This window comes from uncultured Dysosmobacter sp., from assembly GCF_947631165.1.
Taxonomy (GTDB): domain Bacteria; phylum Bacillota; class Clostridia; order Oscillospirales; family Oscillospiraceae; genus Oscillibacter.
In genome coordinates this window covers 1-41,237 of record NZ_CANRKH010000025.1, presented here as the reverse complement: position 1 = coordinate 41,237, position 41,237 = coordinate 1, and the positions used below count along the sequence as shown (strand labels likewise).

Annotated in this window: 42 protein-coding genes and 1 riboswitch; of the genes, 12 read left to right on the top strand and 30 right to left on the bottom strand. The window is 59.1% G+C overall.

What is annotated here, in order from left to right; translation table 11 throughout:
- Nucleotides 1-442: 442 nt before the first annotated feature.
- Together Q0Z69_RS11980 and Q0Z69_RS11975 are read right to left on the bottom strand one after the other, a co-directional pair.
- Nucleotides 443-1,018 (bottom strand): dipicolinate synthase subunit B, encoded by a 576-nt coding sequence (locus Q0Z69_RS11980; RefSeq protein ID WP_298033802.1) that lies wholly within the window; start codon nt 1,016-1,018, stop codon nt 443-445.
- Nucleotides 1,015-1,860, bottom strand: a complete 846-nt coding sequence (locus tag Q0Z69_RS11975; RefSeq protein ID WP_298033799.1) for a dipicolinate synthase subunit DpsA — start codon at nt 1,858-1,860, stop codon at nt 1,015-1,017. The genes Q0Z69_RS11980 and Q0Z69_RS11975 overlap by 4 nt, the downstream gene beginning before the upstream one ends.
- A 113-nt stretch (nt 1,861-1,973) precedes the next feature.
- Here Q0Z69_RS11975 and Q0Z69_RS11970 point away from each other — a divergent pair, with 113 nt between their 5' ends.
- From Q0Z69_RS11970 to Q0Z69_RS11960, 3 genes are all read left to right on the top strand, one after another.
- Nucleotides 1,974-2,657 carry a YjjG family noncanonical pyrimidine nucleotidase gene (locus tag Q0Z69_RS11970; protein ID WP_298033797.1) on the top strand — a complete coding sequence of 228 codons (684 nt, stop codon included), beginning with the start codon at nt 1,974-1,976 and terminating at the stop codon, nt 2,655-2,657.
- A 227-nt stretch (nt 2,658-2,884) separates the two neighbouring features.
- Nucleotides 2,885-3,265: a BlaI/MecI/CopY family transcriptional regulator gene (locus Q0Z69_RS11965; protein ID WP_298033793.1), complete on the top strand. Its 381-nt coding sequence runs from the start codon at nt 2,885-2,887 to the stop codon at nt 3,263-3,265.
- Nucleotides 3,258-5,057, top strand: a complete 1,800-nt coding sequence (locus tag Q0Z69_RS11960; protein WP_298033791.1) for a M56 family metallopeptidase — start codon at nt 3,258-3,260, stop codon at nt 5,055-5,057. The genes Q0Z69_RS11965 and Q0Z69_RS11960 overlap by 8 nt, the downstream gene beginning before the upstream one ends.
- 46 nt (nt 5,058-5,103) lie before the next feature.
- Here Q0Z69_RS11960 and Q0Z69_RS11955 read toward each other — a convergent pair whose 3' ends face one another.
- From Q0Z69_RS11955 to polA, 10 genes are all read right to left on the bottom strand, one after another.
- Nucleotides 5,104-5,916: a hypothetical protein gene (locus Q0Z69_RS11955; protein WP_298033788.1), complete on the bottom strand. Its 813-nt coding sequence runs from the start codon at nt 5,914-5,916 to the stop codon at nt 5,104-5,106.
- A 50-nt stretch (nt 5,917-5,966) separates the two neighbouring features.
- A complete protein-coding gene (locus Q0Z69_RS11950) occupies nt 5,967-7,553 on the bottom strand; it encodes a recombinase family protein (RefSeq protein ID WP_298033787.1) in 1,587 nt (528 codons plus the stop codon).
- 36 nt (nt 7,554-7,589) lie between these two features.
- A complete protein-coding gene (locus tag Q0Z69_RS11945) occupies nt 7,590-7,751 on the bottom strand; it encodes a hypothetical protein (protein WP_298033784.1) in 162 nt (53 codons plus the stop codon).
- Between the two features lie 749 nt (nt 7,752-8,500).
- The gene (gene tsaD, locus Q0Z69_RS11940) at nt 8,501-9,508 is read right to left on the bottom strand and encodes a tRNA (adenosine(37)-N6)-threonylcarbamoyltransferase complex transferase subunit TsaD (protein ID WP_298033781.1); all 1,008 of its coding nucleotides are present in this window, start codon (nt 9,506-9,508) and stop codon (nt 8,501-8,503) included.
- Between the two features lie 19 nt (nt 9,509-9,527).
- Nucleotides 9,528-10,121, bottom strand: coding sequence for a GNAT family N-acetyltransferase (locus Q0Z69_RS11935; RefSeq protein ID WP_298033778.1), 594 nt, complete (start codon nt 10,119-10,121; stop codon nt 9,528-9,530).
- On the bottom strand, nt 10,096-10,587 hold the full coding sequence (rimI, locus tag Q0Z69_RS11930) for a ribosomal protein S18-alanine N-acetyltransferase (protein ID WP_298033776.1): 492 nt from the start codon (nt 10,585-10,587) through the stop codon (nt 10,096-10,098). The genes Q0Z69_RS11935 and rimI overlap by 26 nt, the downstream gene beginning before the upstream one ends.
- A complete protein-coding gene (locus tag Q0Z69_RS11925; RefSeq protein ID WP_298033812.1) occupies nt 10,584-11,015 on the bottom strand; it encodes a hypothetical protein in 432 nt (143 codons plus the stop codon). Before Q0Z69_RS11925 ends, rimI begins: the two co-directional genes overlap by 4 nt.
- Nucleotides 11,015-11,872 carry a DMT family transporter gene (locus Q0Z69_RS11920; protein ID WP_298033773.1) on the bottom strand — a complete coding sequence of 286 codons (858 nt, stop codon included), beginning with the start codon at nt 11,870-11,872 and terminating at the stop codon, nt 11,015-11,017. Before Q0Z69_RS11920 ends, Q0Z69_RS11925 begins: the two co-directional genes overlap by 1 nt.
- Nucleotides 11,869-12,522, bottom strand: coding sequence for a hypothetical protein (locus Q0Z69_RS11915; RefSeq protein ID WP_298033770.1), 654 nt, complete (start codon nt 12,520-12,522; stop codon nt 11,869-11,871). Before Q0Z69_RS11915 ends, Q0Z69_RS11920 begins: the two co-directional genes overlap by 4 nt.
- A 40-nt stretch (nt 12,523-12,562) precedes the next feature.
- A complete protein-coding gene (polA, locus tag Q0Z69_RS11910) occupies nt 12,563-15,232 on the bottom strand; it encodes a DNA polymerase I (RefSeq protein WP_298033767.1) in 2,670 nt (889 codons plus the stop codon).
- A 198-nt stretch (nt 15,233-15,430) separates the two neighbouring features.
- On the opposite strand from polA, the gene Q0Z69_RS11905 reads away from it, so the two are divergent.
- The 4 genes from Q0Z69_RS11905 (at nt 15,431) to Q0Z69_RS11890 (ending at nt 17,827) form a co-directional block, all read left to right on the top strand.
- Entirely contained in the window at nt 15,431-16,042 is a 612-nt protein-coding gene (locus Q0Z69_RS11905) for a helix-turn-helix domain-containing protein (RefSeq protein WP_298033764.1), read from the top strand.
- A 163-nt stretch (nt 16,043-16,205) separates the two neighbouring features.
- Complete coding sequence (locus tag Q0Z69_RS11900) at nt 16,206-16,442, top strand: DUF3343 domain-containing protein (RefSeq protein WP_298033761.1); 237 nt, start codon at nt 16,206-16,208, stop codon at nt 16,440-16,442.
- A gap of 78 nt (nt 16,443-16,520) precedes the next feature.
- Nucleotides 16,521-17,627: a YedE family putative selenium transporter gene (gene yedE / locus Q0Z69_RS11895; RefSeq protein ID WP_298033758.1), complete on the top strand. Its 1,107-nt coding sequence runs from the start codon at nt 16,521-16,523 to the stop codon at nt 17,625-17,627.
- On the top strand, nt 17,624-17,827 hold the full coding sequence (locus tag Q0Z69_RS11890) for a sulfurtransferase TusA family protein (RefSeq protein ID WP_298033755.1): 204 nt from the start codon (nt 17,624-17,626) through the stop codon (nt 17,825-17,827). Before yedE ends, Q0Z69_RS11890 begins: the two co-directional genes overlap by 4 nt.
- Before the next feature lie 60 nt (nt 17,828-17,887).
- On the opposite strand, the gene Q0Z69_RS11885 is transcribed toward Q0Z69_RS11890, so the two are convergent.
- The 5 genes from Q0Z69_RS11885 to Q0Z69_RS11865 form a co-directional block, all read right to left on the bottom strand.
- Nucleotides 17,888-18,079 carry a helix-turn-helix transcriptional regulator gene (locus Q0Z69_RS11885; protein WP_298033753.1) on the bottom strand — a complete coding sequence of 64 codons (192 nt, stop codon included), beginning with the start codon at nt 18,077-18,079 and terminating at the stop codon, nt 17,888-17,890.
- Complete coding sequence (locus Q0Z69_RS11880; protein ID WP_298033751.1) at nt 18,076-18,585, bottom strand: hypothetical protein; 510 nt, start codon at nt 18,583-18,585, stop codon at nt 18,076-18,078. Before Q0Z69_RS11880 ends, Q0Z69_RS11885 begins: the two co-directional genes overlap by 4 nt.
- Nucleotides 18,582-19,106, bottom strand: a complete 525-nt coding sequence (locus Q0Z69_RS11875) for a hypothetical protein (protein WP_298033749.1) — start codon at nt 19,104-19,106, stop codon at nt 18,582-18,584. The genes Q0Z69_RS11880 and Q0Z69_RS11875 overlap by 4 nt, the downstream gene beginning before the upstream one ends.
- Before the next feature lie 225 nt (nt 19,107-19,331).
- Entirely contained in the window at nt 19,332-20,552 is a 1,221-nt protein-coding gene (ilvA, locus tag Q0Z69_RS11870) for a threonine ammonia-lyase (protein ID WP_298033746.1), read from the bottom strand.
- 184 nt (nt 20,553-20,736) lie between these two features.
- Nucleotides 20,737-21,441 (bottom strand): ClpP family protease, encoded by a 705-nt coding sequence (locus tag Q0Z69_RS11865; RefSeq protein ID WP_298033809.1) that lies wholly within the window; start codon nt 21,439-21,441, stop codon nt 20,737-20,739.
- Between the two features lie 147 nt (nt 21,442-21,588).
- Between Q0Z69_RS11865 and proB the strand changes: the two genes are divergently transcribed.
- The 5 genes from proB to hydA all read left to right on the top strand — a co-directional run bounded on the left by proB (nt 21,589) and on the right by hydA (nt 26,461).
- Nucleotides 21,589-22,392, top strand: a complete 804-nt coding sequence (gene proB / locus Q0Z69_RS11860) for a glutamate 5-kinase (RefSeq protein WP_298033743.1) — start codon at nt 21,589-21,591, stop codon at nt 22,390-22,392.
- 75 nt (nt 22,393-22,467) lie between these two features.
- Nucleotides 22,468-23,715 (top strand): glutamate-5-semialdehyde dehydrogenase, encoded by a 1,248-nt coding sequence (locus Q0Z69_RS11855; RefSeq protein WP_298033740.1) that lies wholly within the window; start codon nt 22,468-22,470, stop codon nt 23,713-23,715.
- Between the two features lie 55 nt (nt 23,716-23,770).
- Nucleotides 23,771-24,028 (top strand): hypothetical protein, encoded by a 258-nt coding sequence (locus Q0Z69_RS11850; protein ID WP_298033738.1) that lies wholly within the window; start codon nt 23,771-23,773, stop codon nt 24,026-24,028.
- 194 nt (nt 24,029-24,222) lie between these two features.
- Nucleotides 24,223-25,023, top strand: coding sequence for a pyrroline-5-carboxylate reductase (gene proC, locus Q0Z69_RS11845; RefSeq protein ID WP_298033736.1), 801 nt, complete (start codon nt 24,223-24,225; stop codon nt 25,021-25,023).
- A 61-nt stretch (nt 25,024-25,084) separates the two neighbouring features.
- Nucleotides 25,085-26,461: a dihydropyrimidinase gene (gene hydA, locus Q0Z69_RS11840; protein WP_298033733.1), complete on the top strand. Its 1,377-nt coding sequence runs from the start codon at nt 25,085-25,087 to the stop codon at nt 26,459-26,461.
- Between the two features lie 616 nt (nt 26,462-27,077).
- On the opposite strand, the gene Q0Z69_RS11835 is transcribed toward hydA, so the two are convergent.
- The 13 genes from Q0Z69_RS11835 to Q0Z69_RS11780 form a co-directional block, all read right to left on the bottom strand.
- Nucleotides 27,078-27,656, bottom strand: a complete 579-nt coding sequence (locus Q0Z69_RS11835; protein ID WP_298033730.1) for a 5-formyltetrahydrofolate cyclo-ligase — start codon at nt 27,654-27,656, stop codon at nt 27,078-27,080.
- 14 nt (nt 27,657-27,670) lie between these two features.
- A complete protein-coding gene (locus tag Q0Z69_RS11830; protein ID WP_298033727.1) occupies nt 27,671-28,933 on the bottom strand; it encodes a folylpolyglutamate synthase/dihydrofolate synthase family protein in 1,263 nt (420 codons plus the stop codon).
- A gap of 11 nt (nt 28,934-28,944) precedes the next feature.
- Nucleotides 28,945-29,469, bottom strand: a complete 525-nt coding sequence (locus Q0Z69_RS11825) for a folate family ECF transporter S component (RefSeq protein ID WP_298033724.1) — start codon at nt 29,467-29,469, stop codon at nt 28,945-28,947.
- A 51-nt stretch (nt 29,470-29,520) separates the two neighbouring features.
- Nucleotides 29,521-29,617: riboswitch (THF riboswitch) on the bottom strand.
- A 52-nt stretch (nt 29,618-29,669) separates the two neighbouring features.
- Nucleotides 29,670-30,521, bottom strand: a complete 852-nt coding sequence (locus Q0Z69_RS11820) for a bifunctional 5,10-methylenetetrahydrofolate dehydrogenase/5,10-methenyltetrahydrofolate cyclohydrolase (RefSeq protein WP_298033722.1) — start codon at nt 30,519-30,521, stop codon at nt 29,670-29,672.
- Nucleotides 30,522-30,523: 2 nt separating this feature from the next.
- Nucleotides 30,524-31,156, bottom strand: coding sequence for a cyclodeaminase/cyclohydrolase family protein (locus Q0Z69_RS11815; protein ID WP_298033719.1), 633 nt, complete (start codon nt 31,154-31,156; stop codon nt 30,524-30,526).
- Nucleotides 31,157-31,201: 45 nt separating this feature from the next.
- On the bottom strand, nt 31,202-32,875 hold the full coding sequence (locus Q0Z69_RS11810; RefSeq protein WP_298033806.1) for a formate--tetrahydrofolate ligase: 1,674 nt from the start codon (nt 32,873-32,875) through the stop codon (nt 31,202-31,204).
- Between the two features lie 287 nt (nt 32,876-33,162).
- Nucleotides 33,163-34,098: a LysR family transcriptional regulator gene (locus Q0Z69_RS11805; protein ID WP_298033804.1), complete on the bottom strand. Its 936-nt coding sequence runs from the start codon at nt 34,096-34,098 to the stop codon at nt 33,163-33,165.
- 282 nt (nt 34,099-34,380) lie between these two features.
- Nucleotides 34,381-34,863 (bottom strand): TRAP transporter small permease, encoded by a 483-nt coding sequence (locus Q0Z69_RS11800; protein ID WP_298033716.1) that lies wholly within the window; start codon nt 34,861-34,863, stop codon nt 34,381-34,383.
- Between the two features lie 30 nt (nt 34,864-34,893).
- On the bottom strand, nt 34,894-35,955 hold the full coding sequence (locus tag Q0Z69_RS11795) for a DctP family TRAP transporter solute-binding subunit (RefSeq protein WP_298033712.1): 1,062 nt from the start codon (nt 35,953-35,955) through the stop codon (nt 34,894-34,896).
- Between the two features lie 50 nt (nt 35,956-36,005).
- Nucleotides 36,006-37,280: a TRAP transporter large permease gene (locus Q0Z69_RS11790; protein WP_298033710.1), complete on the bottom strand. Its 1,275-nt coding sequence runs from the start codon at nt 37,278-37,280 to the stop codon at nt 36,006-36,008.
- A gap of 122 nt (nt 37,281-37,402) precedes the next feature.
- Complete coding sequence (gene panB / locus Q0Z69_RS11785) at nt 37,403-38,236, bottom strand: 3-methyl-2-oxobutanoate hydroxymethyltransferase (RefSeq protein WP_298033708.1); 834 nt, start codon at nt 38,234-38,236, stop codon at nt 37,403-37,405.
- Nucleotides 38,237-38,847: 611 nt separating this feature from the next.
- Nucleotides 38,848-39,006, bottom strand: a complete 159-nt coding sequence (locus Q0Z69_RS16905) for a transposase (protein ID WP_367272312.1) — start codon at nt 39,004-39,006, stop codon at nt 38,848-38,850.
- Nucleotides 39,007-39,437: 431 nt separating this feature from the next.
- On the bottom strand, nt 39,438-41,237 hold a 1,800-nt coding region (locus tag Q0Z69_RS11780), incomplete at its 5' end, for a hybrid sensor histidine kinase/response regulator (RefSeq protein WP_298033706.1).

The window sequence follows — 41,237 nt, the reverse complement described above, 5'->3', positions numbered from 1 at the left end:
CCTCTTCGGCCGGTCCCGTCTGGTGCTTCCTTTTCGTTACATTGTTTAATTTACAAGGTACACGCCGTTTTCGGCGGTAATTGGTACTGTACCACAAAATCTTCGGCTTGTCAACACTTTACTCGAGAAATTTCTTCCCGTTCCAGTGTTTCGCCGCCATGTCTTTGTATCGGACAGCTTTGCTAGAATACCAAAGGAACCGCCAAAAGTCAACCCTTATTTTCCAGCTTTGTGAATTTTTTCCGCTGCTTTTACATTTTTCCCAAATTATGGCCAATTTTCCCCGTCTTGCGCTAATATTATTAATACTAGATATCAATTGTACTTATTTCTTTTTGTGCTTTTTGCCATCCTCTTTCGTCGTTTTTACTGATGCCGCTCTTTCTATTCTGAATGTTTTCTCCGGTCAAAAAAGAGACGGGAGCTTCCTCCCGTCTCCAGCTCACCGCAGCAGCACCGGCTGGAGCTGCTGGCCACGCAGCGCAGCGTCCACGGTCTCCGGGATCATGGTAAAATCCGCCATCAGAGAGCATGGTTTCTGCATAGCGTTGTCCTGACCAAATGGCACGAAATAGTAGTTTTTTCGCACCAGCAGCTCTCCGATATTTTTCGCTCCGGCAGACAATCCGTCATTGCTGGCCATGGCGATCACCACCGGCCGGCCGTTCCGCAGATGGGATTTAGCCGCCATGGTAACGCTAGTGTCCGTAATGCCGGCCGCCAGCTTGGCAATGGTGTTTCCGGTGGCCGGTGCAATGACCAGCACATCCAACAGTCCCTTGGGGCCAATAGGCTCCACCTCCGGCAGGCCGCACAGCACCTCATGGCCTGTCAGTTCCTTCAGCTGCTCCAACAGCACCTTGGAAGTCCCAAAGCGGGTATCTGTGGATGCTGTATTTTCAGAGGCAATAGGGATCACTGTCCGGTAAATACCGGTTAATCTCTTTAGCGCTTTCAGTACCTGCTCATGGGTACAGAAGGACCCGCATACCGCAAATCCGACCCGTTCATCTCTCACGCTGGGTCACCTCGTTCTTCCAATAAAATATGATAGACCGCATCTCGAATGGCCTCCGCCGCGGTACACGGCACCATTCGCCCTGGCAGGGACCTGGCCCAGACGCAAGGCAGTCCCAGGCGCTCTGCCGCCGTCAGGTCGATGCCCTGTATGGAAGCTAGCTCCACGCAGAAGCAGTCCTTCGGCAGCTGCGCCAGCAGCGGGCCATTCAGGACTGGTGCGGGGACGGTGTTGAATACCGCGCCGAAATCGGAGAGGGTGCCGTCCAGATGGGCAATGTCCAGGGAGCGCAGGCCATATGCCCGAATCCAGGCCCGGTCCTCCGGCTTGCGGGCCGCGGCTGTCACCTTGGCGCCCAGTCCGTGGAGCCGATGGCTCAATAGCTTTCCGATGCGGCCAAAGCCCAGTACCAGGCAATCCATCCCCAGCAGCGTACGGTCCAGGCGCTCCATAGCCACCTGCACAGCCGCTTCCGCCGTGGCGGCGGCGTTGGCTACCATCAGCTCCTCCCGGAGGAAATAGTCCTCCAGAGTCAGGCCGAAGGAAGCCGCTTCCTGTTGCTGCCGGGGCTGCACCTGCCCCGCCAGGACCCGCTGACCGGGCCGCAGGTAGCGGAAAAGCTCCACGGCAGTCACCGCCTCCTGACAATTCAGCAAGCCGTCCCCCCTGCAAAGCGGCAGGGGCAGGATCACAGCCTCCGCCGACGATGCCAGCTCCAAAGAGCCGCCCGGTCTCCAAGGCTCCAGGCCATAAGTATAAACTGTATTTCCATCGGTTTCCAACAATCCGGCCAACTCCGCCTGCCGCCGGTCACCGCCAATAATGCCAAAGCACGTATTCATCCAGCACGCCCCCTCGTTTTATGGTATGGGGAAATCCCTCTGCTGGTGATTGTCTTTTTCCTGGGCCTGTGATAGGATAGTAGACACCTAAATATCCGAAAGGAAGCCCGCCTATGAGATACCCCTATCTGCTGTTCGACGCGGACGATACGCTGTTCGATTTCTCTCAGGCCTCCGCCAGGGCCTTCTCCATCATGTGCCGCGCCCATGACATCCCGGACACCCCGGAGATCCGGCAGCTGTACCGTGAGATCAATGAGGTGCTGTGGACCGCCTTTGATCAGGGCGAGGTCACGAAGGAATTCGTGACCTTGGAACGCTATGTCCGCTTTCTGCGGGCACTGGGGCTGGAGCGGGATCCCGCCCAGTGCAACCGGGATTATCTGACAGCCCTAGGGCAGGTGGTATTCCCGCTGCCCCACGCCGAGGAGGTCTGCCGCACTCTGGCGGAGCGGGGACACCGGCTGTACATCGTCACCAACGCCGTAGCCTCCGTGCAGCGGAGCCGCCTGCGGAACTGCCCCTTCGGCCACCTGTTCGCCGGTGCCTTCATCTCCGAAGAGGCAGGCGCCTCCAAGCCGAGCCGGGCCTATTACGACTACGTTCGGACCCAGCTCCACGCCATCACGGCGGAAAACACCCTGGTCATCGGCGATTCTCTGTCCACCGATATCCAAGGCGCCAACAACGCCGGACTCCCCTGCTGCTGGTTCAATCCCAAAGGAAAGCCCCGACCGACGGGCCTGCGCATCGACTATGAGATCCGGGATCTGCGAAGACTATTGGATATTGTATAAAAGGGATCCCACTGGAACACGAATTTCGTCACAGGGTCTATTTCTTGCTCCCGTTATAAGCTGCCCTCCGTTCCTAGAGGGCAGCTCTTTTACAATGTACGTTCTGCCGAAGACCCGTTGCTTTTTATTTTCTACAAGATCGTAGTAAATAATGCTTGACTTTACTACAACCATGTAGTAATATGATATTGTACTACATGCATGTAGTTTATGGGGGTGTATATTTCATGACACGATTTCAAAGCCTGTCTGACTCCGAGATGGAGATCATGAAGGTGATCTGGGAGATGGCCGGCCCCGTCACCACGTCCCAACTGCTGGAGCTGTTTGCCTATAAGGGCTGGAAAGTGCAGACCCTTTCCACCTTTTTGACCCGTCTGACGGAAAAGGGCGTACTGCGGGCAGAAAAGCGGGGCAAGAACAAGCTCTACTCCCCAGCCCTGACCCAGGCAGACTACCACAAGCAGGAAGCGAAATACGTTATCGATTCCATGTACCATGGCTCCCTGCTGGATTTCCTGGCGGCATTTTACGGCGGCCAGGGAATCAGCAAGACCGAACTGGAGGAATTGAAGCACTGGTTTGAACAGGAGGCCCAGCATGATTGACGGGCTGCTTCGCACCGCTCTGCCCGGCAGCGCCGTGGTGCTGGCCTGGCTGGCGGCGGACGCGCTGCTGGAAAAGCGGCTGCCTGCCCTGTGGCACTACCGGGTCCTGAAGCTGGCGCTGTTTTTGTTTCTGGTGCCGGTGTGGCCTCTGGCGGCCCTAACGGCAAAGCTGGCGGCAAGACCGGCTCCCGCCGTTCCCGTGGCTATACCGGAGCTGCTGCCGGTCCCTCAGCTCCCGGTGACGGTCCTGCCCGCGGTTCCGACCGTCCCGACGCCTGAGATTGCCCCAGTGGCCCTGTCCGTGGACCTGATGCAGGTCCTGACGGTAGTCTGGGCCGTGGGCGCGGCGGCGGTGCTGGGATACAAGCTGTGGGCGTACATCCGGTTCCGCCGGCGCTTTCTGGCGCAGAACCGTCCCGTCTCCGCTCCGGAGACTCAGGAGGTCTTTGCGGCCTGCAGAGACCATTTAGGCCTCAAGAGGGCTGTCGCGCTGCGGGAAAACCCCATAGCGTCCACGCCCCTGTCCACAGGCCTGCTGCGGCCCACGGTGGTCCTGCCCGTCCTGCCCCTCAGCCGGGAAGAGCTACGCTATCTCTTCCTTCACGAGCTGACCCATGTCCAAAAGCGGGACCTGTGGATCCGCTTTTTCTCCATGCTGGCCGCGGTCATCCACTGGTATGACCCGCTGGTCCACCTGCTGAACAGGCGGATCAAAGAATTCAGCGAGCAGAGCTGCGACGAGCGGGTCTCCGCTCCCTTGGGCCGAAGCGAACGGTTCGCCTATGGCAGCATTCTGCTGAAGCTGGCCGCCGGCACGGCGGCAGGCCCCTGTGAGTGGGCCGTGTCCCTGTCCGCCAAAGACACCATAGAAAGGAGATTGATCCGTGTGATGCGATCTGAAAAACTGAAAGGCAGAAAACGGCTGCTGGCCCTGGCGCTGGCGGCGGTCATCCTGTCCTGCGGCACCGCGGCGGCTTTTGCCGCCAGAGGTCCGCTGGTCCAGCGGGAGACCGGACCCCAAACCATCCAGAATGTCCGAAACGAAAACGATGCCCCACAGGGGCCGCTTCCAGAGCGTGAACTGCAAAAGGATACGGTGGAGCCGCCGTCGGATACCGGCGCAGCGGTCCGGACGCCGGCAAGACCCGCGGCCTCTGAAAAGACAAACGCGGCACGGCCCGGCGAAGCTGCTAAAGCCACGGCACTCTATCCCGACGCCGTCCGGGGCAACACAGACCTGATCCTGGCCCGAGGCGGCACGCTGCTGCCTGACGATGACCCGGCAGCGTATCGCGGTGTAAACAGCGTTGTCTATAAGGCGTTCATCGGCAAAGACGGTTATTCGTATCTTGAGTACATGGTTGGCAACAAGGAGGCCCTGCTGGCGAAGCACTCCAGCGCGTCTGTGGAACAATGGCTGTCCCAGCTGGTCAATGGAGACTATCCCAAAAATAAAAACGGCGAGAGCTATGGTCTCGACTCTCTGGCAAATTATGTCGGCTACCATCCGGACTTGTATGGTGTCACAGACCCTGACAGCGGTCTTTCCGGCTATGTCCGCCGGACCGATGAACCCGGCTATGACATCGAAGCTGCTATACAGACACCAGAAGATGCTGTGGCCTATATGGAATGGAAAAAAGCAAATCCCGGCCCCTACCAGCTTCCCATGTATGACGCCAACGGCAATGTGATCGGCCAGTGGACGTATGGCGGAAGCGGCGGTGGAATCGACACCAGCAGTATGACCATTGAAGAGGCCAAGGCCATTTTGGCCTCCGGGGCCGAATAGGCAGTCATCAAAAAAGGACCTGGCCTAGGGCCAGGTCCTTTTTTTGTTATCCCAAATAGCTCAGCAGCCGCCCGATCTCCATGGCCGCCAGCGCCCGGACGCCGTCAAAATCCACATAGGGATTGTAGACCGCCTCCAGTTTGTCGTGGTTGGCCTTGGCGTCTTTCAGGGCCGCGACGCCCTCCTCCCGCAGCAGAGCCGCCATTCGGGTCTGGAACCGCAGGCGGGACTTGCCCTCCGGCTCCGCCATGGCGTCCAGCCGGATGCGGCGGAAGGGCTTGTTGCCGTAGTCCATCCCAGGCCGGGAGGTGACGAATGCCAGCCCCAGTCCGGGGATCAGCAGATGCTCCAGCCGTTCCGGTTCCTCCGGGGCGGCACAGGCGATGGTGTCCCAGCCGTTGGCCGCCGCCGCATCATGGAGCCGCGCCAGATACCGCCCTGCCAGCTCCCAGCTATCGGCAAACTCATAGACCCGGGGACACAGCGCGTCCACGCTGTCGAACCGCCAAATATATCCCTTGTGGGTCAGGCTGCCCAAAAACCGCCGGGTCGTTCTGCCCCGCTGCCCTCCCGACCGCCGCAGCTCCCGCTGGATCACACCGCTGACCCGCCGCTCCGCCCGCCGGACGTCGAAGGTCCTTCCCACCTCCGCCACGGCGTCCAGCTCCACCTGCCGGGCCGCCTTCAGGCAGTGGTAGGCCCGTACATAGGCATTCTGATAGGCGTGGGTGTGGGCCTTCACCTCGTCAGCGGCTGCCTTGGCGGCGGTCAGGTCATAAAAGCGCCCCAGATCCACATACCGGTCCACCGCCGCCGGATACCGGGGCTCCAGCACATGGGAGATGTTGCTTAAGGACACCTACTTTCTTTTAAAAAAAGCAGGCAAAGAAAACGTAAAACTATTTTCTATCAGAATTTCCAATAGATCTTGATTTTTTGCTGACCGGCATCCGAGTCTCGCTCGCCGATCTCGATCTTTTCAATCAATGAGACTGCCAGTTCCCTGGGCAGCGTATCCAGTTTCAGAAGCTCCTTCGCTTTTTCCATCAGATCCTGCTGCCGCCGCGGCTGCTCTTGTTCCGCCAATTCTTCATCGATCTGCGCCAGACGCTGCTCCCATCGGTTTTTCTCCGCAAGAAAGTCCTGATTCAGCTCCACAAACTGCCCCTCACTCAAAACACCGGAAACCCTATCCAGATATAGATTTTTAAGTGCGGCGCTTCGCTTTTCCAACTGAGCGGCCAACAATTTTTGTTCCTGCCGCAGAGCATCCCTTCGGGTATCCTGGCGTGTTGGAAGCTTCAGTTCCTCCAGTACGTAGTAAGTCTGGATATAATGACGCAGACGTTCCAGCACCAATTCGATCAGCCGGTCCAGGCGGATGGAATGACGAGTGCAGAGCTTTTGCGCTCCGCTGTCAGCATACAGTTTGCAGCGCAGGTAATACACCTGTCTTGGCCCCTTCTTCCCGTTAGAGGTCTTGCTCATAGTACTCCCGCAGTCCATGCACCGCACAAGACCCGCCAGGGGATGCACGATGCCGGTGCCATCCTCCCGGGATCGGATATCCAGATTCCGCTGAACGGTTTCGAAGGTCTCCCTGTCGATGATAGCCTCATGGGTTCCCTCCACACGAAACCAGCGTTCCCGCGGCATGGTGATCATGGTCTTGGACTTGTAGCTGACCTTTTTCGTCCGCCCCTGTACCATGACGCCGGTGTAGATCTCGTTTCGGAGGATCCGCCATACTGTGTTCTTGTTCCAAAGGCCGAAATCCCGCTTACAGAAGTGGTTGCTGTCCCAGCCCCGCTCCGCCTTGTACCGGGTTGGATTGACCACTCCCCGGTCATTGAGCATGTGGGCAATGCCCTGCTTTCCGTGACCTTCCAGGGACCAGCGGAAGATCTGCCGCACCACCTCCGCCGCCTCCGGATCTATGATGAGATGGCCCTTCTTTTCAGGGTCTTTCTGGTAGCCGTAAATGGGAAATCCGCCGATATATTGGCCCTGCCGCCGCTTCATGTCAAAGACCATACGGATGTTCTCCGACAAGTCCTCCAGATACCACTCGTTGATGAGGCCGTTGATCTGGCGGGCTTTCTTGTTTCCCTTGATCTCCGTGTCGGCGCTGTCCGCGATGGCAATGAACCGGATGCCCCAGATGGGAAACAGGCCGTGGATGTATTTCTCCACCAGTTCCATATCACGGGTAAAACGGGACTGGCTCTTGCAGAGGATGATTTGAAACTTCTTCTCTTTGGCCGCTTCGATCATCCTGTTGAAGTCAGGCCGCAGGCTGTCAGCGCCGGAGTAGTCCTCGTCGCAGTAGATGTGGTAGATGTCCCACCCGCGCTCCACGGCATAGTTGATCAGCAGGGATTTCTGGTTCTGGATACTCTCGGATTCCCGTTGCTGCTTATCTTCATCCTCCTTGCTCAGTCGTGTATAGATTGCGCAAAGGATGTGCCACCCCTCCCCAAGGGCATAACCGCTCATCTCGACTCAGCGCAAGAGCAGCTGCCCGTCAAGAAATCATTCAAAATCCCTGCGCCGAAAAGACGCGGCGCAGGAACCATTGGACAGTTCTTTTGTGAGCCAATCGGTCACAGCTCGCCGGATCATGCTATCAATCTGCTCCTCATCATAAGAATGGCGCTGTTCGCTTAGAATCAATGCTAAATTTTTGTTTTTCATAAAATCGCCTCCGGTGAAACTTATGATGAGATCAGAGCACATATGAAAAAGTGCCCGGATCGGTCACGCGCTTCAAAAGGCCAAAATGTTCGTTGCAAACATTTCATCTAAAAATCACAGCATAAGGCCGCCCCTCACTCGACAATGCCCATCCGCCCACTGTATATTACGATCCGTATATTTGCAGGATTTCGGTCATTTTCAAAAGGGTGTTTTTGTCGGAGCAGCGGTATTTTTGGCGGAGGTGAAAAAATACCGCCGCAATATTTGCCGATTTTTTTCGCTGTGTTTTCGACAAAAATCGTATGGTTTTTCCGTTGCGCTCCGAACTTCGCCGGTCATCCCGCTTTTTCGATAGCAACATAACAGATTTTATAATCTCCTTCTACAAAGAGTTATTCACATTTTCCACAGCGTTTTCCACAGGTATCTTTTTCTTCTCCCCCACGGTTTACCGAGGAAAATACCATTTACTTACATCCCACCAACTTCGTTTTTTCAAAAAAAATTTTCCCGTTCAAAATTTACATAATACTTTTATGACTTGCAAGGACTGGGCAGCTCAGAAAAATCTTTAGCTGGCGGACATTTTTTGCTGAAAAAGTCGACCTTTCCGCTTCAAAAAGCAAGCTCCCATCCGATTCATGCAAAATCGCAGCGGTGATATGCAGGCACAGGATGAATTATACAGAGTCTGTATGCCGCCAGCTTGCGAAAAACCGGCGCGGCAGAAGCCGCGCCGGTCTCGTTCAATCGCCGATGTCACGGGTCGCGTAGGCATTCAGGTCCATGCCCGCCGTGTGGCCCGCCAGATATTCGTAGTATCCCTGAGCGCCGATCATGGCGCCGTTGTCGCCGCAGAGCTTCAGCGGCGGCAGATACAGCCTGCAGCCTGCCGTGGCACAGGCACGCTCCAGATCCCCCCGGATGATGGAGTTGGCCGCCACGCCGCCGGCGGCACAGACGGCTTTCCGTCCCGTCTGCCGGAGCGCCTCCAGAACGCGGGGCACCAGGGTGTCGCTGACGGCCTGGGCAAAGTCCCGGGCCAGGGCCGCCCGGTCCAGGGGCTCGCCCACCTGCTCGGCGTGGTGGGCCAGATTCACCACCGCCGTTTTCAGGCCGGAAAAGCTCATGTCCAGCGGAACACCGTCCACATGGGCGTGGGGAAGCTGATACACGCCGCCCTGAGACCCCTGGGCCAGCTCGTCCAAAGGCTTTCCGCCAGGATAGGGCAGGCCCAAGACCCGGGCCGCCTTATCGAAGCACTCCCCCGCCGCATCGTCCCGGGTCGCTCCCAGGATCACCATGTCGGTATAGTCCCGCACATCCACGATCAGCGTGTTGCCGCCGGAGATGGCCAGCGCCAGGAAGGGCGGCTCCAGCTCCGGAAAAGCCAGGTAATTGGCGGCGATGTGGCCCCGGACATGATGGACCGGGATCAGCGGCACGCCCAGGCCGAAGGCAACGGATTTGGCGAAGCTCAGCCCCACCAGCACCGCGCCGATGAGGCCGGGAGCGTAGGTCACCGCCACAGCATCGATATCCTCCCGGTCACAGCCAGCGTCCGCCAGCGCTTTCTCCGTCAGGGCGGCGATGACCTCCACATGCTTTCGGGAGGCGATCTCCGGCACCACGCCGCCGTACAGGGCGTGGATATCCACCTGAGAGGCGATGGCGTCCGCCAGGACCCGCCGCCCATCCTCCACCACCGCTACGGCGGTCTCGTCACAGGACGACTCAAAGGCCAGTATCTTCATGTCGTTTTCCTTCTTTCTCTCACTGCTCCCAGGGGACCTTGGGTCCAGGCCGGCTGCCCGGCACAAAGGGGATGCGCACATATTTTGCAAATTTCTCCGGCGGGAAGGTGTTCTGATAAACAAAGCGGTGCTCCGTCATCAGCGCCTTTTCGTCCACCGGCCCCTCCGCCAGATACAGAGTTTTATAATGGACGCCGAACATCTCCGTGTCATATCCGGCGGTGCGCATACCGTTCCGGGCGTAAAAGCCCAGCCGCCGCTCCGCCATAGCAGGGTCCGGCGCGTCCTCCGGCGCCTCGCTCTCGCCGAAGATCACCGTATCCCGCTCCCGCTCATGGAGCTTTTGCAGTATCACCGCTCCCAGCCCCGCGTTGCGGTGCCGGGACGGTACGCACAGATAGTCCAGCAGTGCCCAACCGGGATGCCCCAGCCACAGAAAACACTCTCCCACGATGTCGTCGCCGTCGAAGAGACACCAGGGCCGGTACCATCCGTCCCGCCACATCTGTTTCATATTAGCCAGCGGCTTCAGCTCCGCCGCCGGAAACGCCTCCCGCAGGTCCGCGTCATAGACCGTCCGCAGCTGCTCAGGAGACGGGATCCGCAGTTCCATACGTATCGAACTCCTTCGTCATGATGATAGCGTCCTCCTTGGGATGCTCATAATAGTTTTTCCGCCGCCCCGCGCTGCGGAAGCCCCGGCTGCCGTAGAGGGCGATGGCGTCGTAATTGGAGGCCCGGACCTCCAGCGTCAGGAATGCCAAATGGTTCCCCTGGGCAAAGTCCAGAAACACCTGCAAAAGCTTTCCCGCGATGCCCTTCCGCCGGCACTCCGGACGCACCGCCACGTTGGTGATATAGCCCTCGTCCAGCACCACCTGCAATCCGGCGTAGCCCACCACCCGGTCCGTGTCGTCCAGGGCCACCAGAAAGGCAGACAGGGCGTTGTCCAGTTCCTCCGCCAGCATATTCCGAGACCAGGGCGCGGAAAAACAGATGCGCTCCAGCTCCGCCACCTCATCCAGATGGTCCGCATTCATGGGAACGATGCGTACATGCATTTGTTGACTCGTCATCATGTATCCTCTCTTTTCAGCGATTGACTTCGGTGCCGCAAGTGGATGCCGATATGGCCGACCCCCAGCACCGCAACAGCCGGCAGCATCCAAACCACTCTGCCATAGATGCCCAGCAGACTGGCGGTAAAGTCCCTCATGGTCCGCTCACTGCAAAAATAGCGGACCCACCAGATCTCATACAGGCCCATCAGAAGCACCGCCCCCGCCAGCCACCAGGACCAGGCCGTCCAGGGCCGCCAGTTGAAGCCCTGGAACACCAGGGCCATACAGGTGACCATAGCCTGTCCGATCCGTTCCAGACACAGCAGCAGGCAGTTTTCACCGGACGGGTCATAATCCACGGGCCTGCGCCGGGTCCAAAACAGATTGGGAAGCAGCAGCGCCAGCAGGAACAGCGCCCCCACGTAGGAAAAGCCGAGCTGTCCCATCATCCGTTCTCCCCGCATCTGGTATACAGCGCCACGCCGCAGATGATGACCGCGCCGCCCAGAAGGACCCACACCCCCGGCCGCTCCCCAAACAGCGCCAGCCCCCAGAGGGAGGCAAACACCGGCTCCAGCAGCTTCACCGTGGAGATGAAGGCCGGAGGCAGATATTTCAGGCCCCAGCTGAACACGCTGTGGCCCAGCAGGGTGCAGAACACCGCCAGGCCAAGGCCCGTTCCCAGGTTCACCAGACCATAGCCAGCCAGCGGCGTACCGCTCAGCAGAGCAATGGCCAGCAGGGTCCCCGACGCCGAACCGTATACCAGAGCAGTATACACCGCGGTAGAGATGCTCTTGCGGCACACCGCGCCGATCATGGTGTACACCGCCACGCACAGCGCCCCGGCCAGGGCAATCAGATCCCCCCGCACCGCATCGGCCCCGGCGGCGCTGTCCACCATGGCGATCATGACGCTGCCGCCGAAGGCCAGCGCCACCGCCAGCCACGCCCTGCCGGAGAGCTTTTTGCGAAAGAGCAGCACCGTTCCCAGGGCCACGAACAGCGCCTCCGTGTCCACCAGCACCACTGCCGAGGCGATGGAGGTCCATTGCAGGGCTTCAAAATAGGCGGCAAAATGCAGCCCCAGGAACGCTCCGCTGACAAGACACAGCAAAATCTCCCGCCGGGACAGTGCCCGCAGCTCCGCCCGGTGCCGCAGCAGGACATACGGCGCCAGCAGCGCTGCGGAAAACGCCATCCGGTACAGCGCCACAATCAGGGATGGTGCCGTGGACCACCGGACGAACACAGCGGACAGGGATGCCCCCGCCACGCCCAGAATCACCAGCAGCCGTTTCACAGTCCCAGTTCCTCCGCCGCCCTTTCCGCGCACCAGTCCCGGGCATCCTCCAGGATGCCCTGTTTTCCGTCCATCCGCAGAAATCCGCCGTCTTCGCCCCGAGCCAGCGCCGCGGTGATCTCCCGGGCGGCCTCCTCATAGGCTCCCTCGCACAGCAGGCACAGCACGATATTCAGCGTCCGCCCGCTGTTGGCCGGTTCCGTCTCCACCGCCCGGCGAAAATCCGCCAGCGTGGGAAAGGGATGCTCCTCCACCAGCGCCTCCGCCTGGTCCAGCAAAGCGTCCACCGCCTCTTTCAGGATCTCCGGCCCCGGCAGCGGCGTTTTCCAGCGGTCCAGGGTATACACAGGCGCGGTGAATGCGCCGTTGACATGGAAGCTGAAGGGCATTTTCGCCGCCTCTTCCCTCATATGGAACACATCCCAATACATCTCGTCCAGCACCACAGGCTTACAGCAGAGCCAGGCCTTCAAAGCCTTCCCCCTGTCGGCCCACGACAGGTCCGGGAACAACTCGTACAGCATCCCATTCCGCACCTGGTATTGGATGCCCGAGATGGACTTCCACCCCCGCCGCTTCCCCACGCTCCGGCACGCCGTCTCGAAGGGCTTCTTCAATTCCCGCAGGTATCTCTGTTCCTCTCTCGTCATCTCAAATTCCTAATTTCTAACTCCTAATTTCTAATCGCCTTCAGCCCTTGGCCTCCAGCCAGTTCCTGCCCCAGTGGGCCTCCGCCGTCAGAGGAACGGACAGGGACACGACACGCTCCATCTCCTCCGCCAGCAGCCTGCCTACCCGCTCCGCCTCATCCTCCGGACACTCCACGATCAGCTCGTCGTGGACCTGGAGCACCAGCCGGGCCTGGAGCTGTTCCGCCTTCAGCCGCCGCCAGACAGCGATCATAGCCAGCTTCATCACGTCCGCCGCCGTGCCCTGGATGGGCATGTTCAGCGCGACCCGCTCACCGAAGGAGCGCATGTTGAAGTTGGAGGACTTCAGCTCCGGCAGCTCCCGCCGCCGGTGGAACAGCGTCTCCACATAGCCGGTCTCACGGGCAGTCTCCACCACGCTGTCCATGTATTTCCGCACACCGGGGAAGGTGGCGAAATACGCCTCCATATAGTCCTTGGCCTCTGCCACAGTGACGCCGATATCCTGGGACAGAGAAAAGGCGGAGATGCCGTACACGATGCCGAAATTCACTGCTTTGGCCCGGCGGCGCATCTCGTGGGACACCTCCTCCGGCGGCACGTGGAACACCTGGGCCGCCGTGGCGGTGTGGATGTCCCCGCCAGAGGTGAACGCCGCCCGCATGGCCTCATCCCCGGAGATATGGGCCAGCAGCCGCAGCTCGATCTGGGAGTAGTCCGCGTCCACCAGCACACAGCCGGGGGCCGGCACGAACATCCGCCGGATCTCGCTGCCGAGGTCGGTGCGGGTGGGAATGTTCTGCAGGTTCGGTTCCGTGGAACTGAGCCGCCCAGTGGCCGTCACCGTCATCTGGAACCGGGTCCGCACCCGGCCATCGGGATCCATAGCCTTCAAAAGGCCGTCGGCGTAAGTGGATTTCAGCTTGGCAAACTGGCGGTATTCCAGCACCGCCCCCACGATGGGGGCCTCATAGCGCAGCTTTTCCAGCACGTCGGCGTTGGTGGACCAGCCGGTCTTGGTCTTTTTGCCGTGGGGCAGTCCCAGCCTGCCGAACAGGATCTCCCCCAGCTGCTTGGGGGAGTTGATGTTGAAGCGCTCCCCCGCCATGTCGTAGATCTGCTTTTCCAGCTCCGCCGCCCGCCGGGACAGCAGGTCCCCGAAGGATGCCAGTGCCCGGGCGTCGACCCGGCAGCCCGCCAGCTCCATCTCCGCCAGCACCCGGCACAGGGGCAGCTCGGCAGTCTCAAACAGCTCCCACAGGTCCAGCTCCCTGAGCTTTTCAGACAGAAGTCCGTACAGCGCGTCCACTGCGGCGGCGTAGCTGTCGAAGGCCGCCTCCGCCTGGACGGCATTCCCCAGCATGGAAAAGGCGTCCGGCTCCAGATAGAGGGGCTTGGGCAGCTCCGTATTGTAATAGGAGACGAACAGCCGCCCCAGGTCATAGCTCCCTGCCGTGGCATCCAGCAGGTACGCCGCCAGTGCCGTGTCGAACACGAAGCCGCCGGCGGGCAGGCCGTTCTCCAGCAGCACCCGCATCAGGTCCTTCACATTGTGGGAGACCTTTTTGATATCTTCAGAAAACAACGCCCTTAAAAGGCTGTTCCAGTCTCCCTGGAATTTCTCAAAAAACAGCTCAGCCGTCAGTCCGGCGTCCTCCCCGGTGCGGCAGACCACGGATACGCCCATCAGATCCGGCAGCGCCAGCAGGGACACATGGTCCGCATGCCGCCAAAGGGCCAGCAGCTTGTCGGCCCCGGCCTGATCTGTCACCTGTTCCACGGTCATGGGAACCGCCGCTCTCTCCGCCGCTGGCTGCTCCGCCGCTGTCAGACCGAACTTCTCAATCAGCTTGGTGAACTCCAGCTTTAAAAACAGGGGGTATGCCGCCTCGCCCGGTTCCCGGCAAAGGTTGTCCTCCGGCTGGAAATCCAGGGGCGCGTCGGTGGAAATGGTGGCCAGCCAGTAGGAGTGGCGGGCGCTCTCCTCCCCTTCCGCCAGCTTTTTTACCAAGCCGGGCTTGGCGCCCACATTGGGGGCGGAGCAAATATCCGGCATATGGTCATACAGATGATCGATCGTATGGTACAGCTGGACCAGGCTCATGGCGGTCTTTTCCCCCACGCCCTTCACGCCGGGGATGTTGTCGGAGGAATCCCCCATCAGGGCCTTCAGGTCGATCATGTGGATGGGGTCGAAGCCGTACTGCTCCCGGAAGGTCTCCGGGGTCATATCTCTGGTGGTGGTCTGCCCCATGCGGGTCGATACCAGCTTCACCTTGGTGTGGTCGGTGATGAGCTGCAGGCTGTCCTTGTCACCTGTCACCACCACGCAGTCCCAGCCCGCCGCCTCGCACTTGCGGGAAATGGTGCCCAGCAGGTCGTCGGCCTCCCAGCCCGCCAGCTCGTATCGGGGGATGTTCAGGGCGTCCAGGACCTCCTTCAGCACCGGCATCTGGACCCGCAGCTCCTCTGGCATGGGCTTCCGGGTCGCTTTGTAGGCAGCGTCCGCCGTGTGGCGGAAGGTGGGGGCATGGACGTCGAAAGTGACGCACACCGCGTCCGGCCGCTCCTCGTCCTGCAGCCGCAGGAGTGTCGTCAAAAAGCCGAACACTGCGTGGGTATACAGTCCGTCCCGGGTCGTCAGGGGCCGGATGCCGTAATAGGCCCGGTTGATAATGGAATTGCCGTCGATAGCCATGAGCTTTTTCATGGATGTTCCTCCCACATATGGATCATTCTGCAATCTTTATCAGTATACCCCATTTTGAACCGCTGTGCAACGAAAACGTGGACAGTAAGGCCCAAATATGGCCTCCATCCCTCCGGCAACCGATTCTTGCATAGACTTTTGCCGCCGAAACTGTTATCATGTTATCAGAAAGCCATACAGTCAACAGGAGGCGGAGCTATGACAGTGGGCGAGCAGATCAGGACACAGCGCAAACAGGCCGGATTTTCCCAGGAGCAGGTGGCGGAGCGGCTGGGCATGACCCGGCAGGCCGTGACCAAATGGGAAGCCGGTCAGTCAGTCCCCAGCTCGGAGAATCTCATTGCCCTGGCGGCGCTGTTCCAGATCTCCCTGGATACATTGGTCGCCAACGATGTGCCGCGCTGCGCACCGGAGAAAAAGCCGTCCAATCCCATCCTGCGTTCCAATCTGACCATGCTGGCCATCGCCTGCCAGGCAGGGGCGCTCCATGCCTGCACACAGATCTCCTATACCCTGGATCCTGCCACCGGCACGAAGGTACCGGACCACGGCCTATTTCTGTTCAAAGCCGCGGTCCTGCTGCTGTGCTCCATCTGGATGGCGTCGAATCTTCGGTTTGAGCCAGACCCGGTGCGCCGGCGGAAAAACAGCCAGATCGAACTGCTGTACTGCCTGGCCCAGCTGACCGCCGCTCTCCTGACCTACCGTTTCGGCCTGGGCCTGGTGGGACTGCTGGCGGCCATCGCGCTCCTTCTGATATATATCCTGTTCGTCAATCCCAGGTATATGGGACGGAAATTCACGAAATAAGCAGGGACCTGGAACGCGCCGGGGCGGGAGCACAGCTCCCGCCCCGCTTTTTTCTCCACTCCCTGGGCAGACGCCGCCTCCTGCCGTGATACTCAAAACAGATCTCGACATTTTGCCGCGCTTGTGCTATTCTTTTAAAAAAATAACGATAGGAGGTATCCGCATGCGGGAAAAACAGCTCCGGCTGGTGCTGGCCTTCCACACCACCGCCGAAGCCATGGCCACGGAAAAGCTCTGCCATGACCACGGCCTGAAAGGCAGGCTGATCTCTGTTCCCCGGAGCGTCACCTCCGACTGCGGCATCGCCTGGTCGGCCCCGCTCTGTCTGCGGGACACGCTGGAAGCAATGCTGGCGGAGCATGGTGTCCAGACCGCCGGGTCCTATGAGGTGATGCTCTGAGGGAGGAAACCGTCTCCCGCCCTCAGCGGACAGCGGGTATCGTTATTCTTTTTAAAAAACAGTGATAGGAGTGTGTGTATGAACAAACAAAACTGGCTTCGGGAACACGGTCTCATCCTGCTGACCGGCGTGGTGGTGGGCATCGCCGCGCTGGCGCTGACCGCCCTGGGCAATCCCAAGAACATGGGCTTCTGCATCGCCTGCTTCGAGCGGGACATCGCCGGCGCCCTGGGCTTCCACAGCGCCGCCAAGGTGCAGTACATCCGTCCGGAGATCATCGGCATCGTGCTGGGCGCCATGGTAGCGGCTCTGGCAGCCAAGGAATTCAAGGCCAAGGCCGGGTCCTCCCCCGCCTGCCGCTTCGTGGTGGGCCTGTTCGTCATGATCGGCGCGCTGGTCTTTCTGGGCTGCCCCCTGCGGATGGTCATCCGCCTGGGCGGCGGCGACCTCACCGCTGTGGCGGGCCTGCTGGGCTTCCTGGCGGGCATTCTGGTGGGCGTGGTATTTTTGAAAAAGGGCTTTTCCCTGGGCAGGGCCTATCCCGTCCCCACCGGCGAGGGCTTCATGTTCCCCGGCGTGATGGCGGTGCTCCTGGTGCTGCTGGCGGTTTTTCCGGCCCTTCTGAAATTTTCTGAGGAGGGGCCCGGCTCCATGCATGCGCCGCTGGCCGTCTCTCTGATCGCCGGTCTGGCGGTGGGCGTCATGGCCCAGCGGAGCCGCCTATGCATGGCCGGCGGCCTGCGGGACGTGTTTCTGCTGCGGGACTTCAACCTGCTGCTGGGCTTCCTGGCTATCTGGATCACCGTCACCATCGGTAATCTGATTTTAGGGAACTACAACCTCTCTGCCGTCTCTCAACCCATCGCCCACAGCCAGTACCTCTGGTCCTTCCTGGGCATGGCGCTGGCGGGCTGGGGCTCCATCCTGCTGGGCGGCTGCCCTCTGCGGCAGCTCATCCTGGCCGGCGAGGGCAGCGGCGACGCCGCCGTCACCGTGCTGGGCATGATCGTGGGCGCCGCCGTGGCCCACAACTTCGGTCTGGCGGGCAATGCCGACAGCGTGGTGGACGGCGTTTACAAGGTGGGCGGCACCAGCCCTGCCGGCATGGCCGCCGTGGTCTTTGGCTTTCTGGTGCTGCTGGCCGTCACCGTGACCCATCTTCCCAGAAAGGAGGCCGCGCAATGATCGACACCAGAGGTCTCTCCTGCCCCATTCCCGTGGTAATGGTGCAGAAAGCGCTGAAAAATGGCGCACCCGCTTCTCTGGAAGTTCTGGCGGACGCTCAGGTGGCAGTGGAAAACATCACGCGCTTCGCCCGCTCCCAGGGCTATCAAGTGGCCGTTGCCGAGGATGGCTCCGACTTCACGCTGACGCTGACAAAATGATCAAAAAGGACTTCGGGGCTTTCCCGAAGTCCTTTTGTTTCTGCCCGTATCTCCTGATTTTTACTCCCAGAACAGCTCATCCAAGGTCTTGCCCAAGGTCCGGCAGATGGCCACGCACAGCCTGATGGTGGGATTGTAATCCCCCTTTTCGATGGCGTTGATGGTCTGGCGGGAGACGCCTACGGCGTCTGCCAGCTGCTGCTGGCTCATGTCCATGGCTGCCCGGGCGGATTTCAAGCGCAGGTTTTTCATGGCTCCTCATCCTCCCGCCCGGCGGCCCGCCGCCTGTACAGAAACACTGCCAGAGTCAGCAGGACCGACCCGCTGATGACTATCAGCACGGCGGAAAGATTCAGCATCCCGTCCACCAGCAGGCCCTCTTTCCGTAAAGAGAACACGCCGTAAAGAAGTCCTCCCAGGCCGCACAGGCCCCACATGGTCACGACCTCCCACGGCTTTTCGTACAGCCGCAGATAGGCGTCCTTCCAGATAGCCGTCACAGCAAACACCGTGACGCCCAGGTCCAGACAAAAGAAGCCCCCCGCCTCCGTTCCGATCCAGGGAAACAGGGTCAGCACCGTGTCAAGGAGGCACACGCAGACCGCCAGAGTCAAAAAACCGTATTTGTAGGCCAAGCCCCGGGCCTGTTCCTGCCGCTCGTCATAGGCCGCCTTCGGCCCCCGCTCCCGCTGCCAGAAATAGCAGGCCAGGCCCAGCCACGCGATAAGGAGCACCGCTATCAGGAGCAGTCCATTCATTCCCCGTCCTCCTCCGTCTCCCGGCGGGTCAAGCACCGCAGGGCGTAGAGCCCTAGGATCACCAGCAGCAGCGCCCCCAGCAGCAGATTGGCGGCTCGAAAGGTCAGCACGCCATCCTCCACCACACGTCCGCTCATCAGGCTGCTCATGCCGATGCTCAGATTACACACGCTCAGCACCGCGAACAGCGCCGCCACCTTCCAGGGTGTCTCGTAAAGGCCCAGATAGGCGTCCTTCCAGATGGCGGCCGCCGCAAACACCAGCGTCCCTGCACAAATGCAGAGGGTCATGCCCGCCATTAGGTCGCACCAGTGGAAACCCGCCGCGTCCACACTGCCCAGCGCAAGCATCACTGCCGCCAGGGTCAGAAAGCCGTATTGATACGCCTTGCCCCGTGCCCGCTCCTGCCGCTCGTCAAAGTGCATGTCCAGCACCTTTTTCTTGAACAGCACCATCAAAAGCACCAAGCCCGCCGTGACGCCCGCGGCCAGACCCAGCAGGAATCCAAAACGATATTCCATAAAACATCCTCCTTTGCTCCGTCTCTCTCGTCTCTGCCGCGCTGCTCACCAGCGGCGAAAAGGCCGCGGCGATCACGCCCGCATCCAAATAAGATCTTTTGTTTTTTGCCTGATGGGCGGGGGCTTTGATGGTCATATTGTAATTTATCTATTTCTTTTTGTCAAGTATATTTTACTTATCAAGGCAAAAGCTCGCCGCCGGACTATTCCGGCGGCGAAGTGCGATCAACTGTAAATGCTGTTGGGCCCCACCAGGCTGGCGTCATAGCCCGCCTGATGCAGCGCCTCCAGGATGGCAGTCTTATGCTCGTGGCCAAAGGCCTCCAGAGTCACCCGCAGCTCCACACGGCTCTGGCGGTTGATGTTGACGAACTGGTTGTGCTCCAGCTTGATGATGTTGCCGTTCTCCCGGGCCACGACCTCCGCCACCCGCAGCAGCTCGCCGGGGCGGTCCGGCAGCATGACGGAGAAGGTGAACACCCGTCCCCGGCTGATGAGACCGTGCTGCACCAGGCTGGACATGGTAATAACGTCCATATTGCCGCCGGAGAGGATGGAGACCACATTCTTGCCCTTACAGTCCAGGTGCTTCAGCGCCGCAACAGACAGCAATCCCGCGTTCTCCACGATCATCTTGTGGTTCTCCATGATGTCCAGGAAAGCCTCCACCAGTTCGCTGTCCTCAATGGTCATGAATTCGTCGATGTTCTGCTGGATGTAGGGGAACACCACATCTCCCGGCGTCCGCACCGCCACGCCGTCGGCAATGGTGACGGCGGAGGGCAACGTCACCACATGGCCCGCCTCGATGGAGGCCTTCATGGAGGCGGCCCCTGTAGGCTCCACGCCGATGACCTTCACATGGGGATTCAGCAGCTTCGCCAGGGTCGAGACGCCCGCCGCCAGTCCGCCGCCGCCGATGGGCACCAGAATGATGTCCACATCCGGCAGGGCCTGGAAGATCTCATAGGCAATGGTTCCCTGGCCGCAGGCGATGTCCAGGTCGTTGAAGGGCGGGATATAGGTCATGCCCCGCTCCGCCGCCAGATGCATGGCGTGCTCCGCCGCGTCATCAAACACGGCGCCGTGGAGAATGACCTCCGCGCCGTACTCCTTGGTGTGGTTGACCTTCATCAGCGGCGTGGTGGTGGGCATCACCACCGTGGCCTTGACCCCCGCCACCTGGGCGGCATAGGCCACGCCCTGGGCGTGGTTTCCGGCGGAGGCGGTGATGAGGCCGTGGGCCTTCTGCTCCTCCGTCAGCTTGGTGGTCTTATAGTAAGCGCCCCGGATCTTATAGGCTCCGGTGACCTGCAGATTCTCAGGCTTCATGTACACCTGGTTCCCGCAAAGCTCGGAGAAGTATTTGCTGTAAACCAGGTTGGTTTTGGAGATGACGCCCTGCAATACGCCGCGGGCCTCCTTAAATTGATCCAGTGTGAGCATGGGCAGTATCCTCTTTATTCGGTATTTCAGTCCCCTGGCTGGGAAGTTGATTGGATACTATCATAACAAAATCTTGAAAAATGTCAATGCTCTGTTGACAATATTCTGTGTTTTTCCCGCATCGCAGAAAAATACGTCATCCCAGATCCATTTCATACAACGCCCGGCTGTTTTTACGGCCCTATCAGCGCCGCTCCCGGATCTGCCGGTACAGGCACTGCAACCCCTCGGACAAACCGCCCACCTGATCGATCAGTCCCAGCCGGACGGCCTCCTCGCCGTAGATCACGCTGCCCACGTCGGCGGCCATGTCGTCTTTTTTCAGCATCAGGGCTTGGAATTCCTCCCCGCTGATGTGGCTGTGGCCGGAGACAAAGGCCACGATCCGCTCCTGGAGCCTCTGGAAATAGGAGTAGGTCTGGGGAGCCGCGATGACGGTACCGCTCATGCGGACCGGGTGGATGGTCATGGCGGCGCTGGGTACGGCGAAGCTCCGTTTGGCCGCCACCGCCAGCGGCACGCCGATGGAGTGGCTGCCCCCCAGCACGATGGAGACCGTGGGCTTGGTCATCCCGGCGATCAGCTCCGCGATGGCAAGGCCCGCCTCCACGTCGCCGCCCACAGTGTTCAGCAAAAACAGGACCCCGTCCACCTCTTCGCTCTCCTCCAGCTTGGCCAGCAGGGGCAGGACATGCTCATACTTGGTGGTCTTGGCGCTGCCCCCGGCGGCATTGTGGCCCTCGATCTGGCCGATGATGGTCAGGCAGTACACCGTTCCGTGGGGCGTCCGGGTCAGGGCGGAGCCAAAGTCCAGGATGCCCTGGGCAGTCTCCTTGCTTTCGGAGCTGTTCTCCTGCTCCGGCTGAATCGGTTTGGTGTTTTCAGTCATCATATTCCTCTCTTTCCCCTTTATCCACTGGGAGTATTGTCTGCACTTTTATGAAAAGTACACACAGGGCGGCCTTTCTTTTTTCCATCAGGTATGGTATCATGTTGTTGTATTTTGAAATGCTGGCAGAATAAGGAGGCGTTCCCATTGGAACAGAACAAGCAGCGCATCGTGGTGAAGGTCGGCACTTCCACCCTCACCCATGACTCCGGCAGCCTGGACCTGAGAAGCATGGAGCATCTGGTGCGGGTCCTGGCGGACCTCAGCGGCGCGGGCCACGAGGTGATTTTGGTGACTTCCGGCGCCATCGCCGTGGGAACCGCCCGCCTGGGACTGGTAGAGCGGCCCAGAGAGCTGCGGATGAAGCAAGCGGCCGCCGCCGTGGGCCAGTGCCGCATGATGCACATCTATGACAAGCTCTTTTCCGAGTACAACCGCTCCATGGCCCAGATCCTGCTGACTGGAGACGACGTGGAGGCCCCGGACCGGGCAAAGCATCTCCGCAGCACCTTCTCCGCCCTGCTGGAAATGGGCGTCATCCCGGTGGTCAACGAGAACGACTCTGTGTCCTCCGCCGAGATCGAGACCGGCCACCATAAGGTGCTGGGCGACAACGACACTCTTTCCGCCATCGTGGCGGAGCTGTGCCGGGCAGACCTGCTGGTGCTGCTCAGCGACATCGACGGCCTCTACGATGCCGACCCCAAGACCTGCCCGGGCGCCAAGCTGCTGCACCGTGTCACGGAGCTGACGCCGGACATCCTGGAGATGGCCGGCGGCGCCGGCACCTGGCGAGGCACTGGCGGCATGGCCACCAAGCTCTCCGCCGCCCGCATCGCCATGGCCGCGGGGTGCGACATGGTCATCACCAATGGAGCGCGGATGGAGGACCTCTACGGCATCGTAGAGGGACAGGACATCGGGACGCGGTTCCTTACAGATAAAAGATAAAAGATACTTTATCTCTTGTCTTCTTGCTTCTATCTCTTATTTTTCATCTCTTATCTCAAAACGGGGGGTATTTTTATGACCGCATTGCAGCAGCAGGGCGCTGCGGCGAAGGCCGCCAGCTACACCCTGGCCACCGCTGGCACCGCCAAAAAAAATCAGGCTCTGGAAGCTATTGCAAACATTCTCACGGAGCGGCAGGCCGAATGGCTCTCCGCCAACGCCGAGGATATCGCCGCCGCCCGGGAGGCGGGCATGGCTCCCGCCATGCTGGACCGGCTGACCCTCACTCCGGAGCGGGTGGCGGGCATCGTTGCCGCCGTCCGCCAGGTGACCGCTCTCCCCGACCCCATCGGCCGGGCCGACAAGACGGAGACCCGGCCCAACGGCCTCATCATCAGCCGCCGCCGGGTCCCGCTGGGCGTCATTGCCATCATCTTCGAGTCCCGGCCCAACGTCACCGTGGACGCGACGGCCCTGTGCCTGAAATCCGGCAACGTGTGCATCCTCCGCGGCGGCAAGGAGGCCATCCGCTCCAACCGCTGCGTAACGGCCCTGATGCGCCAGGCCCTGGCCTCCGTGGGCCTGCCGGAGGACTGTGTCTCTCTGGTGCAGGACACCAGCCATGAGACCGCGGGCGAGCTGATGCATCTGGACGGCTATGTGGACGTGCTGATCCCCCGGGGCGGCGCGGGACTGATCCGGGCCGTGGCGAAGGAGGCCAGCGTTCCCGTCATCCGCACCGGCGAGGGCGTGTGCCACATCTATGTGGACGATGAGGCGGACCTGGACATGGCCGCCAAAATCCTGTTCAACGCCAAGTGCTCCCGTCCCTCGGTGTGCAACGCTGTGGAGTGCGTGCTGGTCCACCGGGACGTCGCGGCGGACTTCTGGAAGCGGGCTCTGCCTCTGCTGGATGAAAAGGGCGTGGAGCTGCGGGCCGACGAAGAAGCCCTGGCCGTTCTCGGGACCCGCGCCCTTCCCGCCGCGGAGAGCGACTGGGACGCGGAGTATGACGACTACATCCTGGCCGTCCGCACCGTGGGCGGCATGGACGAGGCCGTGGATTTCATCAATGCCCACGGCACCGGCCACTCCGAGGCCATTCTGACGAAAAACTACTTCAAGGCCCAGCGCTTCCTGGACCGTGTGGACGCGGCGGCGGTGTATGTCAACGCCTCCACCCGCTTCACCGACGGCGGCGAGTTCGGCCTGGGAGCCGAGATCGGCATCTCGACCCAGAAGATGCACGCCAGAGGCCCCATGGGCCTGGAGGAGCTGACCAGCTGCAAATACGTCGTCTACGGTGAGGGACAGGTGCGGTAAAATTGACAATTGGGAATGAGAAATACAAAATTTGGGAGAGTGGGGAGGAACAACAATGCCTGATTGGTTGATCGACCTTCTCATAGGACTGGGGCTGAGCGGCATCGCCTTCCATTGGAAAAAGCCACTGGCTCTCCGGGCCTCGCTGATCGCCGCCTTTCTGGCGCTGACCGCGCTGAGCTGGCTGAGAGTCGCCCCGGCCCGACCCGTTTTGATCGTCCTGGGCGTCATCTGTTTCTCAGTCTTCCTCTGGAAGCTTGGGAGGCAGCCGGGACGGGCCAACACATTTGTCCTGCTGGTCTTCGCGGTGTAGTTCACCGCCCCGGCCGCAATTGTGCTGTTCCGGCTGCTGGTCCAGAACGCCTATCCCCGGGGGAGCGGACCGTGGCAGGAAAGGCTGTTTTTCTGTGCCGCCGCCCTGCCCATGGGCGTCTGCTCCGCCGCATCTTAATTTCCGTCTTCGAAATAACAAACGGGGCCGAAAGCCCCCAAAGGAAGGATGATCTTATGAAAACATTGGGTTTTATCGGCACCGGCAATATGGGCGGTGCTTTGGCCCGGGCGGCCCGCAAGCGCCTTTCCGGCGATCGAATTCTTCTGGCCAACCGCACGGCGGAAAAAGCGGCCGCCCTGGCGGCGGAGCTGGGCTGCCGGACGGCGGACAACACCGCCGTGGCGGAACAGGCGGACTGCATCTTCCTAGGCGTCAAGCCCCAGATGATGGCAGACCTGCTGGCGGAGATCGGCCCCATTCTGGCGAAGCGCCAAAGCCGCTTCGTACTGGTGACCATGGCGGCTGGCCTGACCATTGTCCGCATCCAGGAGCTGGCAGGCGGCCAGTATCCCGTCATCCGCGTCATGCCCAACACCCCCGCCTCCATTGGGGAGGGCATGATCCTCTACGCCTGCGGCAAGGGCGTGACAAAAGAGGAGGAGAGCGCGTTCCTGGACGCCATGGCCGGCGCGGGCCGCTTCTCTCCCCTGCCGGAGCGCCTGATCGACGCCGGCTCCGCCGTGTCCGGCTGCGGTCCCGCCTTTGTGGACCTCTTCATCGAGGCTCTGGCGGATGGCGGCGTGGCCTGCGGCTTGCCCCGGGCGGCGGCGCTGGAATACGCCGCCCAGATGGTGGCCGGCTCCGCCCGGCTGGTGCTGGAGAGCGAACAGCACCCCGGCGCGCTGAAGGACGCCGTCTGCTCCCCCGGCGGCACCACCATCCAGGGCGTCCGTGTGCTGGAGGAAGCGGGCTTCCGGGGCGCGGTGATGGATGCCGTCATCGCGGCGTATGAGAAAAATGCAGATCTGAAATGACCCATCATCCCCATCTGTATCTATGCGATACTACTTATCATAAACGAACGGAGGGACCAACATGCGTACACTGTTCAAAGGCGGCTCCGTGGTCTCCGGCAGCGGAGCGAAGCGGGCCGATCTGGTGATCGAAAACGAAAAAGTCACGGACCTGGGCCGGAACCTGAAGGGTGATTTCGACCGGGTCGTGGATGTCACTGGCTGCCTGCTGTTCCCCGGCTTCATCGACGCCCACACCCACTTCGATCTGGACGTCTGCAACACCACCACCGCCGATGACTTCTACACCGGCAGCCGGGCGGCCCTGCGGGGCGGCACCACCACAATTATTGACTTCGCCTGCCCCAACAAGGGCGAATCTCTGCACTACGGTCTGGACCTGTGGCACAAAAAGGCCGACGGCCGCACCTTCTGCGACTATGGCTTCCACATGACCATCGACGACTGGAACGAGTCCATCCGGGCGGAGCTGCCGGACATGTTCGCCAGGGGCGTGTCCTCCTTCAAGATGTATATGACCTATCCCGCCATGATGGTGGGGGACCGGGATATGTACTGGGCTTTGAAGGAGCTGAAAACGCTGGGCGGCATCTGCGGCGTCCACTGCGAGAACGCCGGAGTCATCGACGGCATGATCGCCGAGCGGAAAAATGCCGGCCAGCTCTCCCCCGCCTGTCATCCCCTGACCCGCCCTCCCTATCTGGAGGCCGAGGCCGTCTCCCGTCTGCTGCGCATTGCCCAGGCGGCGGAGGCCCCGGTGGTCATCGTCCACCTGACCAATCAGGAGGCGCTGAATGAGGTCCGCCACGCCCGGGACCGGGGCCAGAAGGTCTTTGTGGAGACCTGCCCCCAGTACCTGCTGCTGGACGACAGCGTGTATTTCAATGAGGACTACTCCCAGGCCGCCCGCTATGTCTGCGCGCCGCCCATCCGGGAAAAGGGCCAGCAGGAGGCTCTGTGGAAGGCCCTGCGCCGGGGCGACATCCAGACCATCTCCACCGATCACTGCTCCTTCACCCTGACCCAGAAGGACATGGGCCAGGAGGACTTCACCAAGATCCCTGGCGGTCTCCCCGGCGTAGAGACCCGGGGCGAGCTGATCTATTCCTACGGCGTGGCCAAAAAGCGCGTCAGCCTGGGCCGCATGGTCCGCGCCCTCAGTGAGAATCCCGCCAAGCTGTACGGCCTCTTCCCCCGGAAGGGCCAGCTCCGCCTCGGCAGCGACGCGGACATCGTGGTCTACGACCCTGGTGCCAGCCACGTCATCCGGGCCGACGACTACGTAGCCAACGTGGACTACAATCCCTACGAGGGCTTTGTCACCGTGGGCGGCATCCGGCAGGTGTGGCTCCGGGGCAGTCTGGCCGTGGAGGACGGCAGGGTTCTGGACGAGACTCCTCAGGGCCGTTACATGGCCCGTGGAAAGTGCTCCCTGTGAAACAAGCCCCCGGCCACCGGCCGGGGGCTTTGCCGTCGCCGCCTCACGGCGTCTGTCAGTCGGCAGCCAACAAAATGACTGCCCTGGATCTAGCCCAAAAGCCAGATCCAGGGCAGTTTTGCCTGATGCCGCCGCAAGGCGCGGCGCCAACGAGCTGTTGGCCGCAGAAAATCAAAAAGAAGAGAGAGTAGAATGAAAGGAGGTAATACGGCTATCAGGCTAGCATACCCTCAGTAGACAAAGGGCAATACGGTTTTTCGGGGCATCTTGAGCGGCTGACTGCGTTATCCTCGTTGCCGGGCGTCAGCCCGGCGGCCTCGGCTGCCTTGCCGGCCACTAAATCTGCTCCCGAAAAACTCTAAAGACCTGCCAGCGAGAAAAAACCGGCGCTGGCAAGGAAGAGGACGACGGTGGGCCAACGCCCACCTGGGACGATGACGCAGCCAGCGTTGATTTTAGCCGCTGGCAGGCGTATTGCCCTTTGTCTACTGAGGGTAGGGATGCAAGTGAAATATCAGGACGGTGCGCCGGCGGATCGCACAGAACCGATCCCGCGGCGCTGAACACGTTGTTGGTGCCAGCTGAAGAAAAGAGCGATCTGTGAAGCGCCGCTCTATCATATTTTCATGATACCGTCCCTGTACATTGCTGTTTCAGTGACCACCAAACCGATCGGGCGGTCCAGCGGTCCTGTGGGGATCGAACGCTGCAGCAGCGCCTCCGGACATACGAGCGCCGCCGGACCGGTATACACGGCCAGATAGCGGTCATAATATCCGCCTCCGTGGCCCAGCCGGTTGCCTTGCCGGTCACAGGCCACACAGGGGATCACCGCAAATTCGATCTCCGCGGGAGCCAGCCGGGGGCACTCCGGTCCTGGCTCCAAAATACCATAGCTGCCGGGTCTCAAGTCGTCCATTCCCCGAATGAGGCGGGCTTCCATACGGCCAGGCGCCGTGCACAGGGGAACCGTCAGACGCTTTCCAGCCTCCATCGTTCGACGGAGAAACGGCAGCGTATCGATCTCTGTTGCCATGCTGACAAATCCCAAAACAGTCCGCGCCTGCCGGTATTCCGGACATCCGTCCAGCCGCGCCGCAATCTTCTCACCGGCATCCCGCAAATACTTCGGTGAAAACGCGGCGATCTGCCGCCGGACCGCTCTGCGGAGCGCTTGTTTCTCTTCGTCCAGCATGATCGTTCCTCCTGCTATTTTTCAAAAAACGCCCGAACGATGCCCATCTGGTACAGGGAGCCAAAAATACACAGCGGCTGCTCTGGCTCCAGGCTGGCCAGAGCCAGCTCCAGGCCAGCTTCCACGCTGTCCGCCGCATGTACGGGACCGGAAAAGCTCTGCTGGATCTGTTCTCTCAACGCCTGCGCCGAAAGCGCCCGCTCACTGGGAGGCGGCACTGTGATAAATGCGGCGGCATAGGGCGTGACCATTTGCATCATGTCCGCATAATCCTTGTCCGCCATAACGCCGGTCAGAAACAGGCACTTTTTCCCAGGCAGATACTGCTCCAAGCACCGGACCAGCTCCGCCACGCCATTGGGGTTGTGGGCGCCGTCCGCCAGGACCAGCGGCTTTGTCCGCAGCACCTCAAACCGGCCGGGCCAGGCCGCGGTCTCCAATCCATGCCGGACCGCAGTTTCCGAGATATTCCAACCCCGGCGGCGCAGCGCATCCACTGTATCCAGTGCCACCGCGGCATTTTGACACTGGTATGCCCCCAGCAGCCGAAGCCGCAGATCCTTCCGTTCCCGGTAATCGATCCGCTGCCCGGAAAGATCCGCGGAGAGCTGACGCAGCTGAGAAACGTCTGTAACGCACATCTGGTTTCCATGCGCAAGCGCCCGAACCACAGTCTCCGCCTCCGGACACTGCCCGCTGAGCACCACATCCGCTCCCGGCTTGATGATCCCCGCTTTCTCCGCGGCGATCTTTTCTATGGTATCGCCCAGATATTCTGTGTGCTCCAGACCGATGTTGGTAATGACCGCCGCCTCCGGGGCGGGGATCACATTGGTGCTGTCCAAACGGCCCCCTAATCCCACCTCCAGCACCACGATATCACAGTGCCTTTTCTGGAAGTACAGCAGCGCCATTGCCGTGAAGCGCTCAAATTCTGTCGGGACCGCGTTCATCTGCTCCACCGCCGGTTTTACACGCTCCGCCATGGCGCACAGATCTTCGTCGGAGATATCCCTGCCGTTGATTTTGATACGTTCGTTGTAGCGCCGCAGATGTGGAGAGGTGAACAGTCCCACCGTATAGCCCGCCGCCTGCAGGATCGCGGACAGCATCGCCGCCGTGGAGCCCTTGCCGTTGGTCCCTGTGATATGGACATAACGCAGATCCTTCTGCGGATCTCCCAGCCGGCGCATCAGGCCGGTGATGCGCTCCAAGCCCGGCCGGCAGCCCAGCCAGTTGACGGACTGGATAAATGTCATGGTTTCTTCCAATGTCATCGCTGCTCTCCTTATGCCTCACGCAGGTGGAATATCTGACGCAGGAGCTTGATCACGCCCGGCAGGACCGATCCGTAAGCCACGGCTTTCGCAACGCAGATCACGAGCCGCAGGCCCAGCACACCGGTAATGAAGGTAGGGGTGTAATAGCCATAGACATGGCTGTCGATATAGAGGGCGGCTGTATTCAAAATCGTGATCAGCAGTTCATTGAGTACCACCAGAACGACCGTTTGCCTGCTGGTGAGTGAAAAGCCCTTCTCCCTGGCACACCAGCCCACCGACAGTCCGCAAAGCACATAGGGCAGGATCCACAACAGCGTGGTCGCGGTAACGCCGTATCGGAGCAGCTGATAGAGCAGCGTCCCGACGCCGCCGATCAGCATACCGTCAACAGGGCCGAACAGCAGCGCGCCGATATGTACGGGCAGGCTTTCAAATGTAAACTTCAGGTTCCCGAAGTTCAGGGCCAGACAGCCCAGCACCGCGCACATCGCGGCGAGCATGGCATCCATGGTCAGTTGTCTCGTTTTCATAAAAAATCCCCTTTCGTGACAGTTGCCACGAAAGGGGATTTCTCCTTAGGTGGCAGCGGACGCGGGCACAGCAACGCAGGATCGAGATCCTTTCGTCCGGCGGCAACATCCCATCCGTCGGCACTTGACGCGCTGGCCCTACTCTGTCAATTGACCTTTTACATGTATTTTATAGTCGCCGGAACTCCGCATACCACGGATCATCCCAGCGTTTTTTCCGCGGCTTCGATGACATGCTTCGCAAGGACGGCAGTCGTCACAGAGCCCACGCCGGCGGGGACCGGCGTGATGGCCCGTACCACAGGCTCCGCCGCCTCAAACTTCACGTCGCCGCACAGATTCCCATCTGCGTCCACATTGATCCCGACATCCAGAACGATCTGTCCTTCGCTGATAAACCGCTCATCTACCAGTCCGGCCTTGCCGGCCGCCGCGATCAGAATCTCTGCCTCCCGGCAGACGGCGGGCATATCCACCGTCTTGGTGTGGCACATGGTCACTGTTGCATCACGGCTTTGCAGCAGCATGGACACCGGCTTGCCGATGACCAGACTGCGTCCAATAACAGCTACCCGCTTGCCCTTCAGCGAAACGCCGTAATGATCCAGCAATTCGATACAGGCCTGGGCGGTACAGGGCGGATATCCGGCCCCTCTGCCGGAAAACACCGCGCTCAGGGCCGCGGGGGTGATACAGTCCACATCCTTCTCTGGCGCCAGCAGATCGCAGGCGGCCCATTCATCATCCCTGTTCGGCAGAGGGCGAAGCATCAGGCACCCATGGATGCCCGTGTCCTCATTGACCTGCCGGATCGTATCCAGCAGCTCCTCACGGGAACAGTCTGCGGACAGATGCATCTGCCGCACCGCGACGCCGATTTTCCCGCAGCGGCTGATCGCGCCGCGCTCATAGGCGATGTCATCCGGCCGCTCTCCCAAGCGCAAAATGGCCAGCGTCGGCTCCACGCCCCTTTCCAGCAGCTGCCGCGCTCTTTCAGCCAGGTGTTCTGTCATAGCGGCCGCCACAGGGGCGCCCTTCCATATCTCCGCCATGTTCATCCTCCATTCCTCAGCCGCCGCGCCACTTCATCCGCCACGTGCCTTGCCCGCGGAAGGTATTCCGCCAGCAGCGTGTCGGCCTGCACGTCCAGCAGCGCCGCTTCCTCTCGGTCCCGCAGCGTTCCTGTATTGACAAAAATATTCATGCTGGCGCTCTCCAGCGCCGCTCCGCAGCACAAGGCGCCGCAGCCCACATCGGATACCAGCGTTACGCTGCCCTTTTCCAGCATTTCTTCCAGCAGTTCGATCGCCTTGCAAATGGCGCACATCATCTCCAGAGGCGCCTGACATGCCGATCTCGTGGCGTTTTCCAGCGTCACTTCCCGCGTTGGGTCATCCTTGGAGATCGAATAGGCCCGGGACAGCGGCTCAAACGCCTCAGCATCCTTGTCCACCAGCTCCAGCAGCTCTGCCTGGACCTTCTCTGCCTGCTTCAGGGCTGACCGGATGTCTGCTTCCACAGCAGCGTATTTCTTGCGCCCCACGGTCAGATTTCCCACCATGGAGCACAATGCTGTGCCAAGAGCGCCGACCAGCGCCGCCGCGCCGCCGCCGCCGGGAACGGGAGCCTTGGAGGCCAGCACCGCGGCAAAATCCGCGCAGCTCTTCTCAACAAGCTTTTCTTTCATAAAACGATTCCTTCCCTTTCCTGCGGAAATGTGCTGCCCTGCCGGTCAAAACAGGCCCGTAATCTTTCCGTTCTCATTCACGTCGATCTTCTCCGCGGCAGGCGCCTTCGGCAGACCCGGCATAGTCATGATGTCGCCGGTCAGGGCCACGATGAAGCCCGCTCCGGCGGAGACCTTCAAATTGCGGACGGTAACAGTGAAGCCTTTCGGCGCGCCCAGCAGCGAGGCATCGTCCGAGAAGGAGTACTGGGTCTTGGCCATGCAAATGGGCAAATCGCTGAAGCCCAGCTCCGTCAGCTGCTTGGCCTGCTTCTTGGCATTGGCGGTCAACTGAACGCCGTCGGCGTGATAGACCCGCTTGCAGATGGTCTCCAGCTTCTCTTCGATAGATGCCTCCAAGGGATAGGTGAAGCTGAAATCGTTGGGCTGCCCGCAAAGGCGGACGACCTCCTCGGCCAGCGCCTTGCCGCCTTCGCCGCCCTTGGCCCAGACCTCGCTGAGGGCCACGTTCACACCCAGCTCGCTGCACTTCTCCTCCACCAGGTCCAGCTCAGCCTTGGTGTCGGTGGGGAAGGCATTGATGGCCACTACGCAGGGCAGGCCGAACACGTTCTTCACATTGTCCACATGCTGCAGCAGATTGGGCAAGCCCTTCTTCAGCGCCTCCAGATTCTCATTGTTCAGCTCCGCCTTCGGCACGCCGCCGTGATACTTCAGGGCGCGGACAGTGGCCACGATCACAACAGCGGAGGGATGCAGTCCAGCCATGCGGCACTTGATGTCAATAAATTTCTCCGCGCCCAGATCCGCGGCAAAGCCCGCCTCGGTAACGGCGTAGTCGCCGACTTTTAGAGCCATGCGGGTCGCGGTGACGGAGTTGCAGCCATGGGCGATGTTGGCAAAGGGCCCGCCATGGATAAAAGCAGGCGTATGCTCCAAGGTCTGTACCAGATTGGGCTTCAGCGCATCCTTCAGCAATGCCGCCATGGCTCCCTCCGCCTTCAGGTCATGGGCGGTGACGGGCTTGCCGTCGTAGGTGTAGGCTACGATCATCCGGGCCAGCCGGGCTTTGAGATCCGTGATGTCAGACGCCAGACACAGCACCGCCATGATCTCACTGGCTACCGTGATCTCGAATCCATCCTCCCGGGGCACACCCTGCATCCTGCCGCCCAGGCCGTCCACGATATGGCGAAGCTGGCGGTCGTTCATGTCCACAGCGCGCTTCCAGGTGATCTGCTTCACGTCGATGCCCAGGGCGTTGCCCTGCTGGATATGATTGTCCAGCATAGCGGCCAGCAGATTGTTGGCCGCGCCAATGGCGTGGAAATCGCCGGTGAAATGGAGGTTGATGTCCTCCATAGGCACCACCTGCGCATAGCCGCCGCCGGCAGCGCCGCCCTTCACGCCGAACACAGGGCCGAGAGAAGGCTCCCGCAGCGCTACAACAGCATTTTTGCCGATCTTTCGAAGCGCGTCTGCCAAACCCACGGATGTGGTCGTCTTGCCTTCCCCTGCGGGGGTCGGCGTGATCGCAGTGACCAGGATCAGCTTGCCGTCCGGCTCACTGCTCTCTTTCAGCAGGCGATAGTCCACCTTTGCCTTATAATTGCCATACATCTCAATGTACTTCTCATCAATATTGCAGGACTTTGCGATGTCTGTGATCTTCAGCGGATTCGCCTGCTGCGCGATTTCGATGTCGGATAGCATATGTATTTCACTCCTTTGATTGAAAACTGTCAAGGATCAAGTCTCAGGTTTCTGATAAAGGCCGTCATTCTTTACCGGATCTGATAAATTTATCATAATGCAGAAAACATCTTTTGTGAAATATTTCTTTCCTGGCAAATTATAACTTTCAAGTTATGATCGGCCCTTTTGTATTCCCGAGCAAACGCTGCCGCGGCATCAAAAAGCGGCCATTCCAAAGCTTCGTTCCGGAATGACCGCTGAAAGAGCAGTACTCATATCGTATGGCTGTCTCCAGCCAATGCCGGGATCACTCACAGCACGACAGTCTTAGCTTTTTCCTGGATCTCTGTCCAAAACTGTCTCCCGATCTTCGTCAGCGGGGTGTCATTCATGCAGTTCATCGTCAAATACCAGGCCGGGCTGTCGCCGTCTATATTGAAAAATGTAAGCTCGTCCAACTTCGTCAGGTCCTCTGTCATGAATTGCGCGAGCATCGAGACTCCGTCGCTTTTGGGGGACAACAGGTAACTGACGATCGCGTTGGAATTCGGGATCTCTATGATCTTCTTGGGCGATATCCCGTTGCCTTGCAGATAATCAGCCATAACATGATATAGATAATAGTTTTTGGACAGCGTCAGGAAACGCATCTTTTCGATTTGAAGCAGATCTGTTCCCCTCAGCACAAGAGGAAACTCCGCGGTCCCTGTCCTGCCGTGTGCTAATACGCTGTCGCGATTACACGCGAGAGACAGTGTTTCCTTCTGCAAGATATAGCGATTAAAGCGCGGATCATGCCGGTCCATCGTGTGGAAAAACGCGATGTCCACTTCGCCCATGGCCAGCAGTTCCAGAACAGACAGGGAGGTTCCCTCCTTGATGATGATCTTAACATCCGGATGGTTGTAAGCAAAGTTCTGGACAAGCTTTCCAAAGATCATCGGCGTGAGCTGCGTCGGAATGCCGACGGACAGGGCCTGATTCTGCTGCAGCTTATACTCCTCCAGCCGCGCTTCAAACCGGTTTTCCACATCGACGCTCTCTTTGACATATTCCAGGTAAATTTCCCCTGCCTTCGTCAAGCGCAGCGGCGTATAATTGCGCTCCAGCAATTTCACGCCGAATTTTTTCTCAAGACGATTGATATACTGGGACAATGATGGCTGTGACACCCGCAGCAGCTGGGCTGCCACTGTAATGTTCCTGGTCTCAGCTATCGTAATAAAATAAGCTTTTCTATCCGCCATCATATGCATCCATCCCCTTCATTCAAAACATTCCCGCTTCAAGCAGCAGGCTGAGGACGCCTCTGAAAAGGCGCCTGAAAAAGGACATCTTTCACGCCATATTTATGCTTCCTCGGGACCCTCTCTTATTTACTTTTTTAACAGCGTATCAGAAAATTCAGCGTAATACAACTCTTAAATACGCTGCCACCAATAAAGTTTGAAAACGTGCAATAATCACGTTGCCCAAACAAGCCATCCGGGCAACGTGATTATGCATGCATCATCTATTTGCGATCAATTTCAATCTTTTCTCGGGGAAACTTCTTTTATGAAGTTCACAACTGCCGCCACGGCAATAATGAGCATGCCGAGCGCGCATCCGAAGGGCAGGATCCACGCCGGGGTCGAACTTGTGGACTGCGTTGTTCCATCCGCAATATACTGAACGACCATCTGGAACACATAGTAGCCCATCAATCCAAAGAACGCGGCATTCACCACTGCCAGGACGATATTCAATATCCGATGGGCGGTCTTATGGTTTTTCAGCGCGTTATCAACGATCTCCAGGCGCATGCAATCGCCGTGGCAGAACATCAGCGCCGCTCCAATGAAATAGCCATAGATCATGATCGTGCGGAGCAGCTCGTCAGACCAGGACATGGGAACCTTCAGCACAAACCGGCAGAACGCGTTGGCGGTAATGACCAGGATGCCCACCAGGCCGATCACTCCCAAAGCTTGTTCAGCAAAAACATCTAACTTTTTGAGGACGTTTTTCACGTGTAACATTCCTCTCTCAAAAATTTGCTTTTAACGCAGGGAAGCAACGAACTCCTGGACCATCGTCAGATACTCATCGCTGCCCATGGCCTTGTTAAAGATCTGATAGACAGGATCGCAGAGGGCGGCGAAGGCGGCCGTATCGGGATTTTCCTCGATCTCCACGCCAGCATCCCGCAGGGTCTGCAGGCATTCCTCCTCACCGGCGGCGTTCAGCTCACGTGCGTAATCACGGGCCTCCTCAGAAGCCTTCTGGATCGCGGCCTGCTGGTTCTCGCTCAGAGAATCCCACTTTGCTCGGTTGATGAAGAAGGGCATGGGGGTATAGGCATGATAAGTCATAGACAGGTACTTCTGCACTTCCTGCATCTTGTAGGAGGTGATGGAGGACAGGGTGTTCTCCTGCGCGTCGACTGTGTGGTTCTGCAGAGCGGTGAATACCTCGCCCATATCCAGAGCCATGGGGATGGCGCCGAAGGCTTCCCAAGTGGCCTGCTGCGTCTCAGAAACAACGGTGCGGATCTTCAGGCCCTTCATGTCGTCGGGTGTGATGATCGGATTGCGGCTGTTGGTCACATGGCGCATACCGCTCTCCCAGTAGCACAGCATCTTCAGATCCGTGGAGTCAAACAGATCAGCGATCTCCTTGCCGGCCTCGCCGTCCAGAGTCTGGTGCGCCTCATCATAGGAACCGAACACATAGGGCAGCTCAAAGACCTGAATGGCAGGAACATAACCGGCAAAATAAGAAGTACCGGTAGAGACGATATCGATGGTGCCCTGCGCGGTGCTCTCAACGCACGCGGAGACATTGCCCAGCTCCGTGTTGAAGAAGCAGTCGATCGTAACAGAACCATCAGAATACGTATTGCACAGCTCCGCGAACTTCTTCAGAGCCACGCCGCTGGGGCTGTCCTCGGTCAGGCCGGCCACGATGGCGGTCAGCTCCACCGGTTCGTCGCCGGTCTGGGCGGGTTCCTTGGTCTCGGTATCGGTCTTGGGATCTTCCGTCTTCTCAGTAGTTTTTCCGCCGCACGCGGCCAGGGACAGTGTCATTGCGATCGCGAGGATCATAGCGAGAAACTTTTTCATAACTTACCTCCAATTTTCCACTGTTGATTGTTTTTGATATATACGACCTGTCAGAGCAAGCTGGGCAGGAACGTCGTAATGCCGGGAATGAACGCGACAAGGATAAAGCCGATCAGCGTTACAATGATAAACGGCTTGACCGCGGCAATCACCTTGTGGATGGGTCGGTTGCCGACCTGCGCGCCCATAAACAGATTGAGCCCCATGGGCGGCGTGATCAGGCCGATGCAGGTCCCGCTGACCATCAATCCGCCCAGATGGACCAGGGAAATGCCATACTGCATCGCCATGGGAGCCAAGATCGGCGTCATGATGGTAGTGATGGGAACGGAGTCGATGAAGCAGCCCAGGATCAGAAGGATCACCATCGCGCAGACCAGGAACAGCACCTTGCTGTCTGTGATGGACAGCAGAGCGGCCGCCGCCTTAGAGGCGATACGCTCACGGGTCAGGACCCATGAAAACGCGCCGGACGCGCCGACGATCAGCATGATGTTGCCGGTGCTCTTCATCGCCTTGCCCAGGCAGGACATCAACTGGCGGAAATTCATTTCTCTGTAAATGAACAGGCCCACGATAATGGAGTAGAAGCACGCCACGCCGGACGCCTCAGTCGCGGTGCAGATGCCGGAATAGATCCCGCCCAGAATGATGACCGGCGCCAGCAAAGCCCAGAAAGAATCACAAAACGCCCTGCAGACATTTTTGAACGAGAATTTACCAACGCCCTTGTAGCCCCGGCGGTGGCAGATAACGATCGCCAGGATGCACACCATGCCGGCCTGCAATATGCCAGGGCCGACGCCGGCCATCAGCATCGTACTGACAGACTGATTGGCATAGACCGCGTACAGCACCATAACGATGCTGGGCGGGATCAGCGGACCAAAAATGCCGGACGTCGCCTGCAGCGCACAGGCAAAATCACTGTCGTAGCCATTCTCGACCATCATCGGGATCATGATGCCGCCGACAGCCGCGCAGGCCGCGACGCCGGAGCCGGTCATTGCGGCAAAGAAAACGCTCGCCAAAACAACGACCAGCGCCAGGCCTCCGGTAAAATGTCCAACAAGCGCTTGGCAGAACGAGACGATCCGCTTGGAAATGCCGCCGGTCTCCATCAGAGCGCCGGCCATGATGAAAAACGGGACCGCCAACAATGTATACGTGTTTACACTTGCTAGGATCTGCTGTGTGACGATGATGGGGGAGACATTGGCAAAAAACGCGATATACAGCAATGCGGATCCACCCAGAGCCAATGCGATCGGAAGCCCAATCAGTATAAACAGGAAAAAGGATGCGAACAAAACTGCAACACCCATATGAGCATTCCTCCAGTTTCAAAATTTTACGCTCCAACGAACGCTGCCGCAGCACACGAAACGGCTTCAGGAGCTATTGTGGTTTTCATAGGCCCATTTGCCTCTGAAAACACTTTTGGAGTTCAATACAGCTTGGGGATCTCGACCGCTTTATTAAAGCTGTTTTCGGGACCCGGGAAAGCGCCGCTCAGCGTTTCTTCATGGAAGAGATTCAGACCGCCGACCATTGCCTGACGGATCTCGGCAAAATGCTTCACAAACTTCGGCTTGAAGCCGCTGTACATTCCCAGCAAATCCTGGGTCACCAAAACCTGGCAATCCACATACGGACCGGCGCCAATACCCAGAACGGGAACGGATACCGCCTCCGTGACCGCCTTTGCCACAACGCTGGGAACACACTCGATCACGATCGCCACCACGCCGGCGGCTTCCAGCGCCTTTGCGTCCTCGATCAGCTTCTTGGCGCCCTCAGGCGTTCCGCCCTGGACCTTGAAGCCGCCCACGGAGCTTGCGGTCTGCGGCGTCAAGCCAATGTGTCCGACCACAGGCACGCCCGCTTCAACGACTCTCTTGATCGTGGGAGCCAGGGATGCGCCGCCTTCCATCTTGATGCAGTCGCAGCCGGTCTCCATCAGCATGCGGCTCGTATTAGCGATTGCCTGCTCTACGCTGACGTTGTAGGAACCGAAGGGCATATCGCCGATGACCATCGTGTCCGGCGCGCCTCTGACGACTGGCTTTGTGAAATTGATCATTTCGTCCATTGTCATTCCCACCGTAGAATCACGGCCCAGCATGACCATTGCCGCGGAGTCGCCCACCAGGATGATCTCGGTCTCGCTCTCATTGACGATGGATGCAGTCGTGTAATCATAAGCGGTGACAAATGTATACTTCTTTCCCTCTTCTTTAAACTTCTTAAAATCTGGAATTTTCATTTTCTGCTTGGGCATAATGATCCTCCTAAATTCTTAAATAAAACGACTCATATCATAGCTTTTATGTAACTTGGTCCTGACGGCTTAGACCAAATAACCCATTTGTATAATTTCCACACAAAAAAACTTTTTTCGAGTTTTCTTTTACATTATAGTATGTAATCATGCAGGAAGTAAAATACGTTTTCTGTACAAAATCATAATGCTATAGTTATGATTTTGAAGCCGCATTTTTGCGAAACACTGCTTGATCCGCTTTCCGCAGATCATCCGCTCGTGAAAAATGAAGGTACGGATCTATGTCTGCCAGCTTTTCCCCACCGCGTTTGCGCCGCATGATATTCCGTTTAGCCCTCTTTGCCTCGCTGTTTTCGCCCCAATTTTTCGGGTAGTGAGTCAGACTCCAGGGAATAGGCAAAGCGGCAGGGAGAGGCCGATTCAAACTTTGCGCTGGTACAAACAAAGAAAGGTCCATTGGCTTTATATGAAAAAAGTACGTCTTATCAAAGAAAGAAACGTCCAAAACCCTTTCAGGATACCGACAGCCCAAACACAGAAATGGGTGGCCCGACGGAAATTGACCCAGTAGCCTACCGAAATGATAACGGCCAGGGCATAAAACTGCGTCAAATAGTGTTTCCCACCCGCCCGTTTTGGGCTTTGTGGTGCATACGCAGAACATTGTACGCCATAGCCAGCAGAATCCATTCTGTGCCAACCTTCATTTTCCCGCGAAGATGGAACCTGCGGAAATTGAGGTCAGCCTTTGTGTAAGTAAATAGGATCTTCCTTCACGCCCATAAACGTTGCGTCTCGGTCCGTCTTGCAGGATCCGGACCTGACACATGGCAAGATGCATTGACCGAAATCTTGCGATCGTATTGTGATCTGGCGGCGCCGCGCCCTCCAAACTTGGTACTTTCCAGTCCTGCTGTATGGCCTTCCTGCGTTTTGTTTCTATTCACACACAAATAATACGCCAGCGGCCGGCACTATGAAAGTGCCGGCCGCTGCATTTTTTCAGCTGCTCTTTTGATACCATAAAACAATGAAATTGTTTTTTGGGGGCCGCATAAGCGGCCCCGCCGGCAAAGCCGCCTGTGATGAAAGTCCATACTTTTCCTGCGCGGCGTAGGCGCGGCGGCGCAATGCGCCGCAATCAAAAACTTTTTAAAGTTTTTGATCAGAAAACAGTATGAGACAGCCCCAAAGTGTTTTACAGATACTTTTTCAGAGCTGAGCCGAGCGCCTCAAAGTTGATGGGTTTGGCCAGATGCTCGTTCATACCGGCAGCCTTGGCGGCTTGAATGTCCTCTACAAAGGCATTGGCAGTCATAGCAAGGATGGGGACTCGCAGCGCATCCGGGCGTTTCAGCGCACGGATAGCCGCAGCAGCGTCGTAGCCATTCATGATGGGCATTTGAATGTCCATCAGGATCAGGCTGTAATAGCCGGCCTCGGAGGCTGAGAACAGATCTACGGCGATCTGACCGTTTTCAGCCTCCTCAACGGTAAGCCCAGCCATCTCCAAGACCTCTCGCGCGATTTCCCGGTTCAGGTCATTGTCCTCAACCAGAAGGACCCGGCGCCCGGAGAAGTCTTTTTGCAAAAGTGGTTCCAGCGGGGAGGCCTGATTGGGATCTTCCGGTGCCGCGTTCATCAGGGATTTAAACGTCCGGATCAGCCCGGATTTGAATACAGGCTTGCTGAGGAACGCATCTACGCCGGCGGCTCGTGCTTCCAGCTCAATATCGGACCAATCATAGGCCGAGAGAATAATAATGGGAAGCGTGTCGCCGACCAAACGCTTAATAGCCCTGGCGGTGTCCAGACCGTCCATGCCGGGCATTTTCCAGTCCAGAATGGCAGCGTAGAACGGGAGCGCCGTATTCAGCGCGCGCTGGACCGCTGAAACGGCATCCTGACCGGAGGTGCAGCCTTCACTGCGCATTCCGATCTCATCGAGCATGGTGCAGAGGGATTGGCAGGCACAGTCATCGTCGTCTACCACCAGCACCGAAAGGTCCGCCAGTTCTGACGTATCAATGTCCTGCGCATCCTGGAACCTCAGGTAAATGGTTACGGTGAATTTTGATCCCTTGCCCAGCTGACTTTCCACGGTTATGTTACCGTTCATCATATGTACGATGTTCTGGGCAATGGCCATACCCAGACCGGTGCCCTGTATCTTGCTGGTACGCAGATCCTCCGCCCGGCTGAACGGCTCAAAAATGTGCGTCAAATACTCCTCAGACATTCCAATGCCGTTGTCCTCGACGATGAATTCATAGCAGCCCGTGGAGCTTGTGGGCAACACCTGCTCCCGTACGGTGAGGCTGATCTCGCCGCCATCGGGAGTGTATTTGACTGCGTTGCTCACGAGGTTCAGAAATACCTGTTGGATGCGCAGGCTGTCGCCGATCACATTCTCATGCTGAATGTCCTGAATGTGGACCTGGAGGCGGTGTTTGTGGGCTTGAATCTGGGGCTGGATCATCAGGAGCATACTGTTAAGCAGATCGGACAGACTGAATTCCTCCGCAGCCAGGCTGATGGTGCCGGATTCGATCTTGCTCATATCCAGAACTTCGTTGATGAGGCCCAGCAGATGCCGGCTGGAGGCGGAGATCTTGCTGAGGGCGTCCCGCACACGGTCAGGATTTTCGGCATGGGCGGCCGCAATGGCGGTCATACCGATGATGGCGTTCATGGGGGTGCGAATGTCATGGGACATTTTTGACATAAAGTCGGACTTGGCAGCGCTGGCCCGGTTGGCGGCCTCCAAAGCGTCCTGCAGAAGCTGCTTCTGTGTCTGCTCCTCGTGGACAGCTTCATCCACGCAGCGGATGCCCAGAACCATCGCGTGCTCCTGCCCGCTCTCACTTACGTCCACAAAGTGCATCTCAAAGAACTCCTGATTCCGGTGGTTCGGAAGGATGCGATAGCGGACAGTAAAGCCCTTTTCTTCCTGGAACCGGCAGATGACCGCCTGGGGATCACACAGTTCCAGCAGAGG

What these genes read in the sequence shown, in the direction of transcription:
- Q0Z69_RS11965 (WP_298033793.1), top strand. Translation starts at nt 2,885, where the DNA reads ATGACACGATTTCAAAGCCTGTCTGACTCCGAGATGGAGATCATGAAG.
- polA (WP_298033767.1), bottom strand. Translation starts at nt 15,232, where the DNA reads ATGAAAAAGCTCATGGCTATCGACGGCAATTCCATTATCAACCGGGCC.
- rimI (WP_298033776.1), bottom strand. Translation starts at nt 10,587, where the DNA reads ATGATGACGAGTCAACAAATGCATGTACGCATCGTTCCCATGAATGCG.
- Q0Z69_RS11950 (WP_298033787.1), bottom strand. Translation starts at nt 7,553, where the DNA reads ATGAGCGGTTATGCCCTTGGGGAGGGGTGGCACATCCTTTGCGCAATC.
- Q0Z69_RS11815 (WP_298033719.1), bottom strand. Translation starts at nt 31,156, where the DNA reads ATGAAAGAAAAGCTTGTTGAGAAGAGCTGCGCGGATTTTGCCGCGGTG.
- Q0Z69_RS11875 (WP_298033749.1), bottom strand. Translation starts at nt 19,106, where the DNA reads ATGGAATATCGTTTTGGATTCCTGCTGGGTCTGGCCGCGGGCGTCACG.
- proC (WP_298033736.1), top strand. Translation starts at nt 24,223, where the DNA reads ATGAAAACATTGGGTTTTATCGGCACCGGCAATATGGGCGGTGCTTTG.
- panB (WP_298033708.1), bottom strand. Translation starts at nt 38,236, where the DNA reads ATGCCCAAGCAGAAAATGAAAATTCCAGATTTTAAGAAGTTTAAAGAA.
- Q0Z69_RS11880 (WP_298033751.1), bottom strand. Translation starts at nt 18,585, where the DNA reads ATGAATGGACTGCTCCTGATAGCGGTGCTCCTTATCGCGTGGCTGGGC.
- Q0Z69_RS11900 (WP_298033761.1), top strand. Translation starts at nt 16,206, where the DNA reads ATGCGGGAAAAACAGCTCCGGCTGGTGCTGGCCTTCCACACCACCGCC.
- Q0Z69_RS11805 (WP_298033804.1), bottom strand. Translation starts at nt 34,098, where the DNA reads ATGGCGGATAGAAAAGCTTATTTTATTACGATAGCTGAGACCAGGAAC.
- Q0Z69_RS11915 (WP_298033770.1), bottom strand. Translation starts at nt 12,522, where the DNA reads ATGACGAGAGAGGAACAGAGATACCTGCGGGAATTGAAGAAGCCCTTC.
- Q0Z69_RS11820 (WP_298033722.1), bottom strand. Translation starts at nt 30,521, where the DNA reads ATGGCGGAGATATGGAAGGGCGCCCCTGTGGCGGCCGCTATGACAGAA.
- Q0Z69_RS11825 (WP_298033724.1), bottom strand. Translation starts at nt 29,469, where the DNA reads ATGAAAACGAGACAACTGACCATGGATGCCATGCTCGCCGCGATGTGC.
- Q0Z69_RS11970 (WP_298033797.1), top strand. Translation starts at nt 1,974, where the DNA reads ATGAGATACCCCTATCTGCTGTTCGACGCGGACGATACGCTGTTCGAT.
- Q0Z69_RS11890 (WP_298033755.1), top strand. Translation starts at nt 17,624, where the DNA reads ATGATCGACACCAGAGGTCTCTCCTGCCCCATTCCCGTGGTAATGGTG.
- ilvA (WP_298033746.1), bottom strand. Translation starts at nt 20,552, where the DNA reads ATGCTCACACTGGATCAATTTAAGGAGGCCCGCGGCGTATTGCAGGGC.
- Q0Z69_RS11960 (WP_298033791.1), top strand. Translation starts at nt 3,258, where the DNA reads ATGATTGACGGGCTGCTTCGCACCGCTCTGCCCGGCAGCGCCGTGGTG.
- Q0Z69_RS11905 (WP_298033764.1), top strand. Translation starts at nt 15,431, where the DNA reads ATGACAGTGGGCGAGCAGATCAGGACACAGCGCAAACAGGCCGGATTT.
- Q0Z69_RS11935 (WP_298033778.1), bottom strand. Translation starts at nt 10,121, where the DNA reads ATGGAACTGCGGATCCCGTCTCCTGAGCAGCTGCGGACGGTCTATGAC.
- Q0Z69_RS11850 (WP_298033738.1), top strand. Translation starts at nt 23,771, where the DNA reads ATGCCTGATTGGTTGATCGACCTTCTCATAGGACTGGGGCTGAGCGGC.
- Q0Z69_RS11925 (WP_298033812.1), bottom strand. Translation starts at nt 11,015, where the DNA reads ATGGGACAGCTCGGCTTTTCCTACGTGGGGGCGCTGTTCCTGCTGGCG.
- tsaD (WP_298033781.1), bottom strand. Translation starts at nt 9,508, where the DNA reads ATGAAGATACTGGCCTTTGAGTCGTCCTGTGACGAGACCGCCGTAGCG.
- Q0Z69_RS11830 (WP_298033727.1), bottom strand. Translation starts at nt 28,933, where the DNA reads ATGACATTGGAAGAAACCATGACATTTATCCAGTCCGTCAACTGGCTG.
- Q0Z69_RS11865 (WP_298033809.1), bottom strand. Translation starts at nt 21,441, where the DNA reads ATGACTGAAAACACCAAACCGATTCAGCCGGAGCAGGAGAACAGCTCC.
- Q0Z69_RS11855 (WP_298033740.1), top strand. Translation starts at nt 22,468, where the DNA reads ATGACCGCATTGCAGCAGCAGGGCGCTGCGGCGAAGGCCGCCAGCTAC.
- yedE (WP_298033758.1), top strand. Translation starts at nt 16,521, where the DNA reads ATGAACAAACAAAACTGGCTTCGGGAACACGGTCTCATCCTGCTGACC.
- Q0Z69_RS11885 (WP_298033753.1), bottom strand. Translation starts at nt 18,079, where the DNA reads ATGAAAAACCTGCGCTTGAAATCCGCCCGGGCAGCCATGGACATGAGC.
- Q0Z69_RS11790 (WP_298033710.1), bottom strand. Translation starts at nt 37,280, where the DNA reads ATGGGTGTTGCAGTTTTGTTCGCATCCTTTTTCCTGTTTATACTGATT.
- Q0Z69_RS11945 (WP_298033784.1), bottom strand. Translation starts at nt 7,751, where the DNA reads ATGAAAAACAAAAATTTAGCATTGATTCTAAGCGAACAGCGCCATTCT.
- hydA (WP_298033733.1), top strand. Translation starts at nt 25,085, where the DNA reads ATGCGTACACTGTTCAAAGGCGGCTCCGTGGTCTCCGGCAGCGGAGCG.
- Q0Z69_RS11795 (WP_298033712.1), bottom strand. Translation starts at nt 35,955, where the DNA reads ATGAAAAAGTTTCTCGCTATGATCCTCGCGATCGCAATGACACTGTCC.
- Q0Z69_RS11835 (WP_298033730.1), bottom strand. Translation starts at nt 27,656, where the DNA reads ATGCTGGACGAAGAGAAACAAGCGCTCCGCAGAGCGGTCCGGCGGCAG.
- Q0Z69_RS11975 (WP_298033799.1), bottom strand. Translation starts at nt 1,860, where the DNA reads ATGAATACGTGCTTTGGCATTATTGGCGGTGACCGGCGGCAGGCGGAG.